This window comes from Phenylobacterium sp. (genome assembly GCF_022402485.1).
Taxonomy (GTDB): Bacteria; Pseudomonadota; Alphaproteobacteria; order Caulobacterales; family Caulobacteraceae; genus Phenylobacterium.
Map to the genome: position 1 here is coordinate 1 of NZ_JAKRSA010000002.1, position 44,312 is coordinate 44,312.

Here is a 44,312-nt window from a genome sequence, read left to right on the forward strand (position 1 = left end):
GCCGCGCCGATGAAGCTGGCGAAGAGGGGGTGGGGTTCGAAGGGTCGGCTCTTCAGTTCGGGGTGGAACTGGACGCCGACGAACCAGGGGTGGTCGGCGCGCTCGCAGATCTCCGGCAGGACGCCGTCGGGGGATAGGCCCGAGAAGCGCAGGCCCGTGCCCTCGATGGCCTCGCGATAGCCGATATTGACTTCGTAGCGGTGGCGGTGGCGCTCGCTGATGGTCTGGCCGCCATAGATCTCGGCGACCCGCGAGCCCGGTGTCAGCACCGCGTCATAGGCGCCCAGGCGCATGGTACCGCCCAGATTGTCGCCCTCGCCTCGGGTCTCCCGCTCATTGCCCCGCACCCATTCGGTCATCAGGCCGACGACAGGTTCGGACGTGGGGCCAAATTCCGTGGACGAGGCGTCCTTCAGGCCGGCCAGGTTCCGGGCGGCTTCGATCATCGCCATCTGCATGCCAAAACAGATGCCGAAATAGGGGATTTCGTGTTCCCGGGCGAAGCGGACCGCCTGGATCATGCCTTCGGAGCCCCGCTGGCCAAAGGCGCCGGGCACCAGCACCCCATGCACCCCCGTGAGCCGTTCGGAGATCAGATCTTCTTCGCCGCCCTCGAAGGCCTCGCCCTCGACCCAGTCGAAGCGGACGCGGACATTGTTGGCCACCCCGCCATGAACCAGGGCCTCGACCAGAGACTTATAGGCGTCGGTCAGGCCGGTATACTTGCCGACGATGGCGATGTTCACCTCGCCATCCGGGTGGGTCAGGGTGTGACCGATGGTCTCCCACCGCGACAGGTCTGGGGCCGGCGCATCAGTGATGCCGAACACCTCCAGCACCTCAGTGTCCAGGCCCTGGCGGTGATAATCCAGGGGCACGGTGTAGATGCTGGAAGAGTCCTGGGCCTCGATCACCGCGCTCTCACGGACATTGCAAAACAGCGCGATCTTGCGCCGCTCCCCGGCCGGGATCTCGGTCTCGCAACGGCACAGCAGGATGTCGGGCTGGATGCCGATGGACCGCAGCTCCTTGACCGAGTGCTGGGTCGGCTTGGTCTTCATTTCGCCGGCGGTCTTGATATAGGGCAAGAGCGTCAGGTGGACGAAACACACATGGCCCCGGGGCAACTGCTGGCCGAGCTGGCGGATGGCCTCGAAGAACGGCAGGCCCTCGATGTCGCCGACGGTGCCGCCGATCTCCACCAGGACGAAGTCGACGCCTTCGCCGGCATCGGACAGAACGAAGCGTTTGATCTCGTCGGTGACGTGGGGAATGACCTGGACAGTGGCACCCAGATAGTCGCCACGCCGCTCCTTCTCCAGGATGGTCTTGTAGATCTGGCCCGTGGTGACGTTGTCGCCGCGGGTGGCGTTGACGCCGGTGAACCGCTCGTAATGGCCGAGGTCGAGGTCGGTCTCAGCCCCGTCCTCGGTGACGAAGACCTCCCCATGCTGATAGGGGCTCATCGTGCCGGGATCGACGTTCAGATAGGGGTCGAGCTTGCGCAGGCGGACCTTATAGCCGCGAGCCTGCAGGAGCGCGCCAAGGGCGGCGGAGGCGAGACCTTTTCCCAGGGAGGAGACCACGCCGCCGGTGATGAAAATGTACCGGGTCATGGGCGGTCAACCTAGCATCGATTCGGGGCGCGGCCCCGCATAAGAGCTGCGCCAAAACGTCTGAGAGGGCCAAGGGTGGCCCAGAACTAAGGGCATAAGACCCGCGCCAAGTGGGCGCACAGGGTCCGCTAGGCAGCGCTTAGGGCGCTGGTGTGGTCGGCGCCGGAACGGCAGCCTCACCGCTGCTCGCGGGTGCGACGGCTTCGGTGTCGAGGAAAGGATTACGGATCTGGGCGGCCGGAGCGGCCAAGCTGCCATCGCCGCTTTCCACCGGGGCGGCGGGAACGGCTGCCACCGGCGGGGCGCTCAGTTCAGTGGGATCCAGAGCTTCGATGTCCAGGCGGTCCACCGCCGATCCCCCGCTGACCCGGCCAGACACCAGGGTGATCGCCAGGCTGAGAGCGAAGAACACGCCGCCGAGAATCCACGTGGCGCGCGACAGAAAATCGCCAGAGCCCCGGGCGCTCATGAAATTGCCCGATCCACCACCGCCCATGCCCAACGCCCCGCCTTCGGAGCGCTGCAGCAGGACCAGGCCGATCAGGGCCAGGCAGACGATGACCAGGATGGCGAGCAGAATGCTGAGCAGCATGGGCTAGTCCATAACGTGTGGGTGCGGAACCCGAAGAGCGTCCCGCGCCGAAAAACCAAGCGCGCGCTGTATCATCCCCCAGAGGCCAAGGCCATAGGGCGGTGATCTGCGCACGGCACAAGACCAAGACCTTCGACCGCGATGTCCAACGCGGCCCCCTGCCGCCTAGACCCCCGGGGTGCCTGCGACAATGGCCAGAAACTCGCTGGCCTTAAGGGATGCGCCGCCCACCAGAGCGCCGCCCACCTCTGGCAGGGCGAGGATCTCGGCGGCATTGTTCGGCTTGACCGAGCCGCCATAGAGAATCGCGGGTGCCGCGCCCGCTGGCCCAAACATCTCCACCAGAGTCGCTCGGATCGCCTGGTGCACCTCGGTGATGTCGTCCAGGCTGGGGGTCAGTCCTGTGCCAATAGCCCACACCGGCTCATAGGCCACGGTGAAGGCCTTGCCTGTGAGAGACCCCGGCAAGGACGCTCGCACCTGATCGGTGACCACGGCCAGGGCCCGGCCGGCCTCGCGCTCGGCCCGGGTCTCGCCGACACAGATGATCGGCTCTAGCCCGGCCTGCAGAGCGGCCTCCACCTTGGCGGCCACCTGTTCGTCGGTCTCTCCATGACCAGCCCGTCGTTCGGAATGACCCAGAATCACCAGGGTGGCGCCGGCCTCTCGCAGCATTTCGGCCGATACGTCGCCGGTGAAGGCGCCGCTTGCCTGGGAATGGCAGTCCTGTCCGCCGATCTCAACCGGTGCGCCCGCCAAGGCGGTGGCCATGCGCTCCACCAGCGTCGCTGCAGGACAAAGCGCCACGCGGACCCCCGCTGTTGGAGCGCCAGCGGCAATGGCGCGGGCTTCAGACAGGGCCGGACCGGTCCCATTCATCTTCCAGTTGCCGGCGATCAGGGGGGTGGGTGTGGTCATTTGGCCTCTCCGTGGGGTCAATCAGGCGGTTAAGCCAACCGATCAATGCTGTCACGTGCTTGCGGGGGGGAAGCCGCCTCCACTATACCCGCCCCTCTGGACTTCGCGCCGAGGAAGGGTCCTCCATGCTTACCGCTTTCCGTGCCTTCGCCAAATCGTGGGTGGCGGCTATCCTGATCGGCCTGCTGGTCCTCAGTTTCGCTGTCTTCGGCATGTCAGACATCCTGCAGGGTCAGATTTCGTCCTCTGTGGTGAAGGCCGGTGACCGGAGCTTCTCCGACCAGGACTTCCGCAGGGATTACGACCAGTGGCGCCAGAACGCTGAACAGCAGATGGGACAGCCGATCACCCCGCAGATGGCGGCAGAAAACGGCGTCATTGGCAGCCTGCTGCAGCAGATCGCGACCCGCGAAGCCCTGGCGGAAATGATAGGCCGCATGGGCCTTCGTCCGGGCGACAGCCTGGTTGCTGACCAGCTTCGGCAGATCCCAGCCTTCTTTGATCCGATCAGCGGGCGTTTCGACAAGGCGCTGATGGAGCAGCGACTGAGCGAGACAAACCTTACCTCTGACCGTTTCATCGCCCTCCTGCAGGACGAAATCGCCCAACAGCACTTTGCCTCGGGCCTCGTCAGCGGTCTGCGGGCACCCCGGGCCTATGGCGCTCTGGCGGTCATGATGGACCTGGAAGAGCGCGATATCGGCTACTTCCAGGTTGGCCTGTCATCGGTGGAGGCACCTGGCGCGCCGACTGATCCGCAACTTCAGGCCTTCATGGAAGAGAACGCCGGCCAGCTGCGCATGCCTGAGTTCCGCGTTCTGTCCTTGGTGCGGTTCGCACCGCGCCCGCAGGATCTCGCCGGCGAGATCACCAAGGCCGAACTGGATGAGCGCTTTGCGTTCCGGCGAGACACGCTATCCCAGCCCGAAACCCGCACCCTGGTTCAGATCCCCGCCCGGGATCAGGCCACAGCCGGACGGATCGTTCAGCGTCTGCGCGAAGGTGAAGATCCCATCGCCGTGGCTGAAGACCTTGGCGTGGAGCCTGTGACTTACGAAGCCCGGCCACGCAGTGCCATTGCGGACCGTAAAGTGGCGGAAGCGGCCTTCGCCCTGGCCGCCGGTGCCGTGAGCAATCCCATTGCCGGCGATCTAGGCCTCGCGGTGGTCAAGGTCACGGCGATTACGCCCGGGCGTGAACCCACCCTGGAGGATGTCCGACCGATGCTCGAGGCTGAAATCCGTCGCGATAAGGCGGCGGAGAAGGTTTACGAGCGCACTCAGGCCTATGAGGAGGCCCACATCGGCGGGGCCACCCTGGCAGAGGCCGCACAGGCAGCTGGCGCGACGGTCATCACCCTGCCCGCCGTGAGCGAACAGGGGCGAGATCAGGAGGGGCAGCCCGTCCAAGGCGTTACCCCCCAGGTGATCACTGCCGGCTTCGCGCTGGCCGAGGGGGAGGAGTCTGATCTCACCGAACTGAGCGAAGGGGAGTACTTCGCGGTCCGGGCCGAGCGGGTGATCCCCGCCGCCCTGCCACCTCTTGATGAGGTCCGCCCCCTGCTCACCCAGGTCTGGATGCAGCGGGAGATGATCCGGCGTCTGGAAGACAAGGCCACTGAACTGGCCGAACGGGTCCGTGGAGGGCAGACTTTGGAAGCTGTTGCCACCAGCATCGGTGCCCGCGTGACCCGGTCCACCGGATTGAGCCGCGCGACCGCTGTACCGGGGGAGCGGCTGTCAGAGGACGCTCTGTTCAAGGCGTTCGGCGCAGCACCGCAAGAGGTGTTCTTCGCCCGCGACGTGACCCTGGGCATGATTGTCGCAAAGGTTGAAGCCGTCCGCCCTGGTGATACCACTCAGGTCGCTCAGGCGGTCGAGGACGGTCGAGGCCAGGCGAGCATGGCCCTGTTCCGCGACATGGCCGAGGCCTCCAGTCTGGCGGCACGGGCCAAGGTCAAGGTGCGGCTTGATGAAGGACGCGCCCGCGCGGTGCTAGGCCTTGACCCGGAAGTTCCCGCCCCCAAAGCCGGGGCTGAGACCCCGGCGGCGAAGGAACCCGCTGAGTGAGCCTTGAGCCCCCCTTTGAAGCGTTCGCCGAGCGCTATTCTACGGGCGCCGCCCAGGTGGTTTGGACACGCCTGATCGATGACCTGGAGACGCCCGTCTCAGCCTATCTGAAGATCGCACAAGGCCAGCCCTATGCGTTCTTGTTCGAGTCGGTTGAGGGTGGTGCCTGGAGAGGTCGCTATTCCGTCATCACCCTCAAGCCGGACCTGGTCTGGCGTTGTAGGGGCCAGTCGGCCGCGATCGCGGAGGGCGAGGATATCGCGGCGAGCCGCTTTACCCCGCAAGCGGCAAGTGCGCTGGAGTCTCTGCGCGACCTGGTGGCCAGTGCTCGCCTGGAGATCCCCAAGGGCCTGCCGCCCATGGTCGCTGGGGTGTTCGGAGCCCTCGGCTACGACATGGTTCGGCTGGTGGAGCGCCTGCCCAATATCAATCCCGACCCCCTGGGCCTGCCCGACGGGATCATGACGCGGCCCTCGATCGTCGCCATCTTCGATTCCATTGGTCAGGAGATCATTCTGGCCACCACGGTGCGACCCGGTGTCCAGTCCGCAGAGGCCGCCTACGCCGCCGCCCAAGCCAGGCTGGAGGCCGTGCAGAACGATCTGCGTCGCCCGGCACCTGGCCTGACCGGACAGGGGGTTCCGACTCCAGACGCCTTTACCACCCCGGTCAGCCGCGAGACCTATCGAGAGATCGTCGAAAAGGCCAAGTCCTACATCCGGGCTGGCGATATCTTCCAGGTGGTGCCCAGCCATCGGTTCCGGGCCCCCTTCCCCCTCGATCCCCTGGCCCTTTATCGGTCCCTGCGGCGAACCAACCCTTCCCCGTTCCTGTTCTATCTGAACTTCGGCGACTTCCAGCTGGCCGGATCAAGTCCCGAGATCCTGGTGCGCCTGCGCGATGGCAAGATCACCATCCGCCCCATCGCCGGCACCCGCCCCCGGGGCGCAACGCCCGAGGAGGACCTGGCGCTGGAACAGGAGCTGATCGCTGATCCCAAGGAACGGGCCGAGCATCTGATGCTACTGGATCTTGGGCGTAATGACGTGGGCCGGGTCGCCATGCTGCGTCAGCCTGGCCGAAATGCCGAGACGCCTCGCCCGAAGGGGCCGGCCGTTCGGGTCACCGACAGCTTCTTTGTCGAGCGCTATAGCCACGTGATGCATCTGGTTTCCAACGTGGAGGGTGATGCGCCTGAGGGCGTTGATCCCGTCGATGTGCTCATGGCCGCCCTGCCCGCTGGCACCCTGTCGGGCGCCCCCAAGGTCCGTGCCATGCAGATCATCGATGAGCTGGAGATCGAAAAGCGCGGCATCGCCTATGCTGGCGCGGTGGGTTATTTCGGCGCTGATGGGTCGGTCGACACCTGCATCGTCCTGCGCACGGCCTGCTTCAAGGATGGCCAGATGTACATTCAGGCCGGTGGTGGCGTGGTGGCCGATTCTGACGCTGACGCTGAGTACGACGAGACCTTGCACAAGGCCCGCGCCCTGCGACGCGCAGCTGAAGACGCCTGGCGGTTCGTCTAGAGCGCAGGACCGTAATCTTCCGCCTCGCTCATGGGCATGGGCTGACTGACGACAGGGGGTGCGGTGATCATCGCGCCGGCCAGGGCCAGGGCCGCTACAGCGGCGAAGGCCGCGGCGGCGACCACGGGCCAGAGCCGTTCTCGAACTGGCGGCGGCGAAAGCAGGCTCCGCGCCTGCGCCATGGCCTCAGAATCAAGTGCGGAATCGGTGACTGACATGGGGGCAGGATCATCCGGGCCGCACCCGGATGCAATGCGGCGCTCTCGGTTGAACCCATCGCCCGCCGAGCGCCTGTCCAGGCGCAGCAGCCTCGGGTCTTGCGCCTGCAGAGCAAATCCGGGTTCCCCTTTTGGAGAACGCGCTCTAGAGGACAAGCATGATCCTGGTCGTCGATAACTACGACAGCTTCACCTACAACCTCGTCCACTATCTGAACGAGCTTGGGGCCGAGACGCTGGTCTATCGCAATGATGCGCTGAGCGCCGACGAGGCGATCGCGCTGAAGCCGGAGGGCGTCCTGCTGTCGCCTGGGCCTTGCACCCCCAATGAGGCTGGCGTCTGCCTTGAACTTCTGGCCAAGGCACCGGCTGATCTGCCGATCCTGGGGGTGTGCCTGGGGCACCAGGCCATCGGTCAGGCTTTTGGGGGCGAGGTGATCCGGGCCGCCAGCCTGATGCATGGCAAGACGAGCCTCATGCATCACACCGGCAAGGGGATCTTCTCAGGCCTGCCCAATCCGTTCACCGCCACCCGCTATCACAGCCTTTCAGTTCGCCGGGACACCATGCCCGAAGCGCTGGAGATCACGGCCTGGACCGAGGATGGCGAGGTGATGGGCCTGCAGCACGTAAGCCGGCCGATCTTCGGTGTGCAGTTCCACCCGGAATCCATCGCCACCGAGGGGGGACACGCCCTGCTGTCCAACTTCCTCGACCTGGCCGGCGCCCATCGCCTGAGCCCGGTCTGAGCCACAGCCATGTCTGAGGCCTTCAAGCCCTTGCTCTCGCGCCTGGCCGACGGGGCCGCCCTGAGCGAGGAAGACGCTCAGACCTTTTTCGCAGCCTGTCTGCGTGGAGAGCCAACCCCGGCTCAGGTGGCGGCCGCCTTGACCGCGATGCGCATGCGCGGCGAGACCGTCGGCGAGATCATTGCCGGTGCCAGAGCCATGCGCAGTGCCGCCTCGACTCTCGATCATCCCTTCCAGGTGATCGATGTATGCGGCACCGGCGGCGACGGGCTGCATACGCTGAACATCTCCACAGCTGTGGCCTTTGTGGCTGCGGGTGGGGGACTAAAGGTGGCCAAACATGGCAACCGCGCCCTGTCGTCCAGATCCGGCGCTGCTGATGTGCTGGCCGCGCTGGGCGTCAACATCACCGCCACCCGGGAGCAGCAGCGCCACGCTCTGGAGAGCGCTGGGGTCTGCTTCCTGTTCGCCCAGGCCCACCACGGGGCCATGAAGCATGTCTCGCCCATCCGGGCAGAGCTGGGCTTTCGGACCCTTTTCAACCTGCTGGGCCCCCTGGCCAATCCGGCTGGGGCGCAACGCCAGGTCTTGGGCGTGTTTTCCGAGCATTGGGTTGAGCCGCTCGCCCGGGTGCTTGGCGGACTGGGGGCGGAGCGAGCTTGGGTGGTCCACGGCAATGGGATGGACGAAATCACCACCACCGGGGAAACCCGGGTGGCGGAGTGGAAGGATGGCCAGGTCAGGCTGTTCTCTCTCAGCCCAGAGGCGGTGGGCCTTCCCCGTGCGGCTTTGGCTGATCTCATCGGAGGCGATCCAGACACCAATGCCGCGGCCCTGCGTCGCCTGCTCGAGGGTGAGATTGGCCCCTACCGGGACATTGTCGCGCTCAATGCCGCGGCTGCTTTCCTGGTGGCCGACAGGGTCGAGACCCTGACTGACGGGGTGGATCTGGCCTGTCAGGTTCTGGATGACGGTCGCGCCCTGCTCGCCCTCAACCGGCTCTGTGAGATTACTGCCCCATGAGCGACGTGCTGGAGAAGATCGCGGCCTACAAACGCGACGAAGTGGCCGATCGCAAGCGCGCCAGGACCCAGGCCGTGGTCGAGGCTGCGGCCAAGCTACCTTCAGCCCCGCGGGGTTTCCTGGCGGCTCTGTTGGCGGCTCATTCGCCCGGTCGGTTGGCGCTTATTGCTGAGATCAAGAAGGCTTCCCCCTCTAAGGGGCTGATCCGGGCTGATTTTGATCCGCCCGCCCTGGCGAAGGCCTATGAGGCCGGCGGCGCGGCCTGCCTGTCGATCCTGACCGACACCCCGAGTTTCCAGGGGGCCGACACCTTTCTCACAGCTGGTCGGGATGCGGTCGCGCTGCCGGCCCTGCGCAAGGAGTTTCTGGTCGACCCCTGGCAGGTGGCTGAGTCCCGGGCGCTCGGTGCCGACGCCATCCTGATCATTCTGGCGATGGTCGACGATGGGCTGGCCGGCGAGCTTCAGGCGGAGGCTCACCGGCTGGGCATGGACGCCCTGGTGGAGGTGCACGATGAGGCTGAGATGGCCCGCGCCGGAAAGATGGGAGCCCGGCTGGTCGGGGTAAACAACCGCAATCTGCGCACCTTTGACACCGACCTCGCAACCACCGAACGGCTGGCGGCCCTTGCGCCCCCCGGGGCCCTGCTGGTGACCGAAAGCGGGATCACCGGACCGGCCGACGTGCGTCGCCTTGAGGCGTCGGGTGCCCGGGCGATGCTGGTGGGGGAGAGCCTGATGCGTCAGGCCGATGTGACCCAGGCCGTCCACGATCTGATGTCCTGATCGTGTTTGGCCAGGCCGCACGCCGCGTCGCCGCCGCCAAGGCCCGTCAGCCTGGAAAGGCCTTGGCTGCCCCCGGTGGCTGGGTCTTCCTGATCAATGACACCAATGACTTCCTACCCTGGCAGTTTGGCCTCAAGCGCTGGACCCGCCTGGAAAGGGCCCGGGTTAGAACCATCTTTTCGGAGCGGTTCTTGGCCCTGGCACCTCGGCCCTATCTGATGTTTATCACCCCGGAAAAGAGCGTCGCCTATCAGGAATACCTCCCCCTGGGCCTGGCTGACCTGAAGTCCAGTGCAGAGCGCCCGGCCCCTTGGTTGACCCGGCAGTTCCCGGCCCAAATCCATTACCTCCAGCCCTGGTTTGAGCGCATGAAGCGGCTGGGCTTCATCTATTTCCGTGGCGACAGCCATGTGAACTGGCTCGGGGGCTACCTCCTTTATCGCCAGGTCATTGAAACGATGGAGCGCGCGGGCCTGACGAGCCGAGCCGCCATAGGTTTCAGCGATCTCCTGCCTGAGCTGGCGGGGTTTGAGGGGGATGTCTTCGTCCAGCTTGACGAGACTCAAAGGGCGGAATTCGCCCAGGACGCCGACTATGCCCGCTGGCGCGCCATGCTGGAGATCACCCTCAAGTACAATATCCACCCCGACAAGGTCCGGGCCCGGGAAGTTCCCCTCAGCCCCGAGGCGAAAGCCAGCTTTCATGGGCGCGACCTCGCCGTCTACGAAACCGATGATTCGCGTCTGCCGCGGGCGGTCATCTTCCGGGATTCGACCGCCACCGAGTCGATTCGGTTCCTGGCTGAGCACTTCTCCCGCTCAGTTTATGTCTGGCATGACGGCGATGTTCTCGCCGACATCATCGCGCGCGAGCAGCCCGACATCGTCCTGCACTTTGTCGCAGAACGGTTTTTGGCCACCTATCCAGGTGCCTTGCCCCTGAACCACGCCGCACCTTGATCGCCAGAAGCCGTCGGACGGCCTGGCCCCTTGAAGCGCTCTGGGCGGTAACTTGACATTAATCTGGAACGCCTAGAGAACATCCTTAGCGTTTGCGCTTTGTTCTCTAGGTTGGGAAAACCAATGCTGACCCGTAAGCAGCACGAACTGCTCATGTTTATCCATGAGCGGATCAAGGAAACCGGTGTCTCGCCGTCTTTCGACGAGATGAAGGAGGCCCTGGACCTGGCGTCAAAGTCCGGCATCCACCGCCTGATCACCGCCCTTGAGGAGCGGGGTTTCCTGCGGCGTCTGCCCCACAGGGCCCGGGCCCTGGAAGTGGTCAAGCTGCCCCAGGAGGCGACGGCCTCTGCTCCCCCAAAGGGCCGACAGGCTTTCAGGCCACAGCTGGTCGAACAAGGCGGTAGCGCGCCCCCTGCCCCGGCCGCCAATGACACCCGTGAACTGTCGATCCTGGGCAAGATTGCCGCCGGTACGCCGATCGAAGCCATCCAGCAGGAACGCGACCGCCTGCAGGTGCCCGAGTCGATGCTAGGCGCTGGCGAGCACTTCGTCCTCGAGGTGCAGGGCGACTCCATGATCAATGCCGGGATCCTCGACGGCGACTATGTGGTGATCCGCCGGGCTGACTCTGCCAATTCGGGCGAGATTGTTGTGGCCCTGGTGATGGGCGAAGAGGCCACCCTGAAGCGCTTGCGCCGGAAAGGGGCTTCCATCGCGCTCGAGGCTGCAAATCCGGCCTATGAGACCCGGATCTTCGGTCCAGATCAGGTAGCCGTGCAAGGTCGCCTTGTGGGCCTTATCCGCCGCTATCACTAGACCAACTCAGAGCCAAGGTCGTCGCTGGCAGGCTTAGCCGGGTTCATCATCGGCGGGGCCACTGCCCCACGTCCAGGGGCGATGCCCCCGGAGGTCCTGCCCCCATCTGGCCCGCCATTCGGCCGAGTTTGACCGGTACAGCTCTGCCGTTCCCCTGGCTTGGAGTTCGGTTCCACTGAGTACGATCTTCCCCGGACAGGTGCCTTGGGGGAGGTCGGGGCGGACCACAATGACCTCGGCAGAGGCGCAAAGCGCCGCCAGGGCCTCCCGGTCAGGAACCCTGCGCCCCCAATAGGCAGCCACCTGAGCCGGGGCGTCGGCCTTTGGTCGGCAGGTCCAGCGATCGCAGACATAGAACGCGTCTCTCAGCGCTTCGTCCTCGTTCGGCACCAGTCCATAGCGCTGGGCCCAGCGCTCCCCGCCAAAACGCTTCACGTCAGGGCGCAGGAGGATTGCCTGGTCGCCGTGGTGGACCGCCAGTTGCGCGCCATCGCCAGCAACCCAAAGGGTTGGAACCTCAGGCCGGGGGGCAAGGCTTACGGCCAGAGCCAGGGGTAGGCCCAGCCACCGCACTGGGCCGCGCCATAGACACATCCACAGGATGCCCAGAAAGGCAGTGGGCAGGGCCCAGTTTGGGGCGCTGGCGATGAGGAGATTGGCTCCCGGCGCATGCGCCGCCATTTCGGCCAGGGTCGTGATCGCAGAGATGCCCCAGCCTGAGACCATCAACGGCAGATCACCCCCGCCCAAGGGCGTCAGGACAGCGCCAATCGCCAGGGCTGGCATCATCAGAAACGACGAAATCGGTGAAGCCGCGAGATTGGCTGCCAGGCCATAGGTGGCCATGCGATTGAAATGCTGCAGAGCAAAGGGACCGGTGGCCATGCCTGCAACAAAACTGGCAGCCAGGCTGGCCGCAAACCAGGTGAGACAGGTCTGAATCAGCCGGATTGGCCAAGGCGCGCTGATTTCTCGGATCACCCGGGGCCAGGCCTCTGCCAGGGCCACCAGGGCTGCGGTCGCGGCAAAGGACATCTGGAAACCGGCTTCGGCCACCGCTTCTGGATGGATCAGCAGGACGATCAGCGCCGCCAGGGCCAGGCCATGGAGACTGATCGCCCGCCGGTCAAAGATTACGGCGGCAAAGGCCACCGATGCCGTGATCGCCGCCCGCTCAGCAGGGGGCGGTGCGCCAGAGACCACCAGATAGGCCCCCACAGCCGCAAGCCCCACCAGGGCCGCCACCTTCTTTCCAGATACCCGAAGCGCCAGCCAGGGCCACGCGGCGACCCCCACCCTGACGGCCGCAAAGACAAAGCCGCCAACAATAGCCATGTGCAGGCCTGAAATCGAGATCATGTGCGCGAGCCCGGAGGCGCGCATATCCTCGATCTGCTCTGGGGGCACAAAAGCCTGGTTGCCCATGACCATGGCGGCAGCCAGTCCCCCCGTCTCAGGCCCCATGCTCTCAACAATGCGCTGGCCAAGGGACCAGCGGGCGGCATTGATCCCCATCTCCAGGGCCAGACGCCCCGGTGGCGCAGGCGGCGTGATCGCTTCGGGCGGGGTCAGGGCAAATCCCACACCGCCAATGCTCTCGTAGTAGGCGTCCCTGGCAAAGTCATAGGTTCCAGGACTGGCCGGCGCTGGCGGGGGATTGAGCAGGGTCAGCAGACGCACGGCTGCACCGGGCTCAGGGGGTGTCTCAGTCCGCAGGGTCACCCGCATGCGTGTGGGCGTCATTTCTGGCGAGAGCCCGTCAATGCGAATGGGTGCCAGGATGATCCGACTGCCGCCGCCGGCTCCTGGACTGGCCACATCCACCACCCAGGCCTCAACCTCAACCGGGCTGGCCAGGGCTGGTGCGACAGGGCCAGCCACCGCCATGGTCCGAAGTTTCGCGGTGGAGAATCCAGCCAGGGCAAAGGCCAAAAGGACCAGCAGAATCGCCGCTTCTCTGCGCAGCGGTGCTCGCTGGGCTGCGATCACAAGGCCAATCGACAGACCGAGGAAGCCCGCAGCCACCCAGCCCATGGGCTCACGATCAAGACCCAGATAGACAGCGCATCCCACCCCAAACGCCACGGGGGCCCAGAGGCTCCAGCGGTCGACCTGTTCAGTCATTCGACCGCCAAGACCAATGATCAGGTCTCGTGCACTAGGAGGCGGCGACAGGCGCATGCTAAGACGCCGGCCCCATCGCCCGGCGAGCCCGCCGGCCTGCGACACCTCAGAACCCCCGACCTCGATGCCCGACCGTCCCGTCGTCACCCGGATCGCCCCCTCGCCCACCGGCTCCATGCATATCGGCACGGCGCGGACCGCACTGTTCAACTGGCTATATGCCCGTCATACGGGTGGCAAGTTCCTGATTCGCGTCGAAGACACGGATCGCGAGCGCTCCACAGAGGCCGCGGTCCAGGTGATCTTTGAGGGCATGCGTTGGCTTGGGTTGGAGGCCGACGAGCCGCCGGTGTTCCAGGCGGCCCGTGCCGATCGCCACAGGGAGGCCGTGGATGCTCTCCTGGCCCGGGGCGCGGCCTATCGAGACTACATGACCGCCGAAGAGCTGGAGGCCGAGCGTGAGGCCGCAAGGGCTGCCGGACGGGTAGTCCTGTCCCCCTGGCGGGACATAGCCCCCAATGACGCCCCCGACCGTCCCTTCGTGGTCAGGCTCAAAAGTCCCCTCACCGGCGACACCGTGGTCGCCGATAAGGTCAAGGGCGATGTCCGGTTCCAGAACAAGGATCTGGATGATCTGATCCTGCTGCGCTCCGATGGCTCTCCCACCTACAATCTTGCCGTGGTGGTGGATGACCATGACATGGGGGTGACTCACGTCATCCGCGGTGACGATCACCTGAACAACGCCGCCCGCCAGACGCTGATCTATCAGGGTCTGGGGTGGGAGGTTCCGGTCTGGGCGCACCTGCCACTGATCCACGGTCCCGACGGCGCCAAGCTCTCAAAGCGCCATAGGGCTCAGGCGGTCAGCGAGTTCGATTCCATGGGCTATCTGCCCGAAGCGATGCGCAACTACCTGGCGCGCCTGGGGTGGGGCCATGGGGATGACGAGATCTTCACCGACGAACAGGCGATCGCCTGGTTTGACATTGTCGATGTGGTCAGCGCCCCGGCCAGGCTCGATTGGGCCAAGCTGAACCACATCAACAACCACTACATCCGGCAGGCGGAGATCGGTCGGCTTGCCGACCTGGTGTCAGCGATCCACGAAAGCCGCGATCTGCCCGCGCCGCCGGCGCTCCGACCGGTACTGGAGCGCGCTGTTCCGCTGGTTCGAGACGGTGCCAAGACCCTCCTCGACCTGGCTGATTCCACCGTGTTTGTGCTGATGCAACGCCCTCTGGTGCTGCCCGAAAAGGCCTTGGGCCAATTGACCGAAGAGACCCGGGCGCGGCTTGGGCGGCTGGCAACGCGATTGGCTGCCGCCACAGCCTGGGATGTCCCGGCGCTAGAGGCTGAAATTCGCGCCTTCGCTGAGTCAGAGGCGGTGGGTATTGGCAAGTTCGGCCCGGCCCTACGCGCCTGTCTGGCAGGCGCAGCCTCAGCCCCGGATCTTGCAGGTGCCTTGACGGCGCTTGGCCAAGAGGAAAGCCTGGGACGGCTCCACGACGCGCTTTCGCCCGCTGCGTAAAGCGCTATAAGGCCAAGCGAACAAAGATTTTAATTCCTAGTCATTGAAAGGGGATGGCATGGGCGATACGGCGAAGATCAGCATCGGCGCCAAAACCGTCGAACTACCCATTCTGAAGGGTACGACGGGTCCGGATGTGGTGGACGTGCGCAAACTCTACGCCGAAGCCGATGTCTTTACCTACGACCCGGGTTTCACCTCGACGGCGAGCTGCGAGAGTAAGATCACCTATATCGACGGTGACGCCGGCATCCTGCTGCATCGGGGTTATCCCATCGATCAGCTGGCCGAGAAGTCGAGCTTCCTGGAGGTCTGCTACCTCCTGCTTCACGGCGAACTGCCGACGGCGGCGCAATTCGCCGAGTTCGATCACAACATCACCTACCACACGATGTTGCATGAGCAGTTCGACCGGTTCTTCGCGGGTTTCCGCCGCGATGCACACCCCATGGCCATCATGGTTGGCGCAGTCGGTGCTCTGTCAGCCTTCTATCACGACAGCACCAACATCGATGATCCGCAGCAGCGGATGATTTCCGCCCACCGCATGATCGCCAAGATGCCGACGATCGCGGCGCGGGCGTTCAAGTACTCCAAGGGCCAGCCGTTCGTGCATCCGCGCAACGACGAGTCCTATGCAGAGAACTTCCTGCGGATGTGCTTCTCGGTTCCGGCTGAGGATTGGAAGCCCAACCCGGTTCTGACCCGGGCCATGGACCGGATCTTCATCCTCCACGCCGATCACGAACAGAACGCCTCGACCTCCACCGTCCGGCTGGCCGGGTCTTCGGGTGCCAATCCGTTCGCCTGTATCGCTGCGGGCATCGCCTGCCTTTGGGGCCCAAGCCATGGGGGTGCCAATGAAGAGGCCCTCAACATGCTGGCTGAAATCGGCACGGTAGAGAATATTCCTGAGTACGTTCAGGGTGTTAAGGATCGTCGTTATCGGCTTATGGGCTTCGGCCACCGGGTCTATAAGAACTATGATCCCCGCGCCAAGGTCATGCAGGCCACCTGCCATGAGGTCCTGGCCGAGGTCGGCAACACCAATGATCCCCTGCTGAAGGTGGCCATGGAGCTCGAAAAGATCGCGCTGAGCGATCCCTATTTCGTCGAGCGCAAGCTGTACCCCAATGTCGACTTCTATTCCGGCATCACCCTTCGGGCCTTGGGCTTCCCGCCCGAGATGTTCACCGTGCTGTTCGCCCTGGCGCGGACGGTGGGGTGGATCGCCCAGTGGAAGGAAATGGTGGAAGACCCGTCGCAAAAGATCGGGCGCCCGCGGCAGATCTATACCGGCGCGGCGCAGCGGGACTATGCGGCGCTCGACAAGCGCGGTTGAGGCGTTCTCTGATCTGGCGCGGGCCGTCAGATCAGATTTGGCGTGCTCTAGATCTTGAGCGGTTCGTTTCGTCCGAGCAGCTTCAGAACGGCCAAAGCGGCGGCTTCCGAGGGATCGGGGCCGCCGCGACCCATTTTGACCAAGGCGGCGTTCTGAGCCTCGACCTGGGCCTGCCGCAGGATTGGATCGTCCAATCTCAGGGCGAGCTCCCGCGCCAGATTGGGGCCAGTGCAGGCCACCTGGATCAATTCAGGGGCCACAAAGGCATCCGCCGCGATGTTGAACAGGGTTACATACTTCGTACGGATCAGGCGCTTGATGATCGCATAGGTCAGCGGCGCCAGACGGTAACCCACCACCATCGGGGTTCCTGCGAGGGCGACTTCCGTTGTCACCGTACCCGAACAGGCCAGAGCCACTGTGGCGGTCTGCATGGCCGAGTAACGGTCAGCCTCCCCTTCCACAACATGGGCCCTGTGCGGCCACCCCGCGACCCTGGTGCGCACCATCTCGGCCACTGTAGAGGCCGCAGGGACGATGACCTGGAGCTCAGGACGCACGGCCTTGAGCAGGGCGACGGCTTCGGCGAAGTGCGGACCGACGCGCTCAATCTCACTGGGGCGGCTGCCAGGGAGCACCAGCAGGACTGGCGCTTCAGGACCGATCCCCAGGCGACGGCGCAGGCCGTCGGGATCTGCCCCGCTGAAATCGAGATTCAGGGTGCTGTTGCCGACAAACGTGGTGGGCAAACCGACCCTTTCAAAGAAGGGCGCGTCAAAGCTGTGAATGGACAGCAGATGATCGACCGTCTTGGCCAAGGCGGCAGCCCGGCCCTGCCGATAGGCCCAGACCTGAGGGGCTACATATTTCACAACCAACAGGTTCGGTGTCTGCGCCTTTAGCCGCTGCGCCAGGCGCACCGTGAACCCCCAGGAATCGATCAGGATCGCCACGTCCGGCTGCTCGCGCAGGGCCAGAGCCGCCATTTCATCGGCCCGTCGAATGACCCGAGGATAGGCCTTTAGCCCCTCTACCAGTCCCAGAATCGAGAGTTCAGACATGTCAAACGGGCTCGATAGCCCCTCGGCCGCCATACCCTGACCCCCAAGGCCCACGAACCTGAGGGAGTCTGGACCCAATCGGCGCTTGAGGGCGGCCATCAGACCGGCCCCACGATCGTCGCCCGAGGCTTCCGCGGCGACGAGCATAATGCAGAGTGGCTTTGTCATGATCCCTCGGGCGCAACGCCGAAGACGAACAGGCCGAGGTCGTCGGCGGTCTCGATCAAGGCTTTCCGATCAAGCACCAGGAGGCGACCGGCCTCCCCCACCACCCCGGCCAAGCCTGCCTTGGCCGCCCGCTGAATGGTCGCCAGTCCGATGGTGGGCAGATCCACTCGGGTCTCTTGGATGGGCTTAGGGGCCTTGGCCAGAACCCCCCGCAGACCGCCAGGCGTCCCACGGATAGCTTCGGGCAGATCGGCCACCCGCCGCAGCATGGCGTCGGTGCCCTCTTGCGCCTCAACAGCCAGAACTAGGCCCTCGCAGACCACAGCACCCTGGCCGATATCCATTAGTCCCAAGGCGCGGGCTACGTTCAGGGCGCGTTCAATATCGGCCCGCTGTCGCTCATCTGGCACCCATCGGCCAAGGGGACCGAGGGGAAGCCTGAGGTCCCCCATCGCCTCATCCGCACCTTCGATCCGGAAGCCTTCCTTTTCAAACTCTGACAACAGCGCGCGGAGCAGACCGTCATCGCCGTGCCGGGCTGCTGCAATCAGACCTGGCAGGGCCGTAAGGCCCCGAACATCTGGCTTAAGCGCTGAGAAATCCGGGCGATTGACCTGGCCTGCAAAGCAGACCGCCTCACACCCCGCCGTTTTCAGAGCGCGGATACACTTGCCCAGCTCTGCTAGGCCTATGTCGGCACCAGGAAAGGCGGCCAGCTCAGGGCCGGCAAACCCCTTCAAACGGACGACGAACAAGGGACGACCGGCCCGCTCACAGGCCGTGGCGATCTCAACCGGGAGTCCGCCGCCGCCGGCGATCAGGCCAAGCCTGGACAAAACCCTATACCTCCCGCTCCGGCAGGCAGAGTGGGCGGTTGGCCTCGGCACGGATGAAGTCGATGATCTCCATCACCGGCGCGCTATGGCCAAAGGCGGCCGTCGCATCCTCAATGCGCTCCTGAAAGGTGCCTTCCTCGGCAAACAGTAGCCGGTAGGCGGAGCGCAGTTCAGCGATCATCTCGCGGGAGAAGTTGCGACGCTTGAGGCCCACGAGGTTCAAGCCTTCCAGGTGGGCATGATTTCCCCAGACGAGACCGTAGGGAATGACGTCCTTGGTCACCGCGGCAAGGCCACCGATGAAGGAGTAGCGCCCGACCCGGCAGTACTGGTGGACAGCGGCAAGCCCACTGACCATGACGAAGTCACCCACGTCCACATGACCCCCCAGGGTCGCGGAATGGGCCAGGACTACATTGTTGCCGACCGTACAGTCATGGCCCACATGGCTGGTCGCCATGTACATGCCATCATCACCAATGCGCGTGACAGCACCGCCGTCAGGCGTGCCGATGTGCATGGTGACATGCTCCCAAAGGCGGTTGCGATCGCCGATAATGAGCTCGGTGGGCTCGCCCTTGTAGCCCGTATGATGAGGCGGACCGCCCAGATTGGCGAAGTTCCGCACGGTGCAATCGGCCCCGATGGTGGTGTGGCCTTCAACGACAACATGGGACAGCAATTCGGTGCGTGGTCCAATTCGGACATGCGAGCCGATGATCGAATAGGGACCGACCTTGACGCCCTCGGCCAGTTCGGCCCCTGGGGCGATGATCGCCGTAGGATGGATCTCAACAGTCATTGGGTGGCGACCACCATGGCGGCGAACTCGACCTCGGCGGCGACCTTGTCGCCCACCAGGGCCTGGCCCTTGAACTTAAACAGGTCGCCACGGTGGCGAACAACCTCGACGGGCATCCGCATCACATCGCCGGGGCGAACGGGCTGACGGAAGCGGCCATTGTCCAAGGAGATGAACAGGATGGTCTTGCCAGCCACATCCACGTCGAGGGATTTCGACATCAGGATGGCACCGGTTTGGGCGATGGCTTCAACAATCAGCACGCCAGGCATGACCGGATACTCCGGAAAATGCCCGCCGAAGAACGGCTCGTTGAAGGTCACACACTTGATGCCGACAATCGACTGGCTTGGCTTGTACTCCTCGGCGCGATCCACCAGCAGGAAGGGGTAGCGATGGGGGATACGCCGGAGAATTTCCGAAATATCGATCTCATCGGGGTTTTCATTGACCGGCGCTTTGCGGTTCATGCGCCTGCTCCATCTCCGCGACGCGCGGCCATCTTCGACAGCCACGCGACTTCACGCATCCACTTTTTAATGGGACGAGCCGGATACCCGCCCCAGGTCTCTCCGGCGGGGACATCGCGCATGATGCCGGCCGCCCCCGCGATCCTGGCCCCCTCGCCGATGATCACATGATCCGCTACACCAGCCCGACCGCCAAACTGCACGCCGTCGCCGATGACCACACTGCCGGAGATCCCGGTCTGAGCGGCAATGGCGCAATTGCGGCCGATGCGAACATTGTGGGCGATCTGAACCATGTTATCGATCTTGGTGTTCTCGCCGACGATGGTGTCCTCGAAGGCGCCTCGATCAAGACAGGCCCCTGCCCCCACCGTCACCCCATCTTGCAGGATGACTCGTCCGAGCTGGGGAATATCGATTAGCCCCGTGGCACCGACAGTGGCCCCAAACCCGGCCTCACCAATCATGGCTCCGGCATAGATGCGGACCCGGTCACCGATCACGGCAAAGCCCACCACGGCGCAGGCACCGATGTCGCAATCGCGCCCGATCGTCACCCCTGGCCCAATGACCGCCCCGGCACCAATAGTGGTGCGCGCGCCGATGTGCGCGCCATCTCCGATCACAGCACCCGGCTCAATCCGAACATCGGGCTCAAGACGCGCAGTAGGCGACACGAGGCTGTCTGAGGTGTTGCGTCTTGGGCGGTGCAAGGCACCCGCGGCCACGGCATAGGCAGCCTGGGGTGATGGGGTGATCAAGCCGACACAGGCCTTCGGAACGTCCTGCGCCTGGCGGGGATGAACAAAACAGGCGCTCGCCTTGGTGCCGGCAAGTTCGTCTGCCCTGCGGGGGTCCGAAAGGAAGGTTACACACCCGACCTCGGCCCTGGACAGGATGGCTACGGCGCGAATCTGCCGGGCACCGTCGCTGCCAGGCGCAAGCTGACTGCCTGTCAGCTTGGCCAGATCATCTATGGAAACAGGACCGAGGTCCTCAAAGAAGCGCGGGTCAGGCATTTGATTTCCAGGCGCAACCCGCGCCCCTTGGGCGAGTCGCTGGCTTATCTAGTCTGGGTGCCCGGAGCCGGCTGGTCCAGCCGTTCACGGTCGAAAGCAAACTGGGTGATCTTGGCGTTCAGCGCTGTAATGACGGCACCCGTGATGTCCATCTGCGGGTTCGCCAGGATCAGTGAATCGCTGCTGACCAGGATGGCGCACTGACGCTGCTGATAGACCTGACGGATGATCGGCTCCAGTTCCTGGCCAACCCGGCCAATGGCCTTGTTCTGGGTGGCGACCAGTTCCCGTTCCCGGAGGGCCGCCTTACGCTGGAGGGCGTTGGCCCGCACCTGCAGCGCTGCGCCACGGGATTCGAACGCGTCCTGACCAATGGTCGCCCGCTGCCCCTCGAGGGTCTTGGCGTCATTGGCAAGGGCGGTCTCTTCAGCCTTGAGTTCGGCCTCCACCTGGGTGGCAATCTGACCCATGCGGGTTCCGACGGCCTGCCCCACAGTGGACGCGCCAATGGCACCGTCCAGAGACATGACGCAGACCCCCGCAATGGCGGCGCCGTGAGTGACCTGCGGAGCGGCAGGTGCCTGCTGGGCTTGAGCGCCCGAAGCGAGCGCAAGGGCTAGCGCCGCAGCCGAAAGGCCAACGGCGAGGGTTTTGGTGGTCATGAAATCAGAACCTAGTTGAAGTGGAAAACCGGAAGGTTTCGGTCTTATCGTAATCTTCTTTGGCCAAAACTTGGCTGAAGTCGAAGCGGATCGGACCCATGGGTGAGCGCCAGAAGATGCTGACGCCCGCAGAGGCGCGTAGGGAGAGGTCGTCGACGATGTTGGGATCGACGACGCCGGTGATCGTCAGCTTATCCTCATCATCCAACAGGCCCAAGGTCCCGAAGTCAGAGAACACGGCCGCCTTCACCCCGTACTGTTCGGGCAGGAAGGTGGGAACCGTAAGCTCCAGGGTGCCGATGGCGTAGGCCTTGCCGCCCAGGGCATCACCCCGGCTGGAGTTCAGGTCCCGCCCGCCGATGCCCGCGGTTTCAAAGCCCCGGAAACTGTTGCCGCCCTTGTAGAAGCGCTCATTGACCCGGACCGTATCGCCGTTCCAGCCATCCACATAGCCAGCAGAGGCCGTCCCACTGAAAATGAAGCTTGGCGAGAAACCGTAATAAATACCGCCCTCAATCTCCGTTTTCAGATAGTTCACATCACCCCCAAGGCCCGCCAGGTCCTGATTGATGGCAGTGTAGAACCCGCGGGTTGGATTGATCGGATCGTTCCGCCGGTCCAGGCGCAGCCCGTAGCCGATCAGAGAGGTCACATAGGACCCCCGCTGCTGGCAAAGCGAGATCGAAACCACAGGGGAAGATGGGTCGCAGAAGTCGGCTGGAATCTCCACCTCATCCTGGCGAAGCGTATAGCGCGCCGAACCCCGGGAGTTCAGCGTCAATGGGAAGCCAATCCGAACACCGCCGCCGATGGTGTTGGTCCGGTAGGCCGAGAAGTCGGTGAGATCATAGCGGTAGGAGTAAAGGTCGACCCCTGCCCCGAGATCGCGGCCCATGAACCGGGGCTCGGTGAAGGAAAAATCGACCTGCTGACGGAGGGACCCGACAGATACCCTCGCCCGGACGTTCTGACCGCGCCCGCGGAAGTTCCGCTCAGTGACCCCAAGATCGAGGATCAACTGGTCTACGGAGCTGTAGCCCGCGCTGAACGACAGCTCGCCCGTCGGTTGCTCTTCGACCTGGACCTGCAACCCCGTGCGGTCAGGCGCCGACCCCTGAATTTCCTCAATGGTCACATCCTTGAAGAAGCCCAGCGCCCGAATCCGATTGCGCGATCGGTCCACAAGGACCCGATTATAGGCGTCGCCCTCGGCAAGGTTCATCTCGCGGCGAACCACATAGTCCAATGTGCGGGTGTTGCCGATGATGTCGATCCGCTCGACATAGACTCGCGGCCCCTCGTTCACCTGGAAGGTCACGTCCACGGTGCGCGCTTCGCGGTTGGGGGTATAGCGAGGGCGAACATCGACGAAAGCAAAGCCGGCGGCACCGGCCGCAAAGGTCAGGGTGTCTGTCGCCTGCTCAATGCGTTCATCCTGATAGATCTGGCCCGCGCGGATTGGCAGGATCTCTACCAGGAGTTCCTTGTTTAGCTTCTCGAGCTCAGTCGCCACCTCGATCTTGCCGAACTTGTATTCCGGGCCCTCATCGATCGTGTAGGTGATCACAAACCCGTTCTTATCGGGGGCGAGCTCGGCGATGGCCGAGATGATCCGGAAATCGTAGAAACCGCGGTTGCGATAGTGCTCGCGGAGCTTTTCCTTATCAAATTCAAGCCGATCTGGATCATAGTTCGCGTTGCTGGTGAACAGCTTGTACCAGGCGCTTTCCTCGGTCACGACCACATCGCGCAGATCGTTGTCGGAGAACTCCACATTGCCAATGAAGTTGGTGCGCAGGACGCCGCTCTTGGCCCCCTCGTCGATCTCAAAGATCACATCCACACGCTTCTGGGGCAGCTCAACGATCTTAGGGGAGACATTGGCCGAGATCCGCCCAGACCGGCGGTAAAGCTCGACGATCCGCTGAACATCCTGCTGAATACGAGCGCGGGTGAAAATCCCCCGGGGCCGCAGGGTGACTTCGTCCCGCAGCTTGTCTTCCTTCAGGCCGCGGTTTCCTTCGAAAATCACCCGATTGATGATTGGATTTTCGACGACCTCGACGATCACTTCCCCGCCCACAGCGCTGATGCGCACATCGGCGAACAGATCAGTGCGGTAGAGCGCCTTAAGCGCCAGATCCAGCTGAGCAGCATCAACGCGGTCGCCGGGCTGGATCGGCAGGTAGGATAGCACTGTGGCCTGCTCAATGCGCTCATTGCCCCGTACGGCGATGCGCTGGACAACCTCAGCCTGGGCCTGGGCGACGGCCACCGTCGGCGCCGTCAGGGCCGTGGAGGAGAGCAATAGGGCGAAGCCGGAAGCGAGCGCAGCGCTACGAGCGCGAGATCTTTGCATCTGATCAGCCGTTAAGGAGGAAGGCCAGCCTAGGAAAACAGGCCGCCGAGAAATTTGAACACGCGCAGTTGCTGCAGATCGTTCCAAGTGGCGAACAACATCAATCCGAGCAGCAGCGCAAGGCCTACACGATATCCTGCCGCCTGAACCTTGGCGGCAAGAGGGCGGCGCGCCACAGCCTCGTAGGCGTAGAAGACCAAGTGGCCCCCATCGAGGATGGGCACCGGCAACAGATTCATGAACCCGATACCGACAGAGAGTACGGCCGTCAGCCCGAGCAGCGCCACACCACTGCCGAGCAACATGGTGCCAATATCAGGCGCGCCCTGAGCACCAGACTGCGCCACCTGGCCCGAAGCCTGGGCAATCCGCAGGGGACCGCCCAGCTGGTCAGCACTCTCACGACCTGTGACCACGCGCCCCAGATAATAGACGGTGGTGGTCAGCACCCGCCAGGTCCGCTCCACTCCACCGGCAATCGCTTCAATCGGACCATAGCGGCGAACCGTGCGCTCGCCCATCTGCGCCGGGCTCGAGATCCCCAAGACACCGATCTTCTGCTCCCCGCCCATGCCGTCAGGCCTCACCCGACGTTCCGGCGTTGCGGTGAGCGTGACCTGTTGGCCCCCTCGGTCGACAACGAATGCGGTGGGGGCATTGGATCGGACCGCGATGATCTGCTGCAAGGCAAAGAAGTTCTCGATCTTCTGCCCATTGGCGCGAACGATGACGTCATCCACCATAAAACCGGCGCGCGCAGCCGGGCTACCCGCCTCAACGGCGGCGACCCGAGCCGGAATCACCGTCTCACCCACGCTCATCAGCAGAACGGCGAACAGAACAATGGCCAGAATGAAATTGGCTGCGGGGCCTGCCGCCGTAATGAAAGCTCGCTGTCCCACCGGCTTGAAATGGAAATAGCGGTTTGCCGCTCCAGGGCCTTGATCGGCGTCGATCCGCTGGCGCATCGCTTCAAGGTTGTCGTGGTCGGGAACGCTGGCGACGTTCTCATCCCCGGAGAATTTGACATAGCCCCCGAGGGGAATCCAACCGATGCGCCACTCCACACCCTGCCGGTCCCGCCAGCCAAAGATCCGGCGGCCAAACCCAATGGAGAACTGGTCTATGGCCACGCCGCAGGCGCGGGCGGCCCAATAATGTCCAAGCTCGTGAATGGTCACCACGACGGTGAGCACAAGCAGGAACGGGATGATGTAGGTCAGCGCGGTCTCAATGAGGCTGAACATCGAAAGGGGCTATGCTCCTATTGGGCCTGACGGGCGTCAGAAAGCCCGGCGGTGACGACCGAGGCGATGCGCCGGGCCGCTGCGTCTGTTTCCCGAGCTGATTCCAAGGCGTCCCCACTCGCGCCTGCGGCTAGCTCCCCCGTGCGCTCCAGTCGCTCCAGGGTCTCAGCCACCGTGGCGGCAATATCGAGAAAGCCGATCTTTCGGTCAAGGAAGGCCGCCACCGCCACTTCATTGGCGGCATTCAGCGCCCCAGGGGCCGCGCCACCGGCCGCCAGGGCTGCCTTGGCTAGCCCGAGAGCTGGGAACTTCTGGAGGTCCGGCTCTTCGAAGGTCAAAGGGCCCGACGTGACGAGTTCCAGGCGCGGCGCGGGCCACGGCAAGCGATCTGGCCAAGCAAAGGCGCAGGCGATGGGCGCGCGCATGTCTGGCGGCCCCAGCTGAGCCAGGGTCGAGCCATCGGCATATTCCACCATCGAGTGGATGATCTGCTGGTGATGGATCAAGACCTCAAGACGCTCCGGCGGCATGGAGAACAGATAGGCAGCCTCGATGATCTCCAGGCCCTTGTTCATCATGGAGGCGGAATCGACCGAAATCTTGGCGCCCATGCTGAAGTTTGGGTGGGCCACGGCCTGTTCAGGGGTGGCATGCGCCATCTGAGCCTTTGTCCAGGTCCGGAATGGCCCCCCCGATGAGGTCAGGATCACCCGCGAAACCTGAGCATTGGCGCGGGAGTCAAACACCTGGAAGATCGCCGAGTGTTCGGAATCCACGGGTATGACAACGCCGCCGGCCAGCTTCGCCGTCCTCAGCAGACCCGGGCCACCGCAAACAAGGCTTTCCTTGTTGGCCAGGGCGACCACGGCCCCGGCCCGGGCGGCAGCCAGGGTGGGGGCCAGCCCCGCAAACCCGACGATCGCCGACATCACCCACTGGGCGTCAGCCGCCGCAATCTCGGCGATCGCGGTGGCACCGGCGGCGGCCTGGATGCCCGACCCCTTCAGACGATCGCGAAGCTCTGGGAGCGCGGTCTCGTCCTCGATCACCGCCACCTGGGGCCGCCAGCGCAGGGCCTGCTCCGCCAGACGGGCGACATTGCGCCCGCCCGTCAGGCCAACCACCTCGACCTCGACCTTGGCCAGCTCAAACAGGTCTAAGGTCGAGAGGCCCACAGACCCGGTTGAGCCCAGGACGGTGACTTTCCTCGGAAGCGCATGGGCATTCATGTGAAGAGCTCCGCCAGACGCGCAATCGCCAGCACAAGCACGGCGAACATAAGGCCGTCGACCCGATCGAGCAGACCGCCGTGCCCAGGGATGAGGTCGCCAGAGTCCTTAACCCCAAATCGGCGCTTGAGCATCGACTCCCAAAGATCCCCACCCATGGTCGCCAGGCCGCCGGCCAAACCGATCACCGCGCCCGTCACCGGACCCATGGTCGCGCCGAACAGGGCCGAGCACAGGGCACCCGTGGCTGTCGCGGCCATCAGTCCGCCGGCAAAGCCAGACCAGGTCTTGTTTGGTGAAAATCGTGGCCAGAGCTTTGGCCCCTTCAGCACGCTGCCCACCAGGAATGCCGCGATGTCAGCCGCCCAGGTGATGGCAAAGAGCATGAGCACCCAAAGGGCCCCGTCGGGCGTCCCCCGCAGCCAGACCAGAGCCAGACAGGGCGCGCCAATATAGATCACCCCAAAGGCCGCATCTGCCGGCCGTTCGGCCACCCGCCGGGCGACCACGGCGGCGGCGGCGGCTCCAAACACCACAGCTGCCCAGGCTAGGGGGACGTAGCGCAGATAGATCAGAAAGACGCCGGCCAGCACCCCGATGAGCACGACGCTCAAAACCCGCAGGGGCGCCTTGGGCGCACTCATGCCAGCCCATTCGATGGACAGCAGCGCCACCCCCACGGAAATCAGCAGGAGGAACGGCACCCCACCCCACCAGACCGCGCCAACGGAGGCGGGCACCAGCACCAGGGCTGAGGCCGCACGGATGGCGAGGTTTGACCAGTCGAAGCGCTTAGCCGGTGGCAAGGGCGTCATCGGCGACAGCGCCATATCGGCGCTCGCGGGTGCGGAAGGCGTCTATGGCGGCTTTCAGATGTTCAGGGCCGTAATCTGGCCAAAGGACATCCTGGAAAATCAGTTCGGAATAGGCTGCTTCCCACAACAGGAAGTTTGACAGGCGTTGTTCGCCTGAAGGTCGCACAATCAGATCTGGCGGCGGCGTCGCCGAAGTCGACAAATATGCGGCAAATCGCGCTTCATCCAGGTCCTCAGGGCGAAGAAGCCCCGCCGACACATCCTGAGCGAATCGCCTAGCCCCCTCGGTGATGTCAGCTTGGCCGCCATAATTAAACGCGACCTGCAGAAAAAACTGATCGTTTCCGGCCGTCCGGCGCTCAGCCTCTTCGATAATCTGGATCAGATCTGCGTTGAGACCCTCCCTGCGCCCAATCACCCGGACGCGCACCCCTTCCCGCTCCAGCCGGCCAAGGTCACTTTCGAAATAGCGACGGGGCAAGGCCATCAGCTCGGCCACCTCGGCGGCGGGACGGCTCCAGTTCTCCGTCGAAAAGCCAAACACCGTGAGACAGCGAATATTCAGTTCGGGAGCCGCGGCCACCGTCCGCTTTAGCGCCTCAACTCCGGCGCGATGACCAAGGCTGCGGGGGAGGCCCCGCCGCTTGGCCCAGCGACCATTGCCATCCATGACCAGCGCCACGTGCAGAGCCTCGTCCGCCGAAGGATCGGCGGCCGGTCGTGCGGCATTCGGCTCTGGGCTGCGGGCCATGGGTTCCTCGGGCGTCCTTTGGCGACAGGCTAGCCGATCAGACCTGCATGATCTCTTGTTCTTTGACTTTCAAGGCTTCGTCCACGCGCTTGACCGCCTCATCGGTGAACTTCTGCACCTCGGTCTCCATGCGTTTCTGCTCGTCCTGGCTGATCACACCGTCTTTTTCGGCCCGCTTCAGGTCGTCATTGGCGTCACGACGGATGTTTCGGACGGCCACCTTCTGATGTTCGGCGTACTTCCCGGCGATCTTAACCAGGTCCTTCCGGCGCTCCTCGGTGAGGGGCGGGATCGGGATGCGCAGGGTTTGGCCATCCACCACGGGGTTCAAACCAAGGCCGCTGTTACGGATAGCCTTCTCCACCGAGACCGCAACGCCCTTGTCCCAGATGTTGACGGTCAGCATGCGGGGTTCTGGCACGCTGACAGCAGCGACCTGGCTGATGGGTACCGTTGCGCCATAGGCGTCGACCATGATCTGGTCCAGGAGCCCGGCGGACGCTCGTCCAGTGCGCAGGGAGGCAAACTCCTCCTTCAGGGCCAGAACGGCCTTATCCATTCGGTCCTTGTAGCTCGACAGAACCGGCTTCGGTGCGGCGGCCATAGGGCTCCTCCAGTGGATATCGGTTATCGGGACGAAAGGGTCAGGTGATCGTCGTAAAGACGCCCTGCCCCTTCAGCACTTTCAGAAAATTTCCCCGTTCGCGGATGGAGAAGACCACGATCGGGATAGCGTTGTCGCGCATCAGTGCGATGGCCGAGGCATCCATGACCCGCAGGTCCTGGGCCAGCACATCATGATAGCTGAGGGTCTCATAACGTACGGCCGCCGGATCCTTCTTCGGATCGGCAGTGTAAACCCCATCGACGCTGGTGCCTTTGAACAGCGCTTCACAGCCCATCTCGGCCGAGCGCAGGGCTGCGGGGGTGTCGGTGGTGAAGTAGGGTGCACCGAGGCCAGCGGCGAAAATCACCACCCGCCCCTTCTCCAGATGGCGCATGGCCCGGCGCCGGATATAGGGCTCGCACACCGCGTCCATAGGAATGGCCGACTGGACCCGAGTGAAGACGCCCTCTTTCTCCAGTGCGCCTTGCAAGGCCAGAGCGTTCATCACCGTAGCCAGCATGCCCATATAGTCGGCGCTGGACCGCTCCATGCCCTTACCGGCCAGAGAGACCCCGCGGAAGATGTTGCCGCCGCCGATCACCAGACAGAGTTCGACGCCATGGCTCACGACCTCGGCGATATCCTTGGCCACAGCCTCCAGTGTGTTCGGATCAATGCCGAACCCCTGCTCCCCCATCAGGACCTCACCGGAGACCTTCAGAAGGATCCGCTTGTAGCGCAGGTCAGGAGCTGTGGAGGGCATGGGGCGCGTCTTTCCGAATCTGGCGAGGGCAAGATAGCGCAAGGGCGCGGCACGCGTCGAACGCGGCCGCGCCCCGCAGTGTGGGACGTCCTTAGGGCTTAGGCCTGGCCGCTGAGTTGGGCCACTTCGGCCGCGAAGTCGTCGACCTTCTTCTCCACGCCGTCTCCGAGGCCAAAGCGCACGAAGCCGGTCATGGTCACCGGCGCGCCGGTTTCCTTGGCCAGTTCAGCGATCAGTTGCTCGACGGTCTGGTCGGGGTTCATGACGAAGGCCTGCTTCAAGAGCACGACTTCCTCGAAGAACTTCCGAATGCGGCCCTCAACCATCTTCTCGACCACGCCGGCCGGCTTGCCCGAAGCCAGGGCCTGCTCGGTGAAGATCGCCTTCTCCCGCTCGATGGCCTCAGGATCCAGGTCGTCGGTGGACAGCGACATCGGATTGGTGGCGGCCACATGCATGGCGATCTTGCGACCCACCTCCTGCAGCTTGGCCTGATCACCCGCACCTTCCAGGGCGACCAGCACGCCGATACGGCCGAGATCCGGGGCGGCTGCGGCGTGGATATAGGACGCGACAGCGCCTTGGGAGACCACCAAGCGAGAGGACCGCCGCAGCATCATGTTCTCGCCGATCGTCGCGATCAGGTTGGTGACCACGTCGGACACCACGTCGCCCTTGGCGGTTTTGGCCGCAGAGATGGCCTCAACGCCGTCCACGTCCAGCGCCACCAGGGCGATGTCTTTGGCGGCGGTCTGGAACAGCTCGTTGCGGGCCACGAAGTCGGTCTCGGCATTGAGCTCGACCACAACCCCGGTCATGCCCGCGCCATCCTTACGGACAGCCGCCGCCACCAGACCTTCAGCGGCCGCGCGATCGGACTTCTTGGCGGCCTTGGACAGGCCCTTGGTGCGCAGCCAGTCGATGGCGGCATCGATATCGCCACCGTTCTCCTGCAGCGCCTTCTTGCAATCCATCATGCCTGCGCCAGACTTTTCGCGCAGCTCTTTGACCAGCGCAGCGGTAATGTCCGCCATGGCTCGGCTCCCTTGGTCTAGAATCAACGGCTGGGCCTCTGGATAGAGCCCCAGCCGTCACAGTTTGATGTCGAAGTCCGCCCCTCCGGGGCAAACCATGTCTTAGCCCTGAGCGACTTCGCTTTCGGCGACCGCAGGCTCCGCCGCGGCCGTCATGGCCAGCGCCGGCTCCATGGGGGCCTCAGAAGCCCCCAGGTCCACACCAGCGGCCACCTGGCCGGCGGTGAGGCCGTCCAGAATGGCGTCAGCCATAAGGTCGCAATAGAGCTGCAGTGCACGCGCGGCGTCGTCATTGCCAGGGATCGGATAGGTGATGCCGGCCGGATCGCAGTTTGTGTCCAGGATGGCGATCACCGGAATGTTCAGCTTCCGGGCTTCCAGGATAGCGATCGCTTCCTTGTTGGTGTCGATCACGAACATCAGGTCGGGGATACCGCCCATGTCCTTGATCCCGCCCAGGGACAGTTCCAGCTTGTCCCGCTCACGGGTCAGTTGGAGCAGTTCCTTCTTGCCGCGACGGGCCCCCTCGCCCTCCAGCAGGCCTTCCAGCTCGCGCAGGCGGGCGATGGAGCCCGACACGGTGCGCCAGTTGGTTAGCGTGCCGCCCAGCCAGCGGTGATTGACATAGTATTGGGCGCAACGCTTGGCGGCCGCGGAGACCGGGTCAGAGGCCTGACGCTTTGTGCCCACGAACAGAATGCGACCGCCGCCGGCGGCCACGTCGCGGGCCTTGACCAGCGCCTGATGCAGAAGCGGGATCGACTGCGACAGGTCGATGATGTGAATGTTCGACCGCGAGCCGAAGATGTAACGTTCCATCTTCGGGTTCCAGCGGTGCGTCTGGTGACCGAAGTGGGCGCCAGCTTCCAAAAGCTGCCGCATGGAGAAGTCGGGAAGCGCCATGAATGGCTCCTTTTTCCGGTATGCCTCCGCAAGCCAAAACCCCTGTTTCCAGGAGCCCGGAACGGTAATCCAACGGGATGTCTCCCCGAGGATCGCCGCACGCCTGCGTGTGTGATGGGCGCGGCATAAGTCCAGACGCGCCAAAATGCAAGCCAATCAAGGCAAGACCGTCCGCAGCGCCGTCACTTGGGCCTAAAGATCTTCCACATAGAGGACCCCAGGCGCGGTCTTGAGCGCTCCGCGCATGGCACCGTCCAGGGTGAAGCGTCCGGGCAGCTTGACCTCGACCTCCCGCCCACCTTCCAGCGGCGCGGTGAGAATGATCTCGCCCCCCCGGGCGTTGGCCGCACCTTCCAGGCGACGCTTCAGCGCCTCGATCTCAGCGCTGCGGGGTGAGATGTGCACCCGCAGGCCCGCTACCGTATTCTCAATGGCCTTTTCCACGGGCTCGGCTTCGTCGCCGAAGAACCGCACCTCTCCGTCCCGGGCCTTGGCGCGGACCTTGATCGACACCGCACGGCCAGGCTCCAGCACGTCACGGCATCGGCGCAGGGATTCCGGCGGAAACAGCACCTCAAATTCCCCCGTCGGGTCCGACAGGGTGACGAAGGCAAACTTCTCACCGCTGGACTGGGAGGCCCGCTCCTGCTTGCGGCGCACCACGCCGGCCATACGGAACACCTCGGCACCCGCCTCGGCTTTGACGATGACCTCGGAAAGCAGCTCCGTGCGCCGGCGGCGCAGGGCCGGCACCATGTCCTCCAGGGGGTGCCCCGACAGATAGAAGCCGACGGCCGCCAGCTCCTCGTCGAGCCGTTCCACATGGGTCCACATCTCCGCCCGGGGCAGACGGGGTCGGCCGACGCCGGCCTGATCGCCGCCAAACAGGCTGGCCTGGGCCGAAGCCCGGTCGGCTGCCACGCTCTGGGCATAGGCGATCAGGGCGTCGGCGGCGGCGACCAGCTGCGCCCGGTTGGGATGGATGGCTTCGAACGCCCCGGCTCGGGCCAGGGTTTCGAAGGTCCGCTTGTTCACGTGACGGGGATCAACCCGCTCGACAAAATCGAAAATGTCGCGGAAAGGCCCGCCCTCCCGCCGGACCTCGGCCACATGCTGCATGGCCCCCAGACCCACATTGCGCACGCCCCCCAAGGCGTAGAGCACCTCACCGCCCTCGACCTCAAAGTCGGCACCGGAACGGTTGATGTCGGGGGCGCAGATCTTGACCCCGAACCGCTTGGCGTCCTGATAGAAGACCGCCAGCTTGTCGGTATTGGCGATATCCAGACTCATGGAGGCGGCGAAGAACTCCACCGGGGCGTTCGCCTTGAGCCAGGCCGTCTGATAGGACACCACGGCATAGGCCGCCGCGTGGCTCTTGTTGAAGCCGTAGCCTGCGAACTTGTCGACCAGCTCGAAGATGGAGGCCGCCTGGGCCTCCGGCACCCCACGCTCCGAGGCCCCGGCCACAAACATGGCCTTCTGCTGGGCCATCTCGTCCTTCTTCTTCTTGCCCATGGCTCGGCGCAGAAGGTCGGCGCCACCCAGGGAATAGCCCGCCAGGATCTGGGCGATCTGCATCACCTGTTCCTGATAGACGATAATCCCGTAGGTCTCCCGGAGCACCGGCTCCAGGGAAGGGTGTAGATAGTCGATGGTCCGACGCCCGAACTTGCAGTCGACAAAGGCTGGAATGTTGTCCATCGGCCCGGGGCGATAGAGCGCGCCCACAGCGGTGACGTCTTCGATGGAGTTCGGCCTCAGCTGGCGCAAGGTATCGCGCATGCCCTGCCCTTCCATCTGGAACACGCCGACCGTATGGCCAGCCGACATGAGCTCGTAGGTTTTCGCATCGTCCACGGGCAGGACGCCCATATCGACCCGAGCGCCCCGCTGATCGAGGAACTTCAGGGCCTTGTCGATCACCGTCAGGGTCTTGAGTCCGAGGAAGTCAAACTTCACAAGGCCTGCGCTCTCCACCCATTTCATATTGAACTGGGTGGCTGGCAGGTCCGAACGGGGGTCCTGATAGAGCGGTGTCAGTTCCGTGAGGGCGCGGTCGGCGATCACCACCCCGGCGGCGTGGGTTGAAGCGTTGCGATAGAGGCCCTCGAGCTTCAGCGCCACGTCCAGCAGCCGTGACACCGCCTCGTCCTCATCCCGGGCCGCCCGCAGACGCGGCTCGATCTCGATAGCCTTGGCCAGGGTGACCGGATTGGCCGGATTGGCCGGTACCATCTTGGCCAGTCTGTCGACTTGGCCCAGGGGCAGCTGCAGCACACGGCCGACGTCGCGCAGCACGGCCCGAGCCTGAAGGGTGCCAAAGGTGATGATCTGCGCCACCCGATCCCGGCCATAGCGCTGCTGCACATAGGCGATCACCTCTTCCCGGCGGTCCTGGCAGAAATCGATGTCGAAGTCGGGCATGGAGACCCGTTCGGGGTTCAAGAACCGCTCGAACAGCAGGCCATAACGCAGCGGGTCAAGATCGGTGATGGTCAGGGAATAGGCCACCAGGGAGCCGGCACCCGAGCCTCGCCCTGGGCCGACGGGGATGTCATGGGCCTTGGCCCATTTGATGAAGTCGGCAACGATCAGGAAGTAGCCGGGGAAGCCCATCTCGGCGATGACCCCGATCTCCCGGTCGAGCCGTTCAAAGTATTCTGCTTCAGTGGCGTGGCTGGCCTGACCTGCCGCGATCCGGCTCTTGAGTCCCTCACGGGCCTGATGGGCGAGCTCCTCAGCCTCGGTCCGATCACCTTCGGTGGGGAAGCGCGGCAAAATGGGGTCGCGCTTGCGGACCATGAAGGCGCACCGCCGCGCAATCGCCAGGGTGTTATCACAGGCTTCCGGCAGATCGGCAAACAGCGCCCGCATATCAGCCGCCGGCTTGAACCAGTGCTCTGCGCTCACCCTTCGCCGCTCGTCCTGTCCTACGAAGGCACCATCGGCGATACACAGCAGCGCGTCATGGGCCGCATGCATGTCTGGCAGCGCGAAATGGGCGTCATTGGTAGCCACCAACGGCACGTCCATCTCATAGGCGAAGGCCACGAGTTCCGGTTCAGCCAGGGCTTGCGCCGCAAGGCCGTGGCGCTGGAGCTCGACATAGAACCGGTCGCCAAACACCCGGTGCATTTCAGCAAGGGCAGCCCGGCCTTCGGCTATCTTGCCCGCGGCCAACAGGGGATCAGCCGGTCCGTCACAGCCCCCGGACAACAGGATGAGGCCGTCGGCATGGTCGACCACCTTGGCCCAGGTGACGGCGGGTTCGTCCATCCCGCCAACACTGTCGATATAGGCCATGGACGACAGCCGTGAGAGGTTCAGATAGCCCTCTTCTGTCTGGGCCAGGAGGACGATGGTCGGGGTCTTGGCCCACCTGTCGGGCTGACGCTCACCAATCCCGGTGACGGCCAGAGCGCACCCGACAATCGGCTGGACCCCCTGGCCTTGGGTGGCGACGGAGAATTCCAGGGCACCGTAGAGATTGGTGCGATCGGTCAGGGCGACAGCCGGCATTTCATTGGCCGCAGCCAATACGCCCACGGCGTCGGCCTTGATGGCCCCTTCCAGCAGGGAGTAGGCCGAGCGCACCCGCAGGTGAACGAAGCCGCCGTCCTGCTGGTGTTCCATCCTCGCCTCCCCGGCTTAAGCCCTAGCCTAGCCCACCAGAAAGGCGAACTGACAGACAACCCACACGAACCCTGCCACAGCGACAAAAGCCAGCGATTCCCGAGCCAGATGAATGACCATAACGTCCCCCTTGTGGATGTTCCGTTTATGTTCTTATTCTGGTTTTGTTCTCCCCGTCAAGGGTGCTCGTCGCGCCAAGACGCACCTCCACCGGCAAGCCGGGGCCGAGAAGGTCCTTCGATCATCCAGGTCACCTGAACCTGACGATCAAGACCGACCTAGAACAGGGACTGCGATTCCAGATGCCCGTCCTTGAGGGCCAGGACCCGATCCATATGACGGGCCAGTTCCAGATTGTGGGTGGCGATCACCGCCGCCACACCGGTTTCGCGGGCCAGGCGATAGAGGCTCTCGAACACCTCGCTCGAGGTGGTGGGGTCAAGGTTTCCGGTGGGCTCATCGGCCAACAGGAGGCGCGGGGCATTGGCCAGGGCCCTAGCCAAAGCCACCCGCTGCTGCTCGCCCCCCGACATCTGGGCTGGCTGATGATCCACCCGCCTGGCCAGACCCAGTTGCCCCAGCAGTCCACCGGCTCGCGCCCGGGCGCTCTCATGGTCGTGGCCGGCGATCATCAGAGGCAAGGCCACATTGTCCAGCGCGCTGAACTCAGCCAGCAGGTGGTGGAACTGGTACACGAACCCGATGGAGCCGAGCCGCACGCGGGTGCGGGCACGCTCGCTTAGGGTCGTACAGTCGCGGCCCTCAATGAAGATCTGCCCGGCATTGGGTCGCTCCAGCAGGCCAGCAGCATGGAGCAGTGAGGACTTGCCAGATCCTGAGGGACCGATCAGGCCGACGATCTCGCCGGGATAGACGTCGAGATCGACGCCCTGCAGCACCGTCAGACGTCGGTCGCCCGTCGCATAGGTGCGCTCCAGGCCGCGCACGGAAAGAACAGGCGCCTCACTCATAGCGAAGGGCCTCCACAGGATCGAGGCGGGAGGCCCGCAGGGCTGGCGGCAGAGTGGCGAGGAATGAGACCGCCAGCGCCCAGCCGACCACGATCAAGACCTCGACGGTGTCCACCTTGGCCGGGATGTGCGCCAAGTAATAGATGTCTGAGCTGAACACCTCTGCCCCGGTCGCCCACTCCACGGCGTTCTGAATGGGCCCGATGAAAACACAGAACAGGACCCCCAGGATCAGCCCCACCAGGGTTCCCAGCACCCCCACCGAGGCCCCGGCCATGAAAAAGATGCGCAGGATGGCACCGCGACCAGCCCCGATGGTGCGCAGGATGGCGATGTCGCGGCCCTTGTTCTTCACCAGCATCACAAGGCCGGAAATAATGTTCATGGCCGCAATGGCGACGATGAGCATCAGGATCAGGCGCATGACATTGCGTTCGATCTTCAGGGCGTTCCAGAAGCTGGCATTGCGCTGAGTCCAGTCGGTGACGATCGCGGCGGGGCCCGCCAGATCGGCAATGGCCGCCTTCATGGCCGGCGCCTTGTCGGGATCAGCGACGCGGATCTCCACCACGTCGACCATGCCTTCCCGCGCAAAGAACAGCTGGGCCTGCTCCAGGGGCATGTAAATGAACAGCTGATCGTATTCGCTCATACCAACACTGAACGTGCCGCCCACCGTGTAGGTCTTGCGCTGCGGCGTGTAGCCAAACGCCGTCGCCCCCCCGCTGGGCGAGATCAGAGTAAGGGCATCGCCAGGCTGGACCCCAAGGGTCTCTGCCAGCCGATCGCCGATGAGGATCAGATCGCCGCCGTACTCCCCTGCCCCAAACCCCTCGAGGGACCCTCGGACGATGTTTCCAGAGACAATCTCGGTCCGCCTCAGGTCGGGCTCGCTGATGCCCCGGACCACCACGCCGCTGATCTGGCCCTGGCCCAGCGCCATGGCCTGGGCCTCCACCAGAGGGGAGGCCTGGGTCACCCCATCCAGGGCCGCAATCTCCCCGGCCAGGGTCTGGACCTCAGGATCATAAAGGGAGCCGCCGCCCACATAGATGTGACCGTTGAACCCCAGGGTCCGGTCGAGAAGCTCCGTCCGAAATCCGTTCATCACCGACATGACGATGATCAGAACGGCAACGGCGAGCATGATGCCGACAAAGGAAATGATCGAGATCAGCGCCACGCCGCCCTGGCTGCGCTTGGCGCGCAGATAACGGCCGGCGAGCATCCGCTCCCATCGGCCAAAGGGCGACGCGACCCCGGTCACGTGAGGATCGCCTGCAGGGCGTCTTCCAGGGACAGGGACTGGCGCTCGCCCGTGGCCCGCCGCTTGATCTCCACCTTGCCCTCAGCGACGCCCTTGGGGCCGATGATCAGCTGCCAGGGCGCACCGATCAGGTCCATGGCCGCAAACTTGGCACCGGGACGCTCATCGGTATCGTCCAACAGGGGATCTTTGCCCGCGTCACGCAGCGCGCCATAGGCCTGCTCGCATGCCAGGTCCACCGCCGAGTCGCCGGGCCGCAGATTGATCACCGCCACGCCAAACGGTGCCACAGCGTCAGGCCAGATGATCCCGGCCCCATCGTGACTGGCCTCAATAATCCCGCCCACGAGGCGAGACACCCCCACGCCATAGGAACCGCCATGGATCGGCCGCTCCTGGCCGTCCGGGCCCGTCACGACCGCCCGCATGGGCTTGGAATACTTCTCACCGAAATAGAAGATATGCCCCACCTCAATGCCCCGGGCCGACAGGCGGTCAGCTTCGGGAACCTCGGCCTCGAACCGGGCCTGCTCGTGCATGTCCTCAGTCGCCGCATAAAGGGCGGTACGCTGATCCACGATGGCCTGCAGATCGCCGTCCCAGTCCACATCTCCCGGCGCGGGCATTTCCACCAGGTCCCGATGACAGAAGACCTGGCTCTCGCCGGTGTCGGCCAGGATGATGAACTCATGGCTGAGATCGCCGCCGATGGGGCCAGGATCGGCGCGCATGGGCACAGCCTTCAAACCAAGCCTGGAGAAGGTGTTCAGATAGGCGACGAACATCCGATTGTAGGACCGCCGCGCTGCGGCCTCGTCCACGTCAAAGGAATAGGCGTCCTTCATGAGGAATTCGCGGCCGCGCATGACGCCGAACCGGGGGCGGCGCTCGTCACGGAACTTCCACTGAATGTTGTAGAAGTTCTTCGGCAACTCCTTGTAGCTTTTGACATGTGCCCGGAAGATCTCGGTGATCACTTCCTCTGCGGTCGGGCCGTAGAGCAGGTCGCGCTCATGCCGGTCCTTAATGCGCAGCATCTCATCGCCATAGTCGTCATAGCGTCCGCTCTCACGCCACAGATCGGCCAACTGCAGGGTCGGCATCAGGACCTCGATGGCCCCGGCCCGGTCCATTTCCTCGCGGACGATCTGCTCGATCTTCTTGAGCACCCGCAGGCCCAGCGGCAACCAGGCATAGATGCCAGCGGCCTCCTGCCGGATCATCCCGGCGCGCAACATCAGCTGATGGGACGCAATCTGGGCGTCAGAGGGCGCCTCGCGCAGCGTGGGAATGAAATAACGTGACAGACGCATGCGACGGGCCTTCGGATACGAAACTCGAACGGGAGGCCCTGATTAGCCCCGTGCGTCCGACCTTGGCAATCGAAGCGGCGAAAAGAAGGCCGCCTGCCATGGGCGGGCGGCCCTCAAGTTGGTCATCGGGGAAAACGCGCGCAAGCCGGCCGGACCGGTTTGGCTGTCTTCAATGTAACCGCCGTAACATCGCCATGACATCTCAGCCGGTCGCGGCGGCGCGACGGGAACGGCAACGCCCAATTTCCAGGCGACCAGCGCGAATCTGAGCCTAGAACGTGCGCAAAGTAGGCACCGCCTACCTCAGAAGTTCGGCGCGGAGTTCGGCATCGGGATCAGACCAAACCGGATCACCACGTAGACGATCACAAAGATGATCGCCGAGACCCAGGTGGTGGTGAGAAATTTCTTCTTCAGCTTGGGATCAACCGGAGCGCCGGGGTCCCCCCCGTCTCCCTTATCGATACCCGCCTCGGCGTGACTGGTGACACCCAGAGGCAGAATGGTGAATAGCACCACCCACCAGATGATCAGATAGATAGCGATGGCCGTTGTGATGCCCATCTCAATGGTGCTCCTTGGGGGTTTCCATCAGCTCCACAAGGACGCCGCCCATGTCCCTGGGGTGCACGAAGATGACCGGCGTCCCATGGGCACCGATGCGCGGCTCTCCGGTCCCCAGGACGGTGGCGCCCTTGGCCTTCATCTCGTCACGGGCCGCCAGGATATCCTCCACCTCAAAGCAGATATGATGCTGACCCCCGGCCGGATTCTTGGCCAGGAAGCCCTTGAGGGGGGAGTTGTCACCCAGGGGCTCGATCAGCTCGATCTGCGAGTTCGGCAGATTGACAAAGCAGACCCAGACGCCCTGCTCCTCCATCGCCCACTTCTCGGTGATGGAGGTCGCCCCCAGGACGTCGCGATAGAGCGCAACAGCCTTGTCGATGGAGGGCGTGGCGACGCCCACATGGTTCAGTTTCCCGATCATGCTTTCAGCTATACGCCGGCTGACCCCAGGACGCGAAGTCCCTAAAGTCGAAGCACCGTGGTCTCCACCACCGGTCGGCGGCCCCAGATCCTTTGGCAAGCCTTCTTGACGGCTCGGGACATGGCCGTCTCGACGGTCTCATCATTGTCCCGGTCGGCCCCGGAAAGGCGGGCCAAGGCGCGCTCAGCCTCTTCAGCCAGATCATCCAAGGCCTCGTCGAGGGGGTAGTCTTCGTCGGCGGGCATGCCGATGGCCCGCACCTGGGGACCAGAGGTGATCTTCCCGCGACCGTCCAGCACCACAGCGACCGTCACAACGCCATTGTGCGCAGCATGCCGGCGCGCACGCAGGGCTTCGCCATTCTCACTGACCACCACCTTGGCGTCCACATAGAGGCGCCCAGACGGGGTCTCATCGATGATCTCCGCGCGCCCGGGCGCCAGACGCACCATGTCGCCATTGCGGGGCGCCACGGCTTGGGGAACCTGAAGATCCCGGGCAAAGGCGGCGTGCTCAAGGAGATGGCGGCGCTCTCCATGGGTCGGGATAGCGATCTGCGGCCGCGCCCAGGCATACATGCGCGCCAGCTCGTCCCGGCAGGGGTGGCCCGATACATGGATGCCGGGGTGATCATTGTCGGTGTAGAGCCGCACCCCACGATCGGCCATGCGGTTCTGCAGATTGCGAATGGCAATCTCATTGCCCGGAATGACCCGGGAGGAGAAGACGCAGGAATCGCCCTTGCCAAGGTTCACGTGGGGGTGGGTCCCGTCAGAGATCCTCGACAGGGCCGCCCGGCCCTCTCCCTGGCTGCCGGTGCAGAGATAGAGGATGGAGTCAGCCGGGAAGTAGCCGGCCTCACTCTCATTGACGAAGTCCTTGAGCCCTGAAAACAGACCCACCGAGCGCGCCGCTGCAGCCATACGGTGCATGGAGCGTCCCACCAGGCACACCCGGCGGCCATTGGTCTCCGCGGCCCGGATCACCGAGTCCATCCGTGCGACATTGGAGGCAAAGCAGGCCACGGCGACCTTGCCCTTCAGCTCGCCGATCAGTCTGGCCAGGGCGTCGCGCACGTCAGCCTCTGAGCCCGATTCCCCATCCACAAAGACATTGGTGGAATCACAGACCATCGCCAGGACACCCTCGTCCCCCAGCTGTCGGATAAAGGTCTCATCGGTGGGTGCGCCGAGGACGGGATCAGGATCGATCTTCCAGTCCCCGGTGTGCAGCACCGTGCCCAGGGGCGTGCGGATGGACAGGCCGTTGGGCTCGGGGATCGAGTGGGTCAGGGTGATCAGATCGATCTCAAACGGACCCAGCGTTACCCGGCCCCCCAGGGGCACCACATTGATCTCCACCTGACCCTCAAGGCCGCCCTCCCGGAGCTTCTCCCGCAGGAGAAAGGCGGTGAAAGGGGTCGCATACAGCGGCGCACGTAGGCGGGGCCACAGCCAGGCCACCGCGCCAATATGGTCTTCATGGGCATGGGTCAGAACAATGCCGAGGATGTCGTCGGCATGCTCCTCGATGAAGGTTGGGTCCGGCAGGATCAGGTCTACGCCCGGGGTGGTCAGATCACCGAAAGTGACCCCGAGATCGACGATGATCCATTTGCGGGCATGGGGTGGGCCAAAGCCGTAAAGGTTGAAGTTCATCCCGATCTCGTTGGACCCTCCTAGCGGAAGGAAGACGAGCTCGTCCTGGGTCTTGTTGGCAGCCATCAGGCGCCTCCGGAATTGCGGCGATGGATCTCAAGCAGACCCCGAATGGTCAGGTCAGGATCGAAATGATCGATCGCCAGACTGGCCCCATGGAACAGCGATGCGACACCGCCGGTTGCGATCACGGTCAGGGGCTCTGGCCACTCTGACTTGATCCGGCTGATCAGGCCCTCAATCAGGGCGATATAGCCCCAGAAGACCCCCGACTGCATGGCGCCCACCGTGTCCTTGCCGATCACCCTTTGCGGGCGCTGGATGGCGACCCGGGGCAGCTTGGCGGCGGCCGCATGCAGGGCCTCCATGGACAGATTAATCCCGGGCGCGATGACACCGCCTTCGAACCCGCCGTCTGCGGCGATGACATCGAAAGTGGTGGCCGTGCCGGAGTCGATCACGATCAGAGGGCCCTCATAGACCATATGCGCCCCGATAGCGTTCACCAGGCGGTCAGCACCGGCCTCCGAGGGCTTATCGATGCGCACGGCGATGCCCAGTTCGGCGTTCTCACCGATGACCAGGGGTTCCACATGGAGATACCGGCGCGACAGATTGCGCAGGTTGAAGATCGACTGCGGCACCACGCTGGAGATGATGCAGGCGTCCAGGATATCGAACTTGAGCCCGGCCATCTGCAGCAGTTGCGAGAGCCAGACAGCATACTCATCAGCGGTACGCGTCGAATCCGTGGCGGCGCGCCACTGTGCGATCCAGGTCTTGCCGTCATGAACGGCGAAGAGGGTGTTGGTGTTGCCCTGTTCGATGGCCAGCAGCATCAGGCGTCTCCAAAGAAAACATCACCGGCAGTGATCCGGCGGATCTGACCGTCCGCAAGACGCAACCTTAAGGCTCCGTCTGCATCTATCCCCTCGGCGACCCCCTCCACAGTTTCCTGGGGCAGCCGGGCGCTACAGGCCTGGCCAAGCCCGTGGGCCTTCCGGGTCCATCCCTCGGCAATGGCTGAGAACCCGCGGGTCGACCAGAGCAACCGCCAAGCCTCAAACGCACCAGCAAGGATGCTCAAGGCCATCTGTGGGGTCGGTGGAGGAACCGCCATATGTTCTGCAAAGGTCGTCGAGGGCCGCTCAGCCGACTGAGGACCGGTCACCAGATTGATCCCAATGCCCACAGCCATCCAAAGCTGTCCGTCGGGGCGAGGTCCAGACTCCACGAGGATGCCGGCAGCCTTGCGGCCGCCGATTAGCAGATCGTTGGGCCACTTCACGCTGACCTTTTCAGGTGCCACGAAGGCCTCGGCCAGATCAGCCGCCGCAAGCGCGGCGACGAAGGACAGCTGCGCGGCTTCCGCGGCGGGACGGTCGGTGGTCATCAGCAGGGTGGCAGCCAGGTTGCCGGTCCCGGTCTCCCAGGTCCGCCCCCGTCGGCCCCGGCCTGCGGTCTGATGCAAGGCCGCAATCCAGCCGGCGCGCGCCTCCCCGGCCTCGGCCCGGCGGCGGGCTTCGGCGTTGGTGGAATCGAGCTCGTCGTAAAACGCGATCGGCGGGTGAGCGGAAGCCAAATCAGGCCAGGCCGAAGGCGGTGGCCGCCGCCGCCGCCAGCGGATCAAGGAACACCAAGGCGACGAGGACGATGGGGAATGTGAACAGCGCCAGTCCCAGGGCGATGACCCGGGCCTCCAGCGGGGGCGCATCGGTGGTCCCCGCAGAGGCGTCGAACCACATCACCTTGATCAGGCGCAGATAGTAGAACGCCGCCACCACGCTGCCCACCAGGGCGATCACCGCCACAATCCCAAGCCCGGCGTCTATGGCTGCACTGAACACATAGAACTTAGCCCAGAAGCCCGAGAAGGGCGGCAGTCCCAGGGCAGACAAGGCAAAGGCGCTCATGGCCAGGGCGATGCCCGGCCGCTCCTTGAACAGACCGGCCATGTCCGAGATCGTCTCCATCGGCCGGCCCTCCCGCGACAGGGCGGCCAGACAGGCGAAGAAGCCCGTCACGTCGACCATATAGAGGACCATGAACACCAGCATGGCCTGTATGCCGGCGGCGTCTCCCGACGCCAGGCCCAGAACCGCGTAGCCAATGTTGGCGATGGAGGAATAGGCCCACAGACGCTTCAGATTGGACTGGGCAAGACCGGCGAAGGCGCCCACGGCCACCGAGGCCAGGGCCACGATCACCAGGATCTGGCGCCACTGCTCAGCCGCCCCGCCGAAGCCTTCGGCCAGCACCCGGGCAAACAGCACCATGGCGGCCATTTTCGGCGCCGCACTGATGAAGGCCACCACAGGGGTGGGCGCGCCCTCATAGACATCCGGGGTCCACATGTGGAACGGTGCGGCGGAGATCTTGAAGGCCAGCCCGCACATCAGGAATACGAGGCCAAACAGCACGCCCACATTGGCGCCGCCCTCAACCGCCTGGGCGATCACGGTGAAGTGGGTCGAGCCGGCGAAGCCATAGATCAGGGACGCGCCATAGAGCAGCAGACCCGACGAAAGCGCCCCCAGCACGAAGTACTTCAGGCCAGCCTCTGAGGCTTTGGCATTGTCCCGATGGATCGCCGCCAGGACATAGAGGGCCAGGGATTGCAGTTCGATGCCGATATAGAGCGAGATGAGGTCCCCGGCCGAGGCCATCATGCCCATGCCCAGGGCGGCGATGACGATCAGAATCGGGAACTCGAAATTGTTGATACCCCGGCGCTGGAACCAGGGCTGGCCAAGCGGGATGGCGATGGCGCTGGCGGCATAGATGGCCACCTTGGCGAAGGCCGAGGCCTGGTCGGCGATCAGGCCTCCGGAGAAGCCACGCCCCATGGGGCCAAAGATCGCCGCAACCCCCGCCGCAATCAGCAGGGCAACCGCCGCGGTGCTGAACACCGCATTGGCCCGGCTTTGGAAGGCCCCCCAGACCAAGAGGACCAGCGCGCCACAAGCCAGGATCACTTCAGGAAGGGCAAGGCTCAGTTCAGTGGAAAAACTCATCTCAAAAGCCCCCTCACCCGCCGGTCGCGGCGCGGTAGACCGCGACCAGATTGTCGACCGAGGCCTGGGTGTAATCGAATACGGCGGCCGGATAGATGCCGAGATAGAGGGTGCCGACGATCAAGGGGACAAAGATCGCCACCTCGCGCCAGTCCAGATCCTTGATCCCGGCCAGGGCCGGATTGGTGATTTCGCCGAAGATCACCCGGCGATAGAGGGTCAGGGCATAGACCGCTGACAGGATGACGCCAGTGGCCGCCACGATCGCCGTCCAGGTCGAGACCTCATAGGCCCCCGCCATGGTGAGGATCTCGCCCACAAAGCCCGACGTGCCCGGCAGCCCCACATTGCCCATGGTGAACAAGAGGAAGATGGCCGCATAGACCGGCATCCGGTTCACAAGACCGCCATAGAAGGCGATCTCGCGGGTGTGCATCCGGTCATAGACCACCCCGACGCAGAGGA

41 protein-coding genes are annotated in these 44,312 nt (G+C 64.3%); 9 read left to right on the forward strand and 32 right to left on the reverse strand.

Features of this window, described 5'->3' with window-relative positions; translation table 11 throughout:
* The 3 genes from MH112_RS00270 to tpiA form a co-directional block, all read right to left on the reverse strand.
* Positions 1 to 1,616: CTP synthase (locus MH112_RS00270; RefSeq protein ID WP_296562534.1), on the reverse strand; the 1,616-nt coding region annotated here is incomplete at its 3' end.
* Positions 1,617 to 1,755: 139 nt separating this feature from the next.
* Positions 1,756 to 2,208, reverse strand: coding sequence for a preprotein translocase subunit SecG (secG, locus tag MH112_RS00275; RefSeq protein ID WP_296562536.1), 453 nt, complete (start codon positions 2,206 to 2,208; stop codon positions 1,756 to 1,758).
* Between the two features lie 165 nt (positions 2,209 to 2,373).
* On the reverse strand, positions 2,374 to 3,126 hold the full coding sequence (gene tpiA / locus MH112_RS00280; RefSeq protein WP_296562538.1) for a triose-phosphate isomerase: 753 nt from the start codon (positions 3,124 to 3,126) through the stop codon (positions 2,374 to 2,376).
* Between the two features lie 125 nt (positions 3,127 to 3,251).
* Between tpiA and MH112_RS00285 the strand changes: the two genes are divergently transcribed.
* The gene (locus MH112_RS00285) at positions 3,252 to 5,195 is read left to right on the forward strand and encodes a peptidylprolyl isomerase (protein ID WP_296562539.1); all 1,944 of its coding nucleotides are present in this window, start codon (positions 3,252 to 3,254) and stop codon (positions 5,193 to 5,195) included.
* A complete protein-coding gene (gene trpE, locus MH112_RS00290; RefSeq protein ID WP_296562540.1) occupies positions 5,192 to 6,724 on the forward strand; it encodes an anthranilate synthase component I in 1,533 nt (510 codons plus the stop codon). The genes MH112_RS00285 and trpE overlap by 4 nt, the downstream gene beginning before the upstream one ends.
* Here trpE and MH112_RS00295 read toward each other — a convergent pair.
* A complete protein-coding gene (locus MH112_RS00295) occupies positions 6,721 to 6,942 on the reverse strand; it encodes a hypothetical protein (protein ID WP_296562542.1) in 222 nt (73 codons plus the stop codon). The two genes, trpE and MH112_RS00295, sit on opposite strands and share 4 nt — an antisense overlap.
* Positions 6,943 to 7,100: 158 nt before the next feature.
* Between MH112_RS00295 and MH112_RS00300 the strand changes: the two genes are divergently transcribed.
* From MH112_RS00300 to lexA, 5 genes are all read left to right on the forward strand, one after another.
* Positions 7,101 to 7,691: an aminodeoxychorismate/anthranilate synthase component II gene (locus MH112_RS00300; RefSeq protein WP_296562544.1), complete on the forward strand. Its 591-nt coding sequence runs from the start codon at positions 7,101 to 7,103 to the stop codon at positions 7,689 to 7,691.
* A 9-nt stretch (positions 7,692 to 7,700) separates the two neighbouring features.
* On the forward strand, positions 7,701 to 8,714 hold the full coding sequence (gene trpD, locus MH112_RS00305; protein ID WP_296562548.1) for an anthranilate phosphoribosyltransferase: 1,014 nt from the start codon (positions 7,701 to 7,703) through the stop codon (positions 8,712 to 8,714).
* Positions 8,711 to 9,499, forward strand: a complete 789-nt coding sequence (gene trpC / locus MH112_RS00310) for an indole-3-glycerol phosphate synthase TrpC (protein ID WP_296562551.1) — start codon at positions 8,711 to 8,713, stop codon at positions 9,497 to 9,499. Before trpD ends, trpC begins: the two co-directional genes overlap by 4 nt.
* Positions 9,500 to 9,561: 62 nt before the next feature.
* The gene (locus MH112_RS00315) at positions 9,562 to 10,458 is read left to right on the forward strand and encodes a hypothetical protein (RefSeq protein WP_296562553.1); all 897 of its coding nucleotides are present in this window, start codon (positions 9,562 to 9,564) and stop codon (positions 10,456 to 10,458) included.
* A gap of 123 nt (positions 10,459 to 10,581) precedes the next feature.
* Positions 10,582 to 11,277, forward strand: a complete 696-nt coding sequence (lexA, locus tag MH112_RS00320) for a transcriptional repressor LexA (RefSeq protein ID WP_296562555.1) — start codon at positions 10,582 to 10,584, stop codon at positions 11,275 to 11,277.
* A gap of 33 nt (positions 11,278 to 11,310) precedes the next feature.
* On the opposite strand, the gene MH112_RS00325 is transcribed toward lexA, so the two are convergent.
* On the reverse strand, positions 11,311 to 13,401 hold the full coding sequence (locus MH112_RS00325) for a ComEC/Rec2 family competence protein (protein ID WP_296562557.1): 2,091 nt from the start codon (positions 13,399 to 13,401) through the stop codon (positions 11,311 to 11,313).
* A 124-nt stretch (positions 13,402 to 13,525) separates the two neighbouring features.
* Between MH112_RS00325 and gltX the strand changes: the two genes are divergently transcribed.
* Positions 13,526 to 14,932 (forward strand): glutamate--tRNA ligase, encoded by a 1,407-nt coding sequence (gene gltX, locus MH112_RS00330; protein WP_296562559.1) that lies wholly within the window; start codon positions 13,526 to 13,528, stop codon positions 14,930 to 14,932.
* A gap of 58 nt (positions 14,933 to 14,990) precedes the next feature.
* The gene (gene gltA / locus MH112_RS00335) at positions 14,991 to 16,274 is read left to right on the forward strand and encodes a citrate synthase (RefSeq protein WP_296562561.1); all 1,284 of its coding nucleotides are present in this window, start codon (positions 14,991 to 14,993) and stop codon (positions 16,272 to 16,274) included.
* Between the two features lie 47 nt (positions 16,275 to 16,321).
* Here gltA and lpxB read toward each other — a convergent pair whose 3' ends face one another.
* The 27 genes from lpxB to MH112_RS00465 all read right to left on the reverse strand — a co-directional run.
* A complete protein-coding gene (gene lpxB / locus MH112_RS00340) occupies positions 16,322 to 17,503 on the reverse strand; it encodes a lipid-A-disaccharide synthase (RefSeq protein WP_296562562.1) in 1,182 nt (393 codons plus the stop codon).
* Complete coding sequence (lpxI, locus tag MH112_RS00345; RefSeq protein WP_296562564.1) at positions 17,500 to 18,339, reverse strand: UDP-2,3-diacylglucosamine diphosphatase LpxI; 840 nt, start codon at positions 18,337 to 18,339, stop codon at positions 17,500 to 17,502. Before lpxI ends, lpxB begins: the two co-directional genes overlap by 4 nt.
* A 4-nt stretch (positions 18,340 to 18,343) precedes the next feature.
* Complete coding sequence (gene lpxA, locus MH112_RS00350; protein WP_296562565.1) at positions 18,344 to 19,141, reverse strand: acyl-ACP--UDP-N-acetylglucosamine O-acyltransferase; 798 nt, start codon at positions 19,139 to 19,141, stop codon at positions 18,344 to 18,346.
* A complete protein-coding gene (gene fabZ / locus MH112_RS00355) occupies positions 19,138 to 19,611 on the reverse strand; it encodes a 3-hydroxyacyl-ACP dehydratase FabZ (protein WP_296562567.1) in 474 nt (157 codons plus the stop codon). Before fabZ ends, lpxA begins: the two co-directional genes overlap by 4 nt.
* Positions 19,608 to 20,630, reverse strand: coding sequence for a UDP-3-O-(3-hydroxymyristoyl)glucosamine N-acyltransferase (lpxD, locus tag MH112_RS00360; protein WP_296562568.1), 1,023 nt, complete (start codon positions 20,628 to 20,630; stop codon positions 19,608 to 19,610). The genes fabZ and lpxD overlap by 4 nt, the downstream gene beginning before the upstream one ends.
* Positions 20,631 to 20,674: 44 nt before the next feature.
* Entirely contained in the window at positions 20,675 to 21,292 is a 618-nt protein-coding gene (locus tag MH112_RS00365; RefSeq protein WP_296562571.1) for an OmpH family outer membrane protein, read from the reverse strand.
* A 4-nt stretch (positions 21,293 to 21,296) separates the two neighbouring features.
* Entirely contained in the window at positions 21,297 to 23,651 is a 2,355-nt protein-coding gene (gene bamA / locus MH112_RS00370; RefSeq protein WP_296562573.1) for an outer membrane protein assembly factor BamA, read from the reverse strand.
* A 29-nt stretch (positions 23,652 to 23,680) separates the two neighbouring features.
* Complete coding sequence (locus tag MH112_RS00375; RefSeq protein ID WP_296562575.1) at positions 23,681 to 24,898, reverse strand: M50 family metallopeptidase; 1,218 nt, start codon at positions 24,896 to 24,898, stop codon at positions 23,681 to 23,683.
* A gap of 17 nt (positions 24,899 to 24,915) precedes the next feature.
* On the reverse strand, positions 24,916 to 26,127 hold the full coding sequence (gene dxr / locus MH112_RS00380; protein WP_296562577.1) for a 1-deoxy-D-xylulose-5-phosphate reductoisomerase: 1,212 nt from the start codon (positions 26,125 to 26,127) through the stop codon (positions 24,916 to 24,918).
* Positions 26,124 to 26,957, reverse strand: coding sequence for a phosphatidate cytidylyltransferase (locus MH112_RS00385; RefSeq protein ID WP_296562579.1), 834 nt, complete (start codon positions 26,955 to 26,957; stop codon positions 26,124 to 26,126). Before MH112_RS00385 ends, dxr begins: the two co-directional genes overlap by 4 nt.
* Positions 26,920 to 27,693 (reverse strand): polyprenyl diphosphate synthase, encoded by a 774-nt coding sequence (gene uppS, locus MH112_RS00390; protein ID WP_296562581.1) that lies wholly within the window; start codon positions 27,691 to 27,693, stop codon positions 26,920 to 26,922. The genes MH112_RS00385 and uppS overlap by 38 nt, the downstream gene beginning before the upstream one ends.
* A 37-nt stretch (positions 27,694 to 27,730) precedes the next feature.
* A complete protein-coding gene (gene frr, locus MH112_RS00395) occupies positions 27,731 to 28,297 on the reverse strand; it encodes a ribosome recycling factor (protein ID WP_296562583.1) in 567 nt (188 codons plus the stop codon).
* Positions 28,298 to 28,337: 40 nt separating this feature from the next.
* On the reverse strand, positions 28,338 to 29,063 hold the full coding sequence (pyrH, locus tag MH112_RS00400; protein ID WP_296562584.1) for a UMP kinase: 726 nt from the start codon (positions 29,061 to 29,063) through the stop codon (positions 28,338 to 28,340).
* A 98-nt stretch (positions 29,064 to 29,161) separates the two neighbouring features.
* Positions 29,162 to 30,097 carry a translation elongation factor Ts gene (gene tsf, locus MH112_RS00405; RefSeq protein ID WP_296562587.1) on the reverse strand — a complete coding sequence of 312 codons (936 nt, stop codon included), beginning with the start codon at positions 30,095 to 30,097 and terminating at the stop codon, positions 29,162 to 29,164.
* Between the two features lie 102 nt (positions 30,098 to 30,199).
* On the reverse strand, positions 30,200 to 31,000 hold the full coding sequence (rpsB, locus tag MH112_RS00410) for a 30S ribosomal protein S2 (protein ID WP_296562589.1): 801 nt from the start codon (positions 30,998 to 31,000) through the stop codon (positions 30,200 to 30,202).
* Between the two features lie 192 nt (positions 31,001 to 31,192).
* Positions 31,193 to 34,636 carry a DNA polymerase III subunit alpha gene (dnaE, locus tag MH112_RS00415; protein WP_296562591.1) on the reverse strand — a complete coding sequence of 1,148 codons (3,444 nt, stop codon included), beginning with the start codon at positions 34,634 to 34,636 and terminating at the stop codon, positions 31,193 to 31,195.
* A gap of 27 nt (positions 34,637 to 34,663) precedes the next feature.
* Positions 34,664 to 34,756 (reverse strand): cell division inhibitor SidA, encoded by a 93-nt coding sequence (gene sidA / locus MH112_RS14935; RefSeq protein ID WP_365785714.1) that lies wholly within the window; start codon positions 34,754 to 34,756, stop codon positions 34,664 to 34,666.
* A 158-nt stretch (positions 34,757 to 34,914) separates the two neighbouring features.
* Positions 34,915 to 35,607: an ABC transporter ATP-binding protein gene (locus MH112_RS00420; RefSeq protein ID WP_296562593.1), complete on the reverse strand. Its 693-nt coding sequence runs from the start codon at positions 35,605 to 35,607 to the stop codon at positions 34,915 to 34,917.
* Positions 35,600 to 36,835, reverse strand: a complete 1,236-nt coding sequence (locus MH112_RS00425; protein ID WP_296562609.1) for a lipoprotein-releasing ABC transporter permease subunit — start codon at positions 36,833 to 36,835, stop codon at positions 35,600 to 35,602. Before MH112_RS00425 ends, MH112_RS00420 begins: the two co-directional genes overlap by 8 nt.
* Before the next feature lie 35 nt (positions 36,836 to 36,870).
* The gene (gene proS, locus MH112_RS00430) at positions 36,871 to 38,187 is read right to left on the reverse strand and encodes a proline--tRNA ligase (RefSeq protein ID WP_296562595.1); all 1,317 of its coding nucleotides are present in this window, start codon (positions 38,185 to 38,187) and stop codon (positions 36,871 to 36,873) included.
* A gap of 303 nt (positions 38,188 to 38,490) precedes the next feature.
* Positions 38,491 to 38,751 carry a DUF1467 family protein gene (locus MH112_RS00435; protein WP_296562597.1) on the reverse strand — a complete coding sequence of 87 codons (261 nt, stop codon included), beginning with the start codon at positions 38,749 to 38,751 and terminating at the stop codon, positions 38,491 to 38,493.
* 1 nt (position 38,752) lies between these two features.
* Positions 38,753 to 39,175 carry a methylmalonyl-CoA epimerase gene (gene mce / locus MH112_RS00440; protein WP_296562599.1) on the reverse strand — a complete coding sequence of 141 codons (423 nt, stop codon included), beginning with the start codon at positions 39,173 to 39,175 and terminating at the stop codon, positions 38,753 to 38,755.
* Positions 39,176 to 39,216: 41 nt separating this feature from the next.
* Positions 39,217 to 40,899 carry a ribonuclease J gene (locus tag MH112_RS00445; RefSeq protein ID WP_296562601.1) on the reverse strand — a complete coding sequence of 561 codons (1,683 nt, stop codon included), beginning with the start codon at positions 40,897 to 40,899 and terminating at the stop codon, positions 39,217 to 39,219.
* The gene (locus MH112_RS00450) at positions 40,899 to 41,675 is read right to left on the reverse strand and encodes a type III pantothenate kinase (protein WP_296562610.1); all 777 of its coding nucleotides are present in this window, start codon (positions 41,673 to 41,675) and stop codon (positions 40,899 to 40,901) included. The genes MH112_RS00445 and MH112_RS00450 overlap by 1 nt, the downstream gene beginning before the upstream one ends.
* Positions 41,672 to 42,415 (reverse strand): biotin--[acetyl-CoA-carboxylase] ligase, encoded by a 744-nt coding sequence (locus MH112_RS00455; protein WP_296562603.1) that lies wholly within the window; start codon positions 42,413 to 42,415, stop codon positions 41,672 to 41,674. The genes MH112_RS00450 and MH112_RS00455 overlap by 4 nt, the downstream gene beginning before the upstream one ends.
* A 1-nt stretch (position 42,416) precedes the next feature.
* Positions 42,417 to 43,847, reverse strand: coding sequence for an NADH-quinone oxidoreductase subunit NuoN (gene nuoN, locus MH112_RS00460; protein ID WP_296562605.1), 1,431 nt, complete (start codon positions 43,845 to 43,847; stop codon positions 42,417 to 42,419).
* 13 nt (positions 43,848 to 43,860) lie between these two features.
* Positions 43,861 to 44,312, reverse strand: a 452-nt coding sequence (locus tag MH112_RS00465; RefSeq protein ID WP_296562607.1) for a proton-conducting transporter membrane subunit, incomplete at its 5' end; no start/stop codon positions are given.

What these genes read in the sequence shown, in the direction of transcription:
- proS (WP_296562595.1), bottom strand. Translation starts at nt 38,187, where the DNA reads ATGCGTCTGTCACGTTATTTCATTCCCACGCTGCGCGAGGCGCCCTCT.
- MH112_RS00385 (WP_296562579.1), bottom strand. Translation starts at nt 26,957, where the DNA reads ATGGCGCTGTCGCCGATGACGCCCTTGCCACCGGCTAAGCGCTTCGAC.
- lexA (WP_296562555.1), top strand. Translation starts at nt 10,582, where the DNA reads ATGCTGACCCGTAAGCAGCACGAACTGCTCATGTTTATCCATGAGCGG.
- bamA (WP_296562573.1), bottom strand. Translation starts at nt 23,651, where the DNA reads ATGCAAAGATCTCGCGCTCGTAGCGCTGCGCTCGCTTCCGGCTTCGCC.
- pyrH (WP_296562584.1), bottom strand. Translation starts at nt 29,063, where the DNA reads ATGCCCTCCACAGCTCCTGACCTGCGCTACAAGCGGATCCTTCTGAAG.
- dnaE (WP_296562591.1), bottom strand. Translation starts at nt 34,636, where the DNA reads ATGGAACACCAGCAGGACGGCGGCTTCGTTCACCTGCGGGTGCGCTCG.
- rpsB (WP_296562589.1), bottom strand. Translation starts at nt 31,000, where the DNA reads ATGGCGCTTCCCGACTTCTCCATGCGGCAGCTTTTGGAAGCTGGCGCC.
- frr (WP_296562583.1), bottom strand. Translation starts at nt 28,297, where the DNA reads ATGGCCGCCGCACCGAAGCCGGTTCTGTCGAGCTACAAGGACCGAATG.
- sidA (WP_365785714.1), bottom strand. Translation starts at nt 34,756, where the DNA reads ATGGTCATTCATCTGGCTCGGGAATCGCTGGCTTTTGTCGCTGTGGCA.
- tpiA (WP_296562538.1), bottom strand. Translation starts at nt 3,126, where the DNA reads ATGACCACACCCACCCCCCTGATCGCCGGCAACTGGAAGATGAATGGG.
- gltX (WP_296562559.1), top strand. Translation starts at nt 13,526, where the DNA reads ATGCCCGACCGTCCCGTCGTCACCCGGATCGCCCCCTCGCCCACCGGC.
- tsf (WP_296562587.1), bottom strand. Translation starts at nt 30,097, where the DNA reads ATGGCGGACATTACCGCTGCGCTGGTCAAAGAGCTGCGCGAAAAGTCT.
- lpxB (WP_296562562.1), bottom strand. Translation starts at nt 17,503, where the DNA reads ATGACAAAGCCACTCTGCATTATGCTCGTCGCCGCGGAAGCCTCGGGC.
- dxr (WP_296562577.1), bottom strand. Translation starts at nt 26,127, where the DNA reads ATGAATGCCCATGCGCTTCCGAGGAAAGTCACCGTCCTGGGCTCAACC.
- MH112_RS00435 (WP_296562597.1), bottom strand. Translation starts at nt 38,751, where the DNA reads ATGGGCATCACAACGGCCATCGCTATCTATCTGATCATCTGGTGGGTG.
- gltA (WP_296562561.1), top strand. Translation starts at nt 14,991, where the DNA reads ATGGGCGATACGGCGAAGATCAGCATCGGCGCCAAAACCGTCGAACTA.
- MH112_RS00285 (WP_296562539.1), top strand. Translation starts at nt 3,252, where the DNA reads ATGCTTACCGCTTTCCGTGCCTTCGCCAAATCGTGGGTGGCGGCTATC.
- MH112_RS00420 (WP_296562593.1), bottom strand. Translation starts at nt 35,607, where the DNA reads ATGAGTGAGGCGCCTGTTCTTTCCGTGCGCGGCCTGGAGCGCACCTAT.
- lpxD (WP_296562568.1), bottom strand. Translation starts at nt 20,630, where the DNA reads ATGCCTGACCCGCGCTTCTTTGAGGACCTCGGTCCTGTTTCCATAGAT.
- trpD (WP_296562548.1), top strand. Translation starts at nt 7,701, where the DNA reads ATGTCTGAGGCCTTCAAGCCCTTGCTCTCGCGCCTGGCCGACGGGGCC.
- fabZ (WP_296562567.1), bottom strand. Translation starts at nt 19,611, where the DNA reads ATGAACCGCAAAGCGCCGGTCAATGAAAACCCCGATGAGATCGATATT.
- secG (WP_296562536.1), bottom strand. Translation starts at nt 2,208, where the DNA reads ATGCTGCTCAGCATTCTGCTCGCCATCCTGGTCATCGTCTGCCTGGCC.
- trpC (WP_296562551.1), top strand. Translation starts at nt 8,711, where the DNA reads ATGAGCGACGTGCTGGAGAAGATCGCGGCCTACAAACGCGACGAAGTG.
- uppS (WP_296562581.1), bottom strand. Translation starts at nt 27,693, where the DNA reads ATGGCCCGCAGCCCAGAGCCGAATGCCGCACGACCGGCCGCCGATCCT.
- MH112_RS00375 (WP_296562575.1), bottom strand. Translation starts at nt 24,898, where the DNA reads ATGTTCAGCCTCATTGAGACCGCGCTGACCTACATCATCCCGTTCCTG.
- MH112_RS00325 (WP_296562557.1), bottom strand. Translation starts at nt 13,401, where the DNA reads ATGACTGAACAGGTCGACCGCTGGAGCCTCTGGGCCCCCGTGGCGTTT.
- MH112_RS00365 (WP_296562571.1), bottom strand. Translation starts at nt 21,292, where the DNA reads ATGACCACCAAAACCCTCGCCGTTGGCCTTTCGGCTGCGGCGCTAGCC.
- MH112_RS00295 (WP_296562542.1), bottom strand. Translation starts at nt 6,942, where the DNA reads ATGTCAGTCACCGATTCCGCACTTGATTCTGAGGCCATGGCGCAGGCG.
- MH112_RS00425 (WP_296562609.1), bottom strand. Translation starts at nt 36,835, where the DNA reads ATGCTCGCCGGCCGTTATCTGCGCGCCAAGCGCAGCCAGGGCGGCGTG.
- MH112_RS00300 (WP_296562544.1), top strand. Translation starts at nt 7,101, where the DNA reads ATGATCCTGGTCGTCGATAACTACGACAGCTTCACCTACAACCTCGTC.
- nuoN (WP_296562605.1), bottom strand. Translation starts at nt 43,847, where the DNA reads ATGAGTTTTTCCACTGAACTGAGCCTTGCCCTTCCTGAAGTGATCCTG.
- lpxA (WP_296562565.1), bottom strand. Translation starts at nt 19,141, where the DNA reads ATGACTGTTGAGATCCATCCTACGGCGATCATCGCCCCAGGGGCCGAA.
- mce (WP_296562599.1), bottom strand. Translation starts at nt 39,175, where the DNA reads ATGATCGGGAAACTGAACCATGTGGGCGTCGCCACGCCCTCCATCGAC.
- MH112_RS00445 (WP_296562601.1), bottom strand. Translation starts at nt 40,899, where the DNA reads ATGGCTGCCAACAAGACCCAGGACGAGCTCGTCTTCCTTCCGCTAGGA.